The 57,671-nt window shown below is 65.7% G+C and carries 50 protein-coding genes and 1 pseudogene (2 of these 51 cut by a window edge); 37 read left to right on the top strand and 14 right to left on the bottom strand.

Annotated elements, in window-relative coordinates; all coding sequences use genetic code 11:
• On the top strand, positions 1-1,011 hold the end of the coding sequence (ppc, locus tag JQ617_RS27595; protein ID WP_212029054.1) for a phosphoenolpyruvate carboxylase. It extends 1,788 nt beyond the left edge of the window; the window shows 1,011 of its 2,799 coding nt (coding positions 1,789-2,799); the start codon falls outside the window, past its left edge; its stop codon occupies positions 1,009-1,011.
• A gap of 119 nt (positions 1,012-1,130) precedes the next feature.
• On the opposite strand, the gene JQ617_RS27590 is transcribed toward ppc, so the two are convergent.
• The 4 genes from JQ617_RS27590 to JQ617_RS27575 all read right to left on the bottom strand — a co-directional run bounded on the left by JQ617_RS27590 (position 1,131) and on the right by JQ617_RS27575 (position 4,971).
• Positions 1,131-2,243, bottom strand: a complete 1,113-nt coding sequence (locus JQ617_RS27590; protein ID WP_212029053.1) for an SMP-30/gluconolactonase/LRE family protein — start codon at positions 2,241-2,243, stop codon at positions 1,131-1,133.
• A 129-nt stretch (positions 2,244-2,372) separates the two neighbouring features.
• Positions 2,373-3,287 (bottom strand): SDR family oxidoreductase, encoded by a 915-nt coding sequence (locus JQ617_RS27585; protein WP_063691128.1) that lies wholly within the window; start codon positions 3,285-3,287, stop codon positions 2,373-2,375.
• A gap of 126 nt (positions 3,288-3,413) precedes the next feature.
• Positions 3,414-4,553 (bottom strand): thiolase C-terminal domain-containing protein, encoded by a 1,140-nt coding sequence (locus JQ617_RS27580; protein WP_212029052.1) that lies wholly within the window; start codon positions 4,551-4,553, stop codon positions 3,414-3,416.
• 4 nt (positions 4,554-4,557) lie between these two features.
• Positions 4,558-4,971, bottom strand: a complete 414-nt coding sequence (locus JQ617_RS27575; protein ID WP_063691124.1) for a Zn-ribbon domain-containing OB-fold protein — start codon at positions 4,969-4,971, stop codon at positions 4,558-4,560.
• A gap of 193 nt (positions 4,972-5,164) precedes the next feature.
• Here JQ617_RS27575 and JQ617_RS27570 point away from each other — a divergent pair, with 193 nt between their 5' ends.
• The 4 genes from JQ617_RS27570 to alkB all read left to right on the top strand — a co-directional run bounded on the left by JQ617_RS27570 (position 5,165) and on the right by alkB (position 8,763).
• Positions 5,165-6,514, top strand: coding sequence for an amidase (locus tag JQ617_RS27570; RefSeq protein WP_212029051.1), 1,350 nt, complete (start codon positions 5,165-5,167; stop codon positions 6,512-6,514).
• Positions 6,507-7,193 carry a DUF2848 domain-containing protein gene (locus JQ617_RS27565; protein ID WP_212029050.1) on the top strand — a complete coding sequence of 229 codons (687 nt, stop codon included), beginning with the start codon at positions 6,507-6,509 and terminating at the stop codon, positions 7,191-7,193. Before JQ617_RS27570 ends, JQ617_RS27565 begins: the two co-directional genes overlap by 8 nt.
• 160 nt (positions 7,194-7,353) lie before the next feature.
• Positions 7,354-8,100, top strand: a complete 747-nt coding sequence (locus JQ617_RS27560; RefSeq protein WP_212029049.1) for a 2OG-Fe(II) oxygenase — start codon at positions 7,354-7,356, stop codon at positions 8,098-8,100.
• 9 nt (positions 8,101-8,109) lie between these two features.
• Complete coding sequence (gene alkB / locus JQ617_RS27555) at positions 8,110-8,763, top strand: DNA oxidative demethylase AlkB (protein ID WP_212029048.1); 654 nt, start codon at positions 8,110-8,112, stop codon at positions 8,761-8,763.
• A 107-nt stretch (positions 8,764-8,870) separates the two neighbouring features.
• Here alkB and JQ617_RS27550 read toward each other — a convergent pair whose 3' ends face one another.
• The 6 genes from JQ617_RS27550 to hpaH form a co-directional block, all read right to left on the bottom strand.
• Positions 8,871-10,496, bottom strand: a complete 1,626-nt coding sequence (locus JQ617_RS27550) for a thiamine pyrophosphate-dependent enzyme (RefSeq protein ID WP_212029047.1) — start codon at positions 10,494-10,496, stop codon at positions 8,871-8,873.
• A gap of 25 nt (positions 10,497-10,521) precedes the next feature.
• Entirely contained in the window at positions 10,522-11,391 is an 870-nt protein-coding gene (locus tag JQ617_RS27545; protein ID WP_212029046.1) for a fumarylacetoacetate hydrolase family protein, read from the bottom strand.
• Between the two features lie 3 nt (positions 11,392-11,394).
• Positions 11,395-12,378 (bottom strand): 3,4-dihydroxyphenylacetate 2,3-dioxygenase, encoded by a 984-nt coding sequence (hpaD, locus tag JQ617_RS27540; protein WP_212029045.1) that lies wholly within the window; start codon positions 12,376-12,378, stop codon positions 11,395-11,397.
• A gap of 118 nt (positions 12,379-12,496) precedes the next feature.
• Positions 12,497-14,035 (bottom strand): 5-carboxymethyl-2-hydroxymuconate semialdehyde dehydrogenase, encoded by a 1,539-nt coding sequence (gene hpaE / locus JQ617_RS27535; protein ID WP_212029044.1) that lies wholly within the window; start codon positions 14,033-14,035, stop codon positions 12,497-12,499.
• Positions 14,028-14,426 carry a 5-carboxymethyl-2-hydroxymuconate Delta-isomerase gene (locus JQ617_RS27530; protein ID WP_063691107.1) on the bottom strand — a complete coding sequence of 133 codons (399 nt, stop codon included), beginning with the start codon at positions 14,424-14,426 and terminating at the stop codon, positions 14,028-14,030. The genes hpaE and JQ617_RS27530 overlap by 8 nt, the downstream gene beginning before the upstream one ends.
• A gap of 32 nt (positions 14,427-14,458) precedes the next feature.
• Positions 14,459-15,265: a 2-oxo-hept-4-ene-1,7-dioate hydratase gene (hpaH, locus tag JQ617_RS27525; protein WP_212029043.1), complete on the bottom strand. Its 807-nt coding sequence runs from the start codon at positions 15,263-15,265 to the stop codon at positions 14,459-14,461.
• Positions 15,266-15,376: 111 nt separating this feature from the next.
• Between hpaH and hpaR the strand changes: the two genes are divergently transcribed.
• The 20 genes from hpaR (at position 15,377) to JQ617_RS27425 (ending at position 39,418) form a co-directional block, all read left to right on the top strand.
• Positions 15,377-15,895 (top strand): homoprotocatechuate degradation operon regulator HpaR, encoded by a 519-nt coding sequence (gene hpaR, locus JQ617_RS27520; RefSeq protein ID WP_212029042.1) that lies wholly within the window; start codon positions 15,377-15,379, stop codon positions 15,893-15,895.
• A 158-nt stretch (positions 15,896-16,053) separates the two neighbouring features.
• A complete protein-coding gene (locus tag JQ617_RS27515) occupies positions 16,054-17,139 on the top strand; it encodes a malate/lactate/ureidoglycolate dehydrogenase (protein WP_212029041.1) in 1,086 nt (361 codons plus the stop codon).
• 145 nt (positions 17,140-17,284) lie between these two features.
• The gene (locus JQ617_RS27510; RefSeq protein WP_212029040.1) at positions 17,285-18,061 is read left to right on the top strand and encodes an HpcH/HpaI aldolase family protein; all 777 of its coding nucleotides are present in this window, start codon (positions 17,285-17,287) and stop codon (positions 18,059-18,061) included.
• Positions 18,062-18,200: 139 nt separating this feature from the next.
• The gene (locus tag JQ617_RS27505; RefSeq protein ID WP_212029039.1) at positions 18,201-19,724 is read left to right on the top strand and encodes a UxaA family hydrolase; all 1,524 of its coding nucleotides are present in this window, start codon (positions 18,201-18,203) and stop codon (positions 19,722-19,724) included.
• Between the two features lie 171 nt (positions 19,725-19,895).
• Complete coding sequence (locus tag JQ617_RS27500; RefSeq protein ID WP_212029038.1) at positions 19,896-20,417, top strand: PAS domain-containing protein; 522 nt, start codon at positions 19,896-19,898, stop codon at positions 20,415-20,417.
• Complete coding sequence (locus JQ617_RS27495) at positions 20,395-21,699, top strand: methyl-accepting chemotaxis protein (protein ID WP_212029037.1); 1,305 nt, start codon at positions 20,395-20,397, stop codon at positions 21,697-21,699. Before JQ617_RS27500 ends, JQ617_RS27495 begins: the two co-directional genes overlap by 23 nt.
• Positions 21,700-21,984: 285 nt before the next feature.
• Entirely contained in the window at positions 21,985-25,254 is a 3,270-nt protein-coding gene (locus JQ617_RS27490; RefSeq protein ID WP_212029036.1) for a transglutaminase family protein, read from the top strand.
• Between the two features lie 27 nt (positions 25,255-25,281).
• The gene (locus tag JQ617_RS27485) at positions 25,282-27,795 is read left to right on the top strand and encodes a circularly permuted type 2 ATP-grasp protein (protein WP_212029035.1); all 2,514 of its coding nucleotides are present in this window, start codon (positions 25,282-25,284) and stop codon (positions 27,793-27,795) included.
• A complete protein-coding gene (locus JQ617_RS27480; RefSeq protein WP_212029034.1) occupies positions 27,792-28,670 on the top strand; it encodes a transglutaminase family protein in 879 nt (292 codons plus the stop codon). The genes JQ617_RS27485 and JQ617_RS27480 overlap by 4 nt, the downstream gene beginning before the upstream one ends.
• 326 nt (positions 28,671-28,996) lie before the next feature.
• Positions 28,997-29,824 (top strand): metal-dependent phosphohydrolase, encoded by an 828-nt coding sequence (locus JQ617_RS27475; protein ID WP_212029033.1) that lies wholly within the window; start codon positions 28,997-28,999, stop codon positions 29,822-29,824.
• A gap of 116 nt (positions 29,825-29,940) precedes the next feature.
• The gene (locus tag JQ617_RS27470; RefSeq protein ID WP_212029032.1) at positions 29,941-30,834 is read left to right on the top strand and encodes an alpha/beta fold hydrolase; all 894 of its coding nucleotides are present in this window, start codon (positions 29,941-29,943) and stop codon (positions 30,832-30,834) included.
• Between the two features lie 139 nt (positions 30,835-30,973).
• Entirely contained in the window at positions 30,974-31,600 is a 627-nt protein-coding gene (gene folE / locus JQ617_RS27465; RefSeq protein ID WP_212029031.1) for a GTP cyclohydrolase I FolE, read from the top strand.
• Positions 31,601-31,631: 31 nt separating this feature from the next.
• Positions 31,632-33,155, top strand: coding sequence for an FAD-dependent oxidoreductase (locus JQ617_RS27460; protein WP_212029030.1), 1,524 nt, complete (start codon positions 31,632-31,634; stop codon positions 33,153-33,155).
• A 128-nt stretch (positions 33,156-33,283) separates the two neighbouring features.
• Positions 33,284-33,859 carry an HdeD family acid-resistance protein gene (locus JQ617_RS27455; protein WP_212029029.1) on the top strand — a complete coding sequence of 192 codons (576 nt, stop codon included), beginning with the start codon at positions 33,284-33,286 and terminating at the stop codon, positions 33,857-33,859.
• A 119-nt stretch (positions 33,860-33,978) separates the two neighbouring features.
• Positions 33,979-35,190 carry an ABC transporter substrate-binding protein gene (locus JQ617_RS27450; RefSeq protein WP_212029028.1) on the top strand — a complete coding sequence of 404 codons (1,212 nt, stop codon included), beginning with the start codon at positions 33,979-33,981 and terminating at the stop codon, positions 35,188-35,190.
• A 283-nt stretch (positions 35,191-35,473) separates the two neighbouring features.
• Positions 35,474-36,691 (top strand): acyl-CoA dehydrogenase family protein, encoded by a 1,218-nt coding sequence (locus tag JQ617_RS27445; protein ID WP_212029027.1) that lies wholly within the window; start codon positions 35,474-35,476, stop codon positions 36,689-36,691.
• A gap of 262 nt (positions 36,692-36,953) precedes the next feature.
• Positions 36,954-37,217 carry a hypothetical protein gene (locus JQ617_RS27440; RefSeq protein WP_212029026.1) on the top strand — a complete coding sequence of 88 codons (264 nt, stop codon included), beginning with the start codon at positions 36,954-36,956 and terminating at the stop codon, positions 37,215-37,217.
• A gap of 198 nt (positions 37,218-37,415) precedes the next feature.
• Positions 37,416-37,571 (top strand): hypothetical protein, encoded by a 156-nt coding sequence (locus JQ617_RS27435; protein WP_212029025.1) that lies wholly within the window; start codon positions 37,416-37,418, stop codon positions 37,569-37,571.
• A gap of 260 nt (positions 37,572-37,831) precedes the next feature.
• On the top strand, positions 37,832-38,209 hold the full coding sequence (locus JQ617_RS27430) for a hypothetical protein (RefSeq protein WP_212029024.1): 378 nt from the start codon (positions 37,832-37,834) through the stop codon (positions 38,207-38,209).
• Between the two features lie 6 nt (positions 38,210-38,215).
• On the top strand, positions 38,216-39,418 hold the full coding sequence (locus JQ617_RS27425; protein ID WP_212029023.1) for a hypothetical protein: 1,203 nt from the start codon (positions 38,216-38,218) through the stop codon (positions 39,416-39,418).
• Positions 39,419-39,463: 45 nt separating this feature from the next.
• Here the strand turns inward: JQ617_RS27425 and JQ617_RS27420 are convergent, their stop codons facing one another.
• Complete coding sequence (locus tag JQ617_RS27420) at positions 39,464-40,372, bottom strand: LysR family transcriptional regulator (protein WP_212029022.1); 909 nt, start codon at positions 40,370-40,372, stop codon at positions 39,464-39,466.
• Between the two features lie 130 nt (positions 40,373-40,502).
• Between JQ617_RS27420 and JQ617_RS27415 the strand changes: the two genes are divergently transcribed.
• The 3 genes and pseudogenes from JQ617_RS27415 (at position 40,503) to JQ617_RS27405 (ending at position 43,174) form a co-directional block, all read left to right on the top strand.
• Positions 40,503-41,732, top strand: coding sequence for an MFS transporter (locus JQ617_RS27415; RefSeq protein ID WP_212029021.1), 1,230 nt, complete (start codon positions 40,503-40,505; stop codon positions 41,730-41,732).
• Between the two features lie 10 nt (positions 41,733-41,742).
• A pseudogene (locus JQ617_RS27410) lies at positions 41,743-42,135 on the top strand ((R)-mandelonitrile lyase); the annotation flags it as partial.
• Between the two features lie 22 nt (positions 42,136-42,157).
• Positions 42,158-43,174 carry a zinc-dependent alcohol dehydrogenase family protein gene (locus tag JQ617_RS27405; protein ID WP_212029019.1) on the top strand — a complete coding sequence of 339 codons (1,017 nt, stop codon included), beginning with the start codon at positions 42,158-42,160 and terminating at the stop codon, positions 43,172-43,174.
• Positions 43,175-43,381: 207 nt separating this feature from the next.
• Here JQ617_RS27405 and JQ617_RS27400 read toward each other — a convergent pair whose 3' ends face one another.
• Positions 43,382-45,121, bottom strand: coding sequence for a methyl-accepting chemotaxis protein (locus JQ617_RS27400; RefSeq protein WP_212029018.1), 1,740 nt, complete (start codon positions 45,119-45,121; stop codon positions 43,382-43,384).
• A 223-nt stretch (positions 45,122-45,344) separates the two neighbouring features.
• Here JQ617_RS27400 and JQ617_RS27395 point away from each other — a divergent pair, with 223 nt between their 5' ends.
• The 5 genes from JQ617_RS27395 to JQ617_RS27375 all read left to right on the top strand — a co-directional run bounded on the left by JQ617_RS27395 (position 45,345) and on the right by JQ617_RS27375 (position 52,674).
• On the top strand, positions 45,345-46,727 hold the full coding sequence (locus tag JQ617_RS27395; protein WP_212029017.1) for an ethanolamine ammonia-lyase subunit EutB: 1,383 nt from the start codon (positions 45,345-45,347) through the stop codon (positions 46,725-46,727).
• A 142-nt stretch (positions 46,728-46,869) separates the two neighbouring features.
• Entirely contained in the window at positions 46,870-48,456 is a 1,587-nt protein-coding gene (locus JQ617_RS27390) for a B12-binding domain-containing radical SAM protein (RefSeq protein WP_063691053.1), read from the top strand.
• Complete coding sequence (gene eutC / locus JQ617_RS27385) at positions 48,453-49,238, top strand: ethanolamine ammonia-lyase subunit EutC (RefSeq protein ID WP_212029016.1); 786 nt, start codon at positions 48,453-48,455, stop codon at positions 49,236-49,238. Before JQ617_RS27390 ends, eutC begins: the two co-directional genes overlap by 4 nt.
• A 205-nt stretch (positions 49,239-49,443) precedes the next feature.
• Positions 49,444-51,810, top strand: coding sequence for an efflux RND transporter permease subunit (locus JQ617_RS27380; RefSeq protein ID WP_212029015.1), 2,367 nt, complete (start codon positions 49,444-49,446; stop codon positions 51,808-51,810).
• 72 nt (positions 51,811-51,882) lie between these two features.
• Positions 51,883-52,674 (top strand): class I SAM-dependent methyltransferase, encoded by a 792-nt coding sequence (locus JQ617_RS27375; RefSeq protein ID WP_212029014.1) that lies wholly within the window; start codon positions 51,883-51,885, stop codon positions 52,672-52,674.
• A 16-nt stretch (positions 52,675-52,690) separates the two neighbouring features.
• On the opposite strand, the gene JQ617_RS27370 is transcribed toward JQ617_RS27375, so the two are convergent.
• Positions 52,691-53,524 (bottom strand): hypothetical protein, encoded by an 834-nt coding sequence (locus JQ617_RS27370; protein ID WP_212029013.1) that lies wholly within the window; start codon positions 53,522-53,524, stop codon positions 52,691-52,693.
• A gap of 73 nt (positions 53,525-53,597) precedes the next feature.
• The gene (locus JQ617_RS27365) at positions 53,598-54,095 is read right to left on the bottom strand and encodes a hypothetical protein (protein WP_063691045.1); all 498 of its coding nucleotides are present in this window, start codon (positions 54,093-54,095) and stop codon (positions 53,598-53,600) included.
• Between the two features lie 459 nt (positions 54,096-54,554).
• On the opposite strand from JQ617_RS27365, the gene JQ617_RS27360 reads away from it, so the two are divergent.
• From JQ617_RS27360 to hpnE, 4 genes are all read left to right on the top strand, one after another.
• Positions 54,555-54,788 carry a hypothetical protein gene (locus JQ617_RS27360; RefSeq protein ID WP_014496823.1) on the top strand — a complete coding sequence of 78 codons (234 nt, stop codon included), beginning with the start codon at positions 54,555-54,557 and terminating at the stop codon, positions 54,786-54,788.
• Between the two features lie 192 nt (positions 54,789-54,980).
• The gene (gene hpnC, locus JQ617_RS27355) at positions 54,981-55,865 is read left to right on the top strand and encodes a squalene synthase HpnC (protein ID WP_212029012.1); all 885 of its coding nucleotides are present in this window, start codon (positions 54,981-54,983) and stop codon (positions 55,863-55,865) included.
• Positions 55,855-56,694 (top strand): presqualene diphosphate synthase HpnD, encoded by an 840-nt coding sequence (hpnD, locus tag JQ617_RS27350; protein WP_063691040.1) that lies wholly within the window; start codon positions 55,855-55,857, stop codon positions 56,692-56,694. The genes hpnC and hpnD overlap by 11 nt, the downstream gene beginning before the upstream one ends.
• A protein-coding gene (gene hpnE / locus JQ617_RS27345) for a hydroxysqualene dehydroxylase HpnE (RefSeq protein WP_212029011.1) crosses the window boundary here: on the top strand, positions 56,694-57,671 show its 5' portion. Its footprint extends 276 nt past the window's final position; only the first 978 of its 1,254 coding nucleotides appear in the window; the start codon lies at positions 56,694-56,696; its stop codon lies beyond the right edge, outside the window. The genes hpnD and hpnE overlap by 1 nt, the downstream gene beginning before the upstream one ends.

The raw sequence follows: 57,671 nt of genomic DNA, 5'->3' as shown, positions 1-57,671 counted from the left end.
GGCTTCGTCACCTCGGGCTGGGAGCTCTACAAGGCCGAGATCGGCCTCGTCGAGGTGTTCGAGCGCCACGGCGTGCGGCTGCGCCTGTTCCACGGCCGCGGCGGCTCGGTCGGCCGCGGCGGCGGGCCGAGCTACGACGCCATCATCGCCCAGCCCGGCGGCGCCGTGAACGGCCAGATCCGCATCACCGAGCAGGGCGAGATCATCTCGTCGAAATATTCCAACGCCGAGGTCGGCCGCAACAATCTGGAGATCCTGGCCGCCGCGACGCTGGAGGCGAGCCTTTTGCATCCGCGCCAGAGCGCGCCGCGCCGCGAATATCTGACCGCGATGGACGAATTGTCGAACCTCGCCTTCAAGGCCTATCGCGGCCTCGTCTACGAGACCGACGGCTTCGTCGATTACTTCTGGTCGTCCACCGTCATCAACGAGATCGCGACGCTGAACATCGGCAGCCGCCCGGCCTCGCGCAAGAAGACCCGCGCCATCGAGGATCTGCGCGCGATCCCCTGGGTGTTCTCCTGGGCGCAATGCCGCCTGATGCTGCCGGGCTGGTACGGCTTCGGCAGCGCGGTCGAGCAATGGATCGCGGCGCATCCCGACCAGGGCATGCCGTTCCTGAAAGAGCTCTACAAGGAATGGCCGTTCTTCCGCATGCTCCTGTCCAACATGGACATGGTGCTGGCGAAAAGCTCGATCGCGATCGCTTCGCGTTATGCCGAGCTCGTGCCCGACGAAGCCTTGCGCGAAAAGATTTTCGGCCGCATCCGCCGCGAATGGCATTCCTGCATCGAGACGCTGCTCGACATCATGGGCCAGGACCGGTTGCTGCAGGGCAACCCGCTGCTGGAGCGCTCGGTGCGCCACCGCTTCCCCTATCTCGATCCGCTCAACCACGTTCAGGTCGAGCTCTTGAAAGAGCATCGCGCGCAGAACCCCGACGAGCAGGTGCTGCGCGGGATTCAGCTGACGATCAACGGGATCTCGGCGGGGTTGCGGAATACGGGGTAGCCTCACCCCGTCGTTCCGGGGCGCCCGAAGGGCGAACCCGGAACCTCGAGATTCTCAGGTGCGCAATTGCGCACCATAGTTCGGCTCTTCGAGCCGCCCCGGAATGACGGTGCATACCCTCAACAGAAGTGCGCGCCCTGCGTCTCCACATAGACCGCATAGAGCGACTGGCTCGCGGTCATGAACAGCCGATTGCGCTTCCTGCCGCCGAAGCAGACATTGGCGCAGGTCTCCGGCAGCAGGATCTGCCCGATCCGCGCGCCGTCGTTCGGCGCGAACACCTGCACGCCGTCATAGCCGGGACCGACCCAGCCGGCGCCGACCCAGATGTTGCCCTCGGTGTCGACGCGCAAGCCGTCGGGGAAGCCCGACTTGCCCTCGAGCTTCATGTCGATCAGCTTTTTCGGGTTCGACAGTTTGGCCCCGTCGATGTCGTAGGACCACACCACGTTCTCCGCCTGCGGGTAGTGCGTGATGCCGGTGTCGCAGACATAGAGCTTCTTGTAGTCGTGGCTGAAGGCGATGCCGTTCGGCTTGAACGGCTCGTCGGCGACCTTCGCGAGCTGTCCCGTCTGGGTGTCGAGACGATAGACGGCTTCCTTCTGGTGCGGCTGCAGCGAGCCGGTGTTGGCGAGCTTGCCTTCATAAATGCTGATCGCGCCATAGCCGGGATCGGTGAACCAGATCGCCTTGTCGTTGGGATGCACCACCATGTCGTTGGGGCCGTTGAGCGGCTTGCCGCCCGCCTGCTCGGCCAGCGTGGTCACCGCGCCGTCGTGCTCGTAGCGGACGAGGCGGGTGCGCTCGGCGCTGATCTGGCGTCCCTCGGTGTCGAACGAGTTGCCGTTGGCCTCGTTCGACGGCTTGTGGAACTGCTCGGAGATGTGGCCGTCGTCGTCGAGATAGCGCAGCTGCCGGTTGGCAGGGATGTCGCTCCAGACGAGATATTGTCCCTGCGCATTCCACGCCGGTCCCTCCGCCCAGAGGCAGCCGGTATAGAGCCGCTTGATCGCGGTGTTGCCGACCTTGGCCTTGAAGCGCTTGGGATCGATGACGACGATGTCGGGGTCGGGATAGCGCTGCGGCTCGGCATTGGCACCGAAGTCGCGGGCGTTGGCGCGCGAGGCGAGCAGGGCGGATGCGGCGACGGTCGCGGCGCCCTTGAGCAGCGTGCGGCGGCCGAGACCGCCGCTGTCAGTCGTGTCGTCGGAGTTGGTCAGTATTCTTGTCATGGTTTCCTCCCAAGATTGTGTTGGGAGGACACCATCCGCCCGCATTCGGGCGTAAACCGGAGCAATCTCCGGTTAAGACAACCGGAGATCGCAGGGCAGGAATGCCGGAATTGCGGCTAGACGGAATGCTTACACGGGATCCCACGGGAAGATGTCGGCGGAACGGTCGAGCTTGTAGAACGAGCCCTTCAGCGCCGGCATGCCGTGTTCCGCGATCGATTGCGGCGTCCAGCCCTCGCTCCGGTGCACCGAGCGCAGCGGGCGGTTCTGGCTGAACAGGAACAACTCGTTCATGCGCGCGCCAAAAATCTGGCCGCTGACGTCCTTGGCGGCATCGGAGAGCAGGTAAGCGCAGATCGGCGCGATCTTCTCCGGTCCCATCTGCTTGATCTTCTCGACGCGCGCCTTCTCGGCCTCAGTCTCGGTCGGGATGGTGCCGATCATGCGGGTCCAGGCGAACGGCGAGACGCAGTTGGAGCGGACGTTGAAGCGGCCCATGTCGAGCGCGATCGACTTCGACAGACCGATGATGCCGAGCTTGGCCGCGGCATAGTTGGCCTGGCCGAAATTGCCGATCAGGCCGGAGGTCGAGGTGAAGTGCACGAACGAGCCCGACTCCTGCTCGCGGAAGATGCGCGCGGCTGCGTGGCTGACATAGAACGAGCCCATCAGGTGAACCTTGATGACGGCCTCGAAGGCCTCCACGCTCATCTTGTGGAAGATCATGTCGCGCAGAATGCCGGCATTGTTGACGACACCGTCGAGCCGGCCGAAATGGTCGGTCGCGGTCTTCACGATCTTGCTGGCGGGAACGGCTTCCGCCACCGACTCGAAGTTCGGCACGGCGATGCCGCCGCGCTTCTTGATCTCCTCGACCACTTCCTCGGCAGGCGTCGCGCTCGAACCGGCGCCGTCGGCGGCCCCGCCGGGATCGTTGACGACGACCTTGGCGCCTTCCGCCGCGCAGAGCAGCGCGATCTCGCGCCCGATGCCGCGGCCTGCGCCGGTGACGATGATGACCTTGTCTTGCAGTGATTTGCTCATGGGATGCCTCCTGTTGTCTCTGTCATTCCGGGGCGTGCGAAGCACGAACTATGGTGCGCAATTGCGCACCTGAGAATCTCGAGGTTCCGGGTCCGGTCCTTCGGACCATCCCGGAACGACGAGAAATTACCTCTCGTTCGTAAACACGATCGTGCCGCTCGCGGCGAACATGCCGCCGACGCCGTGGCACACTGAAATCTTGGCATTCGGCACCTGCGCAGGCGCGATGCCGCGCATCTGGCGCACGCTCTCCTGGAGCGCATACATGCCGTACATGCCGGAATGCATGTAGGACAGTCCGCCGCCATTGGTGTTGAGCGGCAGCTTGCCGCCGGGCCGCGTGTTGCCGTCCGCGATGAACCTGCCGGTTTCCTCATACGGCATGAAGCCGAGGTCGCCGAGCCCGAACAGCGGCAGATGCGCGAAGGCATCATAAATCATGAGATGGTCGACATCCCCGTGGGCGATGCCGGCTTCCTTGAACGCCAGCGGTCCCGCGGTCTTGAACGCACGCGAGGAGTTGAACGTCTCCATCTGGCTGACCATGGGCGTCTCCACGCTCTCGCCGGTGCCCATGATGTAGACGGGCTTCCGCGGAAAATCCTTGGCGCGGTCCGCCGAGGTCAGGATCAGCGCGCCGCCGCCGTCGGTGACGAGGCAGCACTGCAGCAGGCGGAACGGATAGGCGATCATGCGCGAGTTGAGGACGTCGGCGACCGTGATCGGGTCCTTCATCATCGCCCGCGGATTCTTCGCGGCCCATTCCCGCTGCATCACCGCCACCGAAGCGAGCTGCTCATGGGTGATGCCGTAGGTCTTCATGAAGCGCAGCACGGGGATCGGGAACATGCTGGGCGGGCCGTAGACGCCGTAGGGCGCCTCGAACTGGCCGTTGAGGCTGTCGGCCGCTGTGAAGCGCGGCTGCTTGCCGATCATCGACTTGCCGCTCTCGGCATGGGTGATCAGCACCGTCTTGCACAGCCCGGCCTCGATCGCCGCGGCGGCATGGCGGACATGCAGCATGAAGGAGCAGCCGCCGACCGAGGTGCCGTCCACCCAGGTCGGCTTGATGCCGAGATAGTGGCAGACCTGCTGCGGCGTTTCGACCGCGGTGGCGAAGCCGTCGATGTCGGACAGCTTCAGCCCGGCATCCGCAATGGCGTTGAGCGCGGCGTCCGCATGGAGCTGGAGCTGCGAGGCATTGGGAATGACGCCGAGCTCGGTGGTCTCGGCCGCGCCGACGACGGCAACCTGGTTCCTGCGCATGGCCTTATCCCTTCGCCGGACGGAACACGGGGAGCGTGATCTTGTCGTCGAGCTTCTCGAAGGCGACCTCGAGCTTCATGTCGAGCTCGAGCGCCTCCGGCGTCTGCGGGCAGTCGATGATGTTGCTCATCATCCGCGGTCCCTCGGCAAGCTCGACCACGGCGATCGCGTAAGGCGGCGTGAAGCCGGGCGCGGCGGGGCGGTGGTTGATCACGTAGCTGTAGAGAAAACCCTTGCCGCTCGCCTTGAAGATGCTGACCTTGCGCGAGGCGCAGGAGGGGCAGAACGGGCGCGGCGGGAAGTAGACATGCGCGCAGGCGTCGCAGCGCTGCAGGCGCAGTTCGCCCGCCTGCGTGCCGTCCCAGAAATGCTGGGTTTCCGGCGTCGGTTTCGGTCGCGCGCGCTGCGGTTCGGCCATCTCGGAACGCCCTCCAAAGGCAAATCTTGTTCAGACAAGGGCTTGGCGCCCGCCTGTTTCGATCTTGATGCGACAATCGACCATGGCGCGTCAACGGTCCAGCAATGCGCATGCATGCCATCATGCGCACAGTGCTTGTGTCGAACTGAGCCAGCGCTATAGATTGCGCGCGCCAATATTCCGTGAGACAGACATGCCCGATTTTCCGACGCTGGCGAAGCTCGCCGAAGACCTCGAAAGCGGCCGCACCACCTCCCGCAAGCTGGTCGAGGCGTGCATCGCCAAGATCGCCGATCCCTCAGGCGAGGGGCAGCGCGCCTTCATCCATGTCGACAAGGACGCCGCGCTCGCGGCCGCGGATGCGATGGACACCCTGCGCAAGGTCAAGGCGGCGCCGTCGCGCTATGCCGGTATCCCCATCTCGATCAAGGACCTGTTCGACATCAAGGGCCAGGTGACGCGCGCCGGCTCCCGTGCGCTCGACGATTCTCCGCCAGCCGAGCACGACGCGGCGACGGTGGCGCGGCTGCGCAAGGCCGGCTTCGTGCTGATCGGGCGCACCAACATGACCGAGTTCGCCTATTCCGGCATCGGCATCAATCCGCATTACGGCACGCCGAAGGGCGCCTGGAACCGGGCGGAGGGCCACGTGCCCGGCGGCTCGTCCTCGGGTGCCGCGGTGTCCGTGCTCGACGGCATGGCGCATGGTGCGCTCGGCACCGACACCGGCGGCTCCTGCCGCATTCCCGCGGCCTATAACGGCATCGTCGGTTACAAGCCGACGCAGCGCCGCGTGCCGCTCGACGGCTCGGTGCCGCTGTCGTTCTCGCTCGATAGCATCGGTCCCCTGGCGCGATCGGTCAGTTGCTGTGCCATTCTCGATGCGGTGCTCGCCGACGAGCCGGTCACGGCGCTCAAGCGGCGGCCCGTGAAGGGCATGCGGCTCGCCGTTCCGACCACGATTGCGCTCGACGATCTCGATGCACCGGTCGCCCAGACGTTCGAGCGCGCGCTGAAGACGCTTGCCGACCATGGTGCCATCATCGAGCGCATCGAGATGGCCGAATTCCACGACATCGGCCCGATGAACGCCAAGGGCGGCTTTGCGGCCTCCGAAAGCTTCGCCTGGCATCGCTATCTCATCACCTCCAAGGGCGACATCTACGACCCCAGGGTCTCCGTGCGCATCATGCGCGGCGAGGCGCAGAGCGCGGCCGACTACATCGATCTCCTCAACGAGCGCCGCTCGCTGATCGCCCGCGTCAATGCGCGCCTCGCGCCCTACGACGCGCTGGTGCTGCCGACCACCGCCAACACGCCGCCGAAGATCGCCGATCTCGCCGACGACAAGGCGTTCACCACCCAGAACCTGCGCGCGCTGCGCAACTGCACCCTGATCAACATGATCGACGGCTGCGCCATCTCGCTGCCTGCGCATCGCGAGGGCGACGTTCCCGTCGGCCTGATGCTTGCAGGGGCAGGCGGGTCCGATCGCCGTATCTTTGAACTCGCTGCCGGCATGGAGGCCGTTATTCGTGTTTGACCTGACTTTCACCGTCGACGCCCAGGACACCACCACGCCGCTGACGCTGGCGATCGACCAGATGGTCATCGCGGGCTGGACCGGCCGCGATCCCGTCGCGCGCGACAAGCACATCAAGGAGCTGCAGGAGATGGGCATCGCCCCGCCGGCCTCGACGCCGATCTACTATCGCGGCGCGGCGCGGCGGCTGACCCAGGAAGACAGCATCGAATGCACCGGCGGCGATTCCTCAGGCGAGGTCGAGTTCGTGCTGATCGGATGGCAGGGCCGCATCTTCGTCGGCTGCGGCTCCGACCACACCGACCGCAAGGTCGAGGCCTACAGCGTCACGGTCTCCAAGCAGATGTGCGACAAGCCGATCGCCGCGACGCTTTGGGAGCTCGAGGACGTCATCGGCCACTGGGACAAGATGATCCTGCGCTCCTGGGCCACCATCAAGGGCGAGCGCGTGCTCTACCAGGAGGGCACCCTGGACGCGATGCTGCCGGTCAATGACCTGATCGCGCGCGGCTTCGACGGCAAGAAGTTCCCCGACGGCTGCGCCATGTTCGGCGGCACCTTCGCCGCCAAGGGCGGCATCCGCCCGGCGGAGCGGTTCGACTTCGAACTCGAGGACCCCGTGCTGAAGCGGACCATCAGGCACGGGTATAGCGTGGTGACGTTGCCGGTGCGGGGCTGAACCGTCTCCCCGCCGTCATTGCGAGGAGCCCTTGCGACGAAGCAATCCAGACTGGTTCCGCGGAGAGATCCTGGATTGCTTCGCTTCGCTCGCAAAGACGGGGAGATAGTCATCGGAAATCGGGTGGCGGGGTGAGCGTCCGGCTGCGAAGGTGATTGCTATGACAATGACCGCACGAAAATCAGCCCACCCCTCCGTTCCCGACCTCGCCGCCCACGTCGATGCCCTCGACTGGCCGCAGATCACTGCCGAACTCGACACCCAGGGCTGTGCCGTCCTTAAGAACCTGCTGACGCCGGACCAGTGCCGCGCCGTCGCCACGCTCTATCCTGATGACACGCATTTCCGCAGCCGCATCGTCATGGGCCGCCATGGCTTTGGCCGCGGCGAATACAAGTATTTCTGCTATCCGCTGCCCGACCCGATCGCGCAGCTTCGCCCGGCGCTCTATGGGCATCTGCAAGGCGTCGCCAACCGCTGGAACGAGGCGATGGGGATCGACATTCGCTATCCCGCCTCGCATGCGGCGTTCCTGAAGCGCTGCCACGAGGCCGGGCAGGCGCGGCCAACGCCGCTGCTGCTGCAATACGAGGCCGGCGACTACAACTGCCTGCATCAGGACCTCTATGGCGAGCACGTGTTCCCGATCCAGGTCGCGATCCTCTTGTCCGAACCGGGCCGCGATTTCACCGGCGGCGAGTTCGTGCTGACCGAGCAGCGCCCGCGCATGCAGTCGCGCGCCGAGGTGGTGCCGCTCGCGCAGGGCGACGCGGTCGCCTTTGCTGTGCACCACCGCCCGGTGCAGGGGACACGCGGCACCTACCGCGTTAATCTCCGCCACGGCGTCAGCCGCATCAGGTCCGGCCAGCGCCATACCCTGGGCGTGATCTTTCACGACGCGAAATGAGCGGAGCCATTGACGGCTGATTTGTTCGACAGCGTTGCCGAGGCACAGCCGTCGCGCGAGGAGATCGCGGACGGTGCCGTGCTGCTGCGCGGCTTCGTGAGGCCGATCGAAAGCGAGCTGATCGACGCCGTGCGCGCCATCGTGGCGCAATCGCCGTTCCGCCGCATGACCACGCCCGGCGGCCACCTGATGTCGGTGGCCATGACCAATTGCGGCGAGCGCGGCTGGATCACCGACCACACCGGCTATCGCTACGATCCCATCGATCCACGCACCGAAGCACCATGGCCGGCGATGCCGCCGGTGTTGTCCGATCTCGCCCGCCGCGCGGCGGAGCAGGGCGGCTTTGCGGGCTTTTCGCCCGATGCCTGCCTCGTCAATCGCTACGAGCCCGGCACGCGGCTGTCGCTGCATCAGGACAAGGACGAGCTGGATTATTCGGCGCCGATCGTCTCGGTCTCGCTCGGCCTGCCCGCGACCTTCCTGTTCGGCGGTCTCGCCCGCGCCGACAAGCCGCGCCGCTTCCGGCTGGTCCATGGCGATGTCGTGGTCTGGGGCGGCCCGTCCAGGCTCGCCTATCACGGCGTGGCGCCGCTCGCCGAAGGCGAGCATGCGCTATTGGGACGGAAGCGGATCAATCTGACGTTTCGCAGGACGCGATAGGGAACCGTCATTCCGGGGCGCGCGCTAGCGCGAACTATGGTGCGCAATTGCGCACCTGAGAATCTCGAGGTTCCGGGTTCGATGCTACGCATCGCCCCGGAACGATATCAAGGCTTCGGCGGGTGGATGAATGCCCACGGGCTCACTTCCGAATCCCGTGTCACCTCCACCGAGATCAGATACGGCCCGCCATGCGCGAGCGCCTTCTCCATCGCGGCCTTGAACTGGTCGGGCGCGGTGACGCGCGCGGCTGCCACGCCAAACGATTCTGCGAGCTTGACGAAATCCGGATTGACCAGATCCGACGCCACCACGCGGCCGTCGAAGCGTTCGCGCTGGTCGCGGCGGACATTGCCGTAGGCGTTGTTGTTGAACACCAGCGTCACCACGCCGATGTTGAACTGCACGGCGGTGGCAAGCTCCTGCACGCCGAACATGAAGCCGCCGTCGCCGGTGATGGCCACCACAGGCTTGTCCGGGTTGGCGACCTTGGCCCCGAGCGCGGTCGGGAAGCCCGAGCCGAGCGTGCCCTGATAGCCCGAGGTGATGAAGGTGCGCGGCTGGTAGATCGGAAAGCCGTACCAAGAGGCGAAGCCGACCTGCGAGAGTTCGTCCGTCACGATCGCGTTCGCCGGCAGCACCTCGCGCAGGATGTTCAGATAGGCCATCTGCGGCTGGACCCGTTGGATCTCGGCCTGCGCGCTCGCAGTCGCCTCGCGGATTGCGGCGCGGCGTCCGGATGTCTTGCTGTAGCCGGCCTTGCGCACGGCAGCAGCGAGATCGGCGGTCGCGGCCCTGGCATCGGCGACAACAGCGGTGTCGGCAGCAAAGCGCCGCATCTCGACCGGATCGATGTCGATGCGGATGCTTTTGAGGCCGGCAGGCTGATACGGCCAGCGCGACATGGTCGGCAACTCCAGCCGCGAGCCGATGCCGATCATGAGATCGGTGTTGGGCCACAGCTTGTAGGCCGCGGCCATGGTGAGGCCGAGCTCATGCGCATTGGAGACGATGCCGCGGCCGCTGCGGAAGGCGACGACGGGGGCATCGATCATCTCGGCGAGCTCGAGTATCTCCTCGCCTGCCTCGATCGCGCCGCTGCCGACGAAGATCATCGGCGCCTTGCTGCCCTTGATCAGCGCGGCCGCCTGCTTGATCAGGTCTGGGTCGGGAAGCGGCGCGGGCAAGGGCTCCAGCACCTGGGCTGCGGCCGTGTCCGCGCGCTGCGTAAAGATATCCCAGGGCATTTCGACCGAGGCGGGGCCGCGCCGGCCGGACGTCATCTCCTGAAAGGCGCGCGCCACCGTGGTCGGTGCGTTGCCGGGCGTCTCGATACGGTCGGCCCATTTGACGTAGGTGCGCAGGGTCGCGAGCTGGTCCGGCATCTCGTGCAGATGGCCGCGGCCCTTGCCGAGGAATTGCGTCGGCACCTGGCCGGTGACGCACAGCACCGGCTCGTTGCAGCCATAGGCGGTGAGCAGCGCCGCGCTGGCGTTGAGCACGCCGGGGCCGGGCACCACGCTGAACACGCCGGGCCTGCCGCTGGCGCGCGCATAGCCGAACGCCATGTAGCCGCAGGCCTGCTCGTGCCGCGCGCCGATCACCTTGAGTTGGGCCTGGTGGAAGGCGTCGAACAGGCCGTAGATCTGCGCGCCGGGCAGGCCGAACACGGTGTCGACGCCATGGGCGACAAGCCCGCTTACGATCGCTTCGCCGCCGGTGAGGGTGGTCATTGCATCATTCCACTTCAGTTGTTGGTCAGGCTTCGTCGACGACGCCGTTGCGCAAGGAGCCGATGCCCTCGGCCGCGACCTCGATGACGTCGCCCGGCTTGAGATAGCGCGGCGGATCGAACCGCGCGCCCGCGCCAGTCGGCGTGCCCGTGACGATGACGTCGCCGGGGACGAGCGTTGCGAAGGTCGAGATATAGCTGATGAGATAGCGGAACGGAAACATCAGCCGGCTGGTACGATCGTCCTGCCTGAGCTCGCCGTTGACATGGGTGGTAAGCCTGATGTCGGCGATCTGCGCTTCCTTCGTGTAGGGCACGAGCCACGGCCCGAGGCTGCCGCTGGAATCAAAGTTCTTGCCTTGCGTGACGTTGAACTTGGCGTGGCGCAGCCAGTCGCGCACCGAGCCTTCGTTGCACAAGGTCAGCGCGGCGATATGATCAAGCGCGGCACTTTCCGCGATGTGCCGGCCCTGCTTGCCGATCACCAGCACGATCTCGCCTTCATAGTCGAGCTGCGCCGAGGCGCGCGGGCGCACCAGCGGCGTGTCGTGGCCGACGAAGGAGCGCTGGCTCCGCATGAACATGCTCGGATATTTCGGCGCGTCCTGGCCGTCCTTGTACTCGGCGTTGCGGTCGGGGTAGTTGACCCCGATGCAGATGATCTTTTCCGGCGCGGGCACCGGCGGCAGCCAGGTGATCTCGCTGAGCGCGTGAACCGGCGTGCGGCCGGCGGCCTCTTCGGCAAGGCTCACGAGCTTTCCGGCCGCGATCACCTCGCGCAGCGTCGGATAGTCTTTTGCGTAGCGCGCGGACAGATCGACGATGCCGCCTTCGAGGACGGCGCCGTAGCGGGTTTCACCCTTGATGGAATAGGTGGCGAGGCGGGGGAGCTTCATCGGTTAATCCGCCACCAGCACATCGGCCACGAACTTCGGCTCGCGCACGGCTTGTCCTGAGAAGGGCGAGCCCTGCTCGAACCAGGAGCGCGGGGCCGGTGCGCCCCACAGCGTCTGGCGGCGCGGATCGCGCAGCGACCAGCGCAGCGGTTCGTGGTCGTGATCCCCGGTGAAGTAATCGCTGGTGTAGAGCTCGAGGCGGTGTCCGTCGGGATCCCTGACATAGAGGAAGAACGCGTTAGAGATGCCGTGACGGCCCGGGCCGCGCTCGATGTTCTTCACAAAGCCCTGCGAAGCCATGACGTCGCAGAGATGGATGATGTTCATCGCCGTCGGCGTCCAATAGGCGAAATGGTGCAGGCGAGGTCCCTTGCCGTTGGTGATGGCGAAGTCGTGGACGTTGCCCTTGCGGTGCATCCAGGCCGCGGCGATGCGGCCGTTCGGCCCATCCTCCTCGGCATATTCGGTGAGGCGGAAGCCGAGCCGCGCATAGAAATCGACGGTGTCCTGCACCTCGGCGGCGAAGACGTTGAAATGGTCGAGCCGCTGCGGGTGGCAGCCCCGGTAGAGGTCGTAGCGGCGGAGCAGATGCGGCCGCCGCTCCATCGACGCATAGAGCTCGATCTGGAAGCCGAAGGGATCGGTGAATTGCAGCGTGCGGCCCTGGAAGGGCTGGTCGGCGAAGGCGTAGGCGAGACCGTTCTCCGAGAGGAACGCGGCGGCCTTGTCGAGGTCTTTGTCGTTGCCGACCTTGAAGCCGAGCCTGTTGCAGGCGGGCACCGCGGCTTTCCGCAGCACCAGCGAGTGGTGCTGGTGCTCCTCGGCGGCGCGCAAATAGACGACCGTGTCATCGGCGTCCTCGACATGCATGCCGACGGTGGTCTCGTAGAATTCGCGGCTCAGCTTCAAATCGGTCACGTCGAGCACGACGTGGCTGGAGCGGATGATGTTGAACGGCGGCTCGAAGATGTGTTGCGGTACGGGCATTGCGTTTCCCCTCTGCGCTCGTCATCCCGGGATGGCCCGAAGGGCCAGGCCCGGGATCCATAACCCCGGCTGGTGGATATGGATTCCGGCTCGCGCTCCGCGCGCCCCGGAATGACAGTTAAATTCCCAGCTTCTGAATCTTGTGCGTGCCCCGCGCCAGCGAGACGTGCTTGGTTTCCATGTAGAAGTCGAACGAGTAGTCGCCGCCGTCGCGGCCGATACCGGAGGCCTTCATGCCGCCGAACGGCGTCGGTAGATGCCGGACGTTCTCCGAGTTCAGCCAGATCATGCCGGCCTCCAGCGCGTCGGCGACACGCAGCGCGCGGCCGACATCGTTGGTCCAGACATAGCCGGTGAGGCCGTAGCGGATGTCATTGGCGATCTCGATCGCATCCTTCTCGTCCTTGAAGGACAGCACCGTGAGGAAGGGGCCGAACACCTCCTCCTGCGCCACGCGCATCTTGCCGTGAGCGCCGGTCACCAAGGTCGGCTCGACATAATGCCCGCCGCCCGGGCCGTCATGAGCCTTGCCGCCGACCGCGATCGTCGCGCCGTCCTGGCGCGCGACGTCGAAATAGGAGCAGACTTTTGCCAGATGGCGTTCGTGGATCAGCGGTCCGATCTCGGTGGCGGGATCGAGGGGATGGCCGACCTTCAGCGCCTTCACGCGCGCGGTCAGCTTCTCCACGAATTTGTCCGCGATGCTCTGCTGGATCAGCAGGCGGCTGGACGAGGTGCAGCGCTCGCCGTTGAGCGAGTAGATCATGAACACGACGGCATCGAGCGCGCGGTCGAGATCGGCGTCGTCGAACACGATCACCGGGTTCTTGCCGCCGAGCTCGAAATGCACCCGCTTCAGCGTGGGCGCGCCCTGAACCATGATCGCCGAGCCCGTCGCGCTCTCGCCGACGAAGCCGATCGCCTTGATCGCGGGATGTTCGGTCAGCGCCTTGCCGGCTTCCTCGCCAAAGCCATGAACGGTGTTGAGCACGCCGTCGGGCACGCCGGCTTCCTTCACCAGCCGCGACAGGATCGAGGCGGTCACCGGCGACCACTCGGCCGGCTTGTGCACGACGGTGCACCCCGCAGCGAGGGCAGGGGCGATCTTCCAGGTCGAGAGCATGAACGGCGTGTTCCACGGCGTGATCACGCCGACGGGGCCGATCGGCACGCGCGTCGAGATGTTCCAGTGCTCGTCGCTCGGCGTGTTGAGGCCGTCGCGCGCCTCGGCGCATTTGTCGGCGAAGAAGCGGAAATTCTCGGCGGCGCGGATCGCGGCCTTGGCCATGAAGCGATAGGCCTGGCCGGTGTCGATGCATTCGAGCACCGCGATGTCGTCGGCATTGTCCTCGATGGCGTCGGCCACCCGATGCAGCAGCTTCTTCCGCATCGCAGGACCCATGTCGCGCCAGGACTTGAAGGCGAGGGCGGCGGAGGTCGCGGCAGCGTCGATATCCTCGGCATTGCCGCGCGCGACGCTGGCGAGCGTCGCGCCGTCGACCGGCGACTTCGTCTCGAAGGTCGCACCGGAGATCGAGGCGACGGTCTTGCCGTCGATGAAATGGCCGATGCCGTCGGCCTGCAGCTTCTTCAGCAGCGGCGCGACGCGGTCGCGGTTGGCCTGGAATACATCGGCTTTGGGCGTGGGCTTATCCATTTGCGGCCTCCACTTTCAGGGCGTCGTGGATGTTGTTGCGCTTCCAGCTCGTGTCCTTGTCGTTGATCTGCATGTCGAACGACAAGGCGAACTTGCTCGCGGCGAAGACGGGATCGAGATGTTTTGAAAGCGCCTTGAACACATGCTCACCGGCTTTCTGCCGGGTAGGGAGATCGCGGCCCTCGCCAATGCGCAGCACCATGTCGAGGAAGCCGTAATCGTTCCGCGCGTCTGCAATCGCATAATGCTCGCAGCGGATGGCGCGGACGCGGATGCCGCCGAGCGGGAAGATGCCGGTCTCGACCGCGGCCTTGCGCACGACTTCGCACACCGTGTCGATGTCGAGGCGGCCATCGAGATTGGCCGAATATTCGATCGTGAAATGCGGCATCGCGGTTTCACTCCCTGTGTCGTCTTGTTGCTTTACGCGAAGTAGCAGCTCACCGAACCGTAGGCGCCATAGTCAGCCTGGATTGTGTCGCCCTTGCGGGTCTCGATCGGCCGGATGAAGGAGCCGGCGAGCACGACCTGACCGGGCTCCAGCGCCAGCCCAAGCGGCGCGATCTTGTTGGCAAGCCAGGCAACGGATGTCGCGGGATGATTGAGCACGCCGGCGGCAAGGCCTGTCTCTTCCAGCTGGCCATTCCTGAAGCACAGCGCGCCGATCCAGCGCAGGTCGGCGTCCAGCGGACGGATTGGCCGCCCGCCGAGCACGATGCCGGCATTCGCCGCATTGTCGGCGATGGTGTCGAAGATTTTTCGCGTCGCCTTCGTCCTGGGATCGACGCGCTCGATCCGCGTGTCCAAAATCTCCAGCGCCGGGACGACGAAGTCGGTGGCGTTGAGCACATCGAACATCGTGCAGTCAGGGCCGGCGAGACGCTTCTTCATGACGAAGGCGAGCTCGGCCTCGACGCGCGTCGCGATGAAGCGCTCGGTCGGGATGATCCCGCCGTCGGCGAAGAACATGTCGTCGAGCAGCACGCCGGAGTCAGGCTCGTCGATGTTGAGCGCGCTCTGCATGGCCTTCGAGGTCAGGCCGATCTTGTGGCCTTTGACGATACGCCCCTCCGCGATCTTGACGTCGACCCAGGCCTTCTGAATCGCGTAGGCATCGGCGATGCTGATGTCGGGGAAGTCCTGCGAGAGCTGCCGGATCTGCGTGCGGGTCTTCTCCGCCTGGTGCAGACGGCTCGCGCAGGCCTGGATATCGTCGTTGGAAAGCGCCATGCGTCATCTTACAAATCGTGGTGCCCGGAGATACTTAACATGTTAAGTGAATGCGTCAAACAGAATCTGAGCTTGCTGCACTGCAAACGTTTTGCAGTCTGAAAGGGCGCCATGACCAAGAAACCGGCCGATCCCGCCAACGGAGCCGCGCCGACCGCACGGCAGGTGCCGATGCGCGACTTCTCGCGCTCCTTGCCGATGTCGCTGCTGCGGGCACGCGAGGCGGTGATGCGGCAGTTCCGCCCCAATCTGCGCGAGCACGGCCTGACCGAACAGCAATGGCGCATCCTGCGCGCGCTGGCGTCCATCGAGGCCGCCGAGGTCACGGAACTCGCGCGCACCGCCTTTCTGCTCGGACCGAGCCTGTCGCGCATCCTGCGCGATCTCGAGGCGCGCAATCTGATCGAGCGCAAGACGGCGAAGGCGGATCAGCGCCGCAGCATGGTCTCGATCTCGAAGGAGGGCGTGAAGCTGATGGCCTCGGTGGCGCCGAACTCGGAAGCCATCTACGCCGAGATCACGCGGCGCTTCGGCGCGCGCAAGCTCGCCGAACTGCAGGAGATGCTCGGCGAGCTCGAGCAGAGCCTTGCGGAGCTCGGTGCCGGCGAGGAGGCAAGCGCCGAGGAGTGACAGCAGATATGCGCGGGCGCGCGGCAAGCATCATGGACATCACCGCGCATTTTCGCTCAAACTGCCGCCCAAGCCGATCGCTCAAGACTCGGCGCCAGGGCGGATGATGCAGCATTTGCTGCGCGCCTCCGCTGCAACGGGGAGGCAAGCAGACCCTCATGGTCACCATTCAGGTTCAGAGGCTGATCGATTTCGTCGCCGAAGTCTTTGCGCATGCGCAGTCCTCGCCGGAGGAAGCCCGCCGCATCGCGACCTATCTCACCACGGCAAATCTCACCGGTCACGACAGCCACGGCGTGATCCGCGTTCCCGTCTACATCCGCTGGCAGAAATCGGGCTCGGTCGTGCCCAACCAGACCGCAGAGGTGGTGCTCGATACGCCTTCGCTCGCGGTGGTCGACGGCAAGTTCGGCTACGGCCAGACCGTGACGCCGCAGGCGGTCCGGATCGGCATCGACAAATGCAGGAAGGCGGGGCTGGCCGCGGTCGCGCTGCGCAATGCCGGCCATATCGGCCGCGTCGGCGACTGGGCCGAGATGGCCGCCGCCGAAGGCCTGGTTTCCGTGCATTTCGTCAACGCCGCCGGCTCGCTGCTGGTGGCGCCGTTCGGCGGCGTCGAGAAGCGGCTGTCCACCGCGCCTTATTGCGTCGGCATCCCGCGTCCCGGGCAGGACCCGATCGTGCTGGATTTCGCGACCTCGGTCGTCGCCGAGGGCAAGGTGCTGGTGGCAAGCCGCGGCGGCAAGAAGCTGCCGAAGGGCGCGCTGGTCGATGCCGACGGCAGCTTGAGCGAGGATCCGGCGGTGCTCTACGGGCCCTACACGGCCGAAGGGCCGCGCGATCACACCAAGGGCACCGGCGCCATCCGCGCCTTTGGCGAGCACAAGGGCTCGGGCCTCGCCTTCATGTGCGAGCTGCTTGGCGGCGCGCTGACCGGAACCGGGGCCACTTCGGGCGGCCGGCGCTTTGCCAACGGCATGCTGGCGTTCTATGTCGATCCGAAGGTGGTCGATACCTCCCATGTGTTCGATGCAGAGGTCTCGCGCTATGCCGACTTCATCCGCGCCACCAGGCCGATGGCGGGGGTCGACCAGGTGCTGATTCCCGGCGATCCCGAGCGGAAAACCCGCGCTGAACGCAGCAAAAACGGCATCCCCTTGCCGGATGACACCTGGGCGGCGATAGTGAACACCGCCCGCGAGGTCGGCGTCAGCGAAGTCAGCATCCAGAGGGCGACCGCATAGGTCTTGCGTCATTGCGAGCGTAGCGCGGAGCCCCGGTTCGCGGTAACAGCAGGGTCGTGCTGTCGCGGCGGTTCGTCATGGTGACGAAGGCCCAACCAACGGTCCAAACAACCCAACGGTCCAAACAACAAAGAAGGAAGGCAACGTGGCGAACAAGGTCAAGGAAATCTGGAAGTCGGGCAAGGCCGTGGTCAACGCGTGGCTCGCGATACCCTCCGGCTTCTCGGCCGAGATGATCGCGCAATGCGGCTTCGACAGCGTCACCGTCGACATGCAGCACGGCGTGCAGGACTATCTGTCGATGGTGCAGTGCTTCCAGGCCATGGACAAGCATCCGGTGACCCCGATGGTCCGCGTGCCCTGGAACGAGCCCGGCATCATCGGCAAGGTGCTCGACGGCGGCGCCTATGGCGTGATCTGCCCGATGGTCAACACGGCGCAGGAAGCCAAGAACCTCGTCTCCTATTCAAAGTATCCGCCGCAGGGCGTCCGCTCCAACGGCCCGATCCGCGCCGGCATGTACGGCACCGCCGGCTCCTACCAGAAAACCGCGAACGCCGACACCATCCTGCTGCCGATGATGGAGACCAAGACCGCGGTCGAGAACATGGAAGCGATCCTCGATGTCGAGGGCATCGACGGCGTCTATATCGGCCCGTCCGACCTCGGCTTCTCCTACGGCCTCGAGCCGAAGCTCGACCGCAGCGAGCCCGAGATCCTCGCGATCTACGAGAAGATCATCAAGGAATGCGGCAAGCGCGGCCTCAACCCGGGCATCCATTGCAGCGGCGCCGAGGGCGCAGCGCGCGCCATCAACATGGGCTTCAAGCTGGTGACCTTGTCGAATGAAGTCGGCCTGATGACGACCTACGCCAAGATGCAGGTCAACGCGACCCGCAAGGAGTCCGGCGGCAAGGCTTGATCTCTCTGTGTCCCGGACGCCGGGACCCAGAAGCTTGCGAACCACGTGACGTAACACAAGGCCCCGGATCTGCAGCGCATCGCTATCGCGCTGCGCAGCGTCCGGGGCACGATACTTTGAAGACCCAAGGAGACCTGCCATGACCATCAGCCCCGTCATCCGCCTGCATCCCGATGATGGCGTGGTGATCGCGCGCGCGAGCCTGCCGCCGGGAACGGTGGTGGCCGATGGCGTGACCGCGGTCGACCGCATCCCCTCCGGCCACAAGGTCGCGATCAAGCCGATCGCGGTCGGCGAGCCCGTGATCCGCTACGGCCAGATCATCGGCTTCGCGACGATCCCGATCGCGCCGGGCCAGCACGTGCATGTGCAGAACATCGGCATGGGCGACTTCGCCAAGGACTACGCCTATTGCGCCGACGTCAAGCCGACGCCGAATTTCGACCTGCCGGCGACCTTCGAGGGCATTCGCCGTCCGGACGGCCGCGTCGCCACACGCAACTATATCGGCATCCTCACCTCGGTGAATTGCAGCGCGCATGTCGCAAGCCTCGTCGCCGACGTCTTCAAGAAGAACCCCTTCACCGGCGACAATCCGCTGGCCGATTTTCCCAATGTCGACGGCGTGGTCGCGCTGACCCACAAGACCGGCTGCGGCATGACGCAGAACGAGCCGCTCGCGCTGCTTCGCCGCACGCTCGGCGGCTATGCGCGCCACGTCAATTTCTCCCACGTCGTCGTGCTCGGCCTCGGCTGCGAGGTGAACCAGATCGGCGGTCTGATGGAAGAGCAGAAGCTCGCCGGCCGCCTGCGCGCGATGGACATCCAGGAGGTCGGCGGCACCCGCAAGACGGTGGAAGCAGGCATCGCCTTCGTGCGCGAGGCGCTCGCTGACGCCAACAAGGTCAAGCGCGAGTCCGTGCCGGTGAGCGAACTCACCGTGGCGCTGCAATGCGGCGGCTCCGACGGCTATTCCGGCGTGTCGGCCAATCCTGCGCTCGGCGCCGCCAGCGATCTGATCGTCCGCCACGGCGGCACCGTGATCCTGTCGGAGACCCCCGAGACCTACGGCGCCGAGCATCTGCTCACGCGCCGCGCCGTCAGCCGCGAGGTCGGCGAGAAGCTGGTCGACCTGATGCGCTGGTGGGACGAATACACGATGCGCGAAGGCGCCGAGATGAACGCCAATCCGAGCCCCGGCAACAAGGCCGGCGGCCTCACCACCATCCTGGAGAAGTCGCTCGGCGCGATGGCGAAGGCCGGCACCACCAATCTCGTCGAGGTGCTGCGCTACGCCGAGCCGGTGACCAAGCGCGGCTTCGTGTTCATGGACACGCCCGGCTACGATCCCGTCGCCGCAACCGGCCAGGTCGCCGGCGGCGCCAACCTCGTCTGCTTCACCACGGGCCGCGGCAGCGTGTTCGGCTGCAAGCCCGCGCCCTCGATCAAGCTCGCCACCAACACGCCGATGTACAAGCGCATGGAAGAGGACATGGACGTCAATTGCGGCACCATCCTCGAAGGCGAGGAGAGCGTCGAGCAGTGCGGCCAGCGCATCTTCGATCTCATCCTGAAGACCGCGTCGGGCCAGCCGACCAAGAGCGAGAGCTTCGATTTCGGCGGCGCCGAGTTCGCACCCTGGGTGCTTGGCGCGACGATGTAGCTGGTGTGCAGGCAGCAGCTTGCTGCCGCGGACATCTACGTAGTCATACGTAGGTGCCATATGACCGCGGGGGGTTCCGCGGTCACTCGGGATTAAGATTTCGCACCGTAATCGTGAAGCGATGCGGGCGACTCCTTCGAGGGCTCTGCCCTACGACAGGATTCGTCAACGATGACGCATGCGATACGGCCGACCGGCGTGGAAAATCTCCTCGGTGAAGAGGAGCTGATCGTCTCCAAGACCGATCTCAAGGGCCGCATCACCTACGCCAACGACGTCTTCGTCCGCATGGCGAAATACTCTTACGCCGAGCTGATGGGCGCGCCGCACAGCGTGATCCGCCATCCCGACATGCCGCGCGCGGTGTTCAAGCTGCTCTGGGACACGCTGCAATCCAGGCAGGAGATCTTCGCCTACGTCGTCAATCTGGCCAAGGACGGCAGCCATTACTGGGTGTTCGCCCACGTCACGCCGACCTTCGACGAACGCGGCAACATCGTCGGCTATCACTCCAACCGTCGCAAGCCCGACCCGGCGCAGATCGAGCGCATCAAGCCGATCTACCGGACGCTGTGCGCGGAGGAGGCGCGGCACGCCAATGCCAAGGACGGCATGCGCGCGAGCTTCGATGCGATGGTCGGACTACTGAAGCAACAGGGTGTCGGTTACGATGAATTTGTGCTCTCTCTCTAAGGCGCAGGGAGCGACCGCGCTCGCGTGTGTTCTTGCCGTCGTTGCGTTCGGGCTTTCGCTTCTCGGTGTACCCGGTGCGTCCGCGGCGGTGCTGCCCGGCGCCATTGTCGCGCTGCTCGGCTACGCCGTCTGGTGCCAGCATCGTACCGCGATGGCGGTCGATGAAGTCGCCGATGTCTGCCGCAAGGCGGCCCACGGCGATCTCGAGGCGCGCATCCTCAGCGATCGCCAGGCCGGCCGCATCGGCTCGATCCAGAAGTCGGTCAACGACATGCTCGACATCACCGATGCCTACTTGCGCGAAGCTTCAGCCTCGATGGAGTACGCCAGCCGCGGCAAGCATTTCCGCAAGATCCTCGCGCGCGGTCTGCCCGGCTCGTTCCGCCGTTCGGCCGTCGTCATCAATGCCGGCACCGACAGCCTCGGCCGCCGCGTGGTGGAGATCGCCGATCTCGCAAAACAGTTCGGCACGCATCTCGACGGCGTCGCCGGCACCCTGATGGGCGCTGCGACCGATCTGGAATCCGACGCGCACCAGATGGCGGCGGCGGCCGAGAAGACCAGCCGGCAGACTTCCGGCGTGCTCAGCGCCTCCGACCAGGCCTCGCGCAACGTCGCCACCGTCGCCAGCGCCGCGGAGCAGCTTGCATCCTCGATCGCCGATATCGGCCGTCAGGTGACCGGCTCGACCGCGAGCACGGGGCGCGCCGTCAACGAGGCCAATCGTGCCGGCAGTGAGATCCGCGCGCTCGCGGACGCCGCGATGCGGATCGGCGACGTCGTCAAGCTGATCAGCGAGATCGCCTCGCAGACCAATCTGCTCGCGCTCAACGCCACCATCGAGGCGGCGCGGGCAGGGGAGGCCGGTCGCGGCTTCGCGGTGGTGGCCTCCGAGGTCAAGAGCCTTGCCAACCAGACTGCGAAGGCCACCGAAGAGATCAGCGCCAAGGTCGGCGAGATGCAGCAATCGACCACCAACTCGGTCGCGGCCGTCGAGGCCATCGCGCAGACCATCGGCGAGATCAACGGCATCACCGCCGCGATCGCGACCTCGATCGAGCAGCAGAGCCTTGCCACCCGCGAGATCGCCCGCAACGTCCAGGAAGCCTCGGCCGGCACCTCCCAGGTCTCCTCCAACGTCACGGGCATCAGCGATGCCGCCGCCGACACCGGCCGCGTTGCCAGCCGCGTCAACAGCGCCTCCGAGCGCGTCCACGGCGAAGTCGAGACGCTGCGCCGCGAGGTGACGCAGTTTTTGCAGCGGCTGACCTCGGCGGCGTAGGGCCGCGCCGCGAGAGTAGTCGTACGTAGATCCACAAGAGGTCGTCATGCCCGGGCTTGTCCCGGGCATCCACGTTCTTTGACATCGCAAGCCAAGGTCGTGGATGGCCGGGACAAGCCCGGCCATGACGCCGTGGAAGCTTCAGGGCGCCAAACTCCCACTTGCTAGGTGGTAGCCCCCGAGGACGACGGGGATACTTCCTAGGCAGCCTCTGCCCGTTGTTAGTGCTTGATCGCATTGACGTCAGGTGTTCTGCTCAAAAAAGCTGCTGGAGCACCGTACCCCGTGTCGATCTACGTCGCATTACACCACGTCACGCACTACAAATACGACCGCCCGATCGATCTTGGCCCGCAGACCATCCGCCTGCGGCCGGCGCCGCACACGCGCACGCCGATCCTGAGCTATTCGCTCAAGGTCACCCCGGCCAATCACTTCGTGAACTGGCAGCAGGACCCGCAGGGCAACTGGCTCGCCCGCTACGTCTTCCCGGAGAAGACCACCGAGCTGAAATTCGAGGTCGACTTCACGGCGCAGATGACCGTGGTCAACCCGTTCGACTTCTTCGTCGAACCCTATGCCGACAGCTTTCCGTTCGAGTATCCGAAGGACCTCAAGACCGAGCTCGCGCCCTATCTCGAGACCATGAAGGCCGATCGGCTGTTCGCAAAGTTTCTCGACACCATTCCGCACGAGGCGCCCAACACCGTCAACTTCCTGGTCGATCTCAATCGCGAGCTGCAGAAGAAGGTCAGCTACATCATCCGCATGGAGCCGGGCGTGCAGACGCCGGAGGAGACGCTCGCCTCCGGCGCCGGATCATGCCGCGACTCCGCCTGGCTGCTGATCCAGACGCTGCGCCATCTCGGGCTCGCCGCGCGCTTCGTCTCGGGCTATCTGGTCCAGATCCGTCCCGACATCGACCCGATCGAGGGGCCGCCCGAGGTCGAGAACGATTTCACCGACCTGCACGCCTGGGCCGAGGTCTATCTGCCGGGCGCGGGCTGGATCGGCTTCGACGCCACCTCCGGCATGCTGGCGGGCGAGGGGCACATCCCCGTCGCCGCCACGCCGCACTATCGCTCGGCCGCGCCGATCTCCGGCGGTGCCGGCTTTGCCGAGGTCGAGTTTGCCTTCGACATGAGCGTGAGGCGGATCCGCGAGGCGCCGCGCATCACAAAGCCCTTCTCCGATGAATCCTGGGCGCGGCTCAACGATCTCGGCGAGCAGGTCGATGGCGATCTTGCCGCGCAGGACGTGCGGCTCACCATGGGCGGCGAGCCGACCTTCGTCTCGGTCGACGATCTCGAAGCAGGCGAGTGGAATACGGAAGCCGTCGGCCCGACCAAGCGCACGCTCGCCGACGATCTGATCCGCCGCCTGCGCACGCGCTTCGCGCCGGGCGGCCTGCTGCATTACGGCCAGGGCAAATGGTATCCGGGCGAAAGCCTGCCGCGCTGGGCCTTCGGCCTCTACTGGCGCAAGGACGGCGTGCCGATCTGGAAGAACGCCGACCTCATCGCCAAGATCGAGAACCCGCGGCGGCCCGAGGTCAGGGACGCCGAGGCCTTCATGGAAGGCACCGCCGCGCGGCTCGGCGTCGACCTTGGCTACATCATGCCCGCCTATGAGGATCCGGCCTATTGGCTCAAGAAGGAAGCCGAGCTTCCGGTCAATGTCGATCCCACGGACTCGAAATTGTCCGATGCTGAAGCGCGCGCCCGCATGGCGCGGGTGTTCGACGAGGGGCTGAACACACCGCGTGGCTTCGTGTTGCCGATCCAGCGCTGGAATGCGCCGCCGCGCTGGCGCAGCGAGCGCTGGCCGCTGCGACGCAGTCATCTGTTTCTGATGCCGGGCGATTCACCGCTCGGCCTGCGCTTGCCGATCGGCTCGCTCGGCTACGTGCCGCCCAATCAATATCCCTACATCGTCGAGCAGGATCCAATGGAGGCGCGCGCCAAGCTGCCGGTGTTCACGTCGCCGGCGCGGCCGAAATCACCGCCCCGGGAGGCGCCCGAGAAGCTCAACACGTCCGTCCCGGTCCGTACCGCGATGTCGATCGAAATCCGCGACGGCGTGATCTGCGCATTCATGCCGCCGGTCGAGCGCATCGAGGATTATCTCGAACTGGTCGCGGCGCTCGAAGCCACCGCGGAGGAGATGCAGCTCCAGGTTCACGTCGAGGGCTATCCGCCGCCGTTCGATCCGCGCATCGAGGTGATTAAGGTGACGCCCGATCCTGGCGTCATCGAGATCAACATCCAGCCTGCAAAGAGCTGGCGCGATGCCGTCGATATCACGTCGGGTCTCTATGAGGACGCGGCCAAGGTGCGGCTCGGCGCCAACCGCTTCCTCGTCGACGGCCGTCACACCGGCACCGGCGGCGGCAACCACGTCGTGGTCGGCGGTTCGAGCCCGCAGGATTCGCCGTTCCTGCGCCGGCCGGATCTGCTGAAGAGCCTCGTGCTGTATTGGCAGCGGCATCCCTCGCTGTCCTATTTCTTCTCCGGCCTGTTCATCGGCCCGACCAGCCAGGCGCCGCGCATCGACGAGGCCCGTCACGACAGCATCTACGAGCTCGAGATCGCGCTCTCGCACGTGCCGCCGCCGGGCTACCAGACGCCGCTGTGGCTGGTGGACCGGCTGTTCCGGCACCTGCTCGTGGACATCACCGGCAACACCCACCGCGCCGAGATCTGCATCGACAAGCTCTATTCGCCGGAAGGGCCCACCGGGCGCCTCGGCCTCGTCGAATTCCGTGCGCTCGAAATGCCGCCGGATCCGCGCATGTCGCTGGCGCAGCAGCTCCTGATCCGCGCGCTGATCGCCAAGATGTGGCGCGAGCCGCAACAAGGCAAGTTCGTGCGCTGGGGCACCGCGCTGCATGATCGCTTCATGCTGCCGCATTTCATCTGGGAAGATTTCCAGGACGTGCTCGGCGAGCTGAAAGAGTTCGGCTACCCGTTCGAGCCGGAATGGTACCTGGCCCAGCTCGAATTCCGCTTTCCCGCCTTCGGCCGCATCCATCATGGCGGCGTGACGCTGGAGCTGCGGCAGGCGCTGGAGCCCTGGCACGTGCTCGGCGAGGAGGGCTCGGCCGGCGGCACCGTGCGCTATGTCGACAGTTCGGTCGAGCGGCTCCAGGTCAAGGCGGAGGGCTTTGTCGAGGGCCGCCACGTCGTGACCTGCAACGGCCGCCGCCTGCCGATGACCTCGACCGGCCGCTCGGGCGAGGCCGTGGCCGGGGTCCGTTTCAAGGCCTGGCAGCCGGCCTCCGGGCTGCACCCGACCATCCCCGTCCACGCGCCGCTGACCTTCGACCTGATCGACACCTGGAACGGCCGCTCGCTCGGCGGCTGCGTCTATCACGTCGCCCATCCGGGCGGTCGCAATTACGACACCAAGCCGGTCAACACCTATGAGGCCGAGGCGCGGCGGCTGGCGCGTTTCCAGGACCACGGCCACACCCCGGGCCCGATGCAGCCGCCGCCCGAGGAACGCACAAATGAGTTTCCGCTGACCCTCGACTTGCGGACCCCGCTCCTGCAATGAGTATGATGGTGGGGGAGGGAAAGGCGCATGGCCGAGGGCGCAGCCGAAGAGAACGACCAGCCGGGCAGCGCAGCCGCCCGGAGCCGGCTCGCGCAATGGGTCCGCGACTATAGCCGCCTGCCCGGCATCCCCGACGAATTCCTCGGCCCCGACGGCGCCCCGCGCGCGGTCTGGAGCCGGTTCCTCGATGCCTTCGGCGCGCTCGCGCCCGACGAGATCGAGCGGCGCTTCGGCATGGCCGACCGCCATCTGCGCGAGGCCGGCGTCACCTACCGCGCGCCGGGCGACAGCGCCGACCGGCCCTGGTCGCTCAGCCATCTGCCGCTGCTGATCGACGAGGCCGACTGGAAGCAGCTCTCCGCCGGCATCACCCAGCGCGCCGAGCTGCTCGAGCTCGTGCTGCGCGACATCTATGGCGAAGGCCGGCTGGTCGCCGAGGGCGCGCTGCCCGCGGCCGCGATCGCCGGCAGCCCCGAATATCTCCGTCCCGTCTTCGGCGTGCCGCCGCCGGGCGGGCGTTACCTGTCAATCTATGCCGCCGATGTCGGCCGCGGCCCCGACGGCCGCTGGTGGGTGCTCGGCGATCGCACCCAGGCTCCGTCGGGCGCGGGCTATGCGCTCGAAAATCGCCTGGTGCTGTCGCGCGCCTTCTCCGATCTCTACAAGTCGATGAACGTGCCGCGCGTCGCCCCGTTCTTCGAGGCGTTCCGTGACTCACTGCGCGCGCGCGCCGATCGCGACGAGCCGCGCATCGGCGTGCTCACGCCCGGCAGCTTCAGCGAGACCTATTTCGAGCATGCGACGCTGGCGCGCTATCTCGGCTTCCTCCTGGTCGAGGGCGACGATCTCGCCGTCAGCGACAACCGCGTCCACATCCGCACCGTCGCCGGCCTGAAGCGGCTCGACGTGCTCTTGCGCCGCGTCGATTCCAACTCGCTCGATCCGCTCGAGCTCGATGCCTCCTCGCATCTCGGTGTGCCCGGCCTGATCGACGTGCTGCGCAAGGACGGCGTCGTCGTCGCCAACATGCCGGGCTCGGGTGTGCTGGAGGCGAGGGCGCTGCTCGGCTTCCTGCCGGCGCTGAGCCGCCGCCTGCTCGGCGAGGAGCTGAAGATGCCGCATATCGCGACCTGGTGGTGCGGCCAGCGCAACGCGCGCGACGAGGTGCTGTCGCGGCTCGACGAGGTCGCGATCGAAGGCGCCTATCGCCGCGGCGTGCCGGGCTTCGAGCGCAGCGGCCCGGTGCTCGCGAGCGAGCTCGACGCCGCCGGACGCCAGCGCCTCGTCGACGCCATCGGCGCGCGCGGCATGGATTATGTCGGCCAGGAGGTGGTGCGGCTCTCGACCATGCCGGTGTGGGAACACGGCCAGCTCACGCCGCGTCCCTTCGTGCTGCGCGTGTTCGCGGCCGCAACGCCGGACGGCTGGGCCATCATGCCCGGCGGCTTCTGCCGGATCGCCGAGCAGCCGGACGCCCGCGCGGTGTCGATGGGCGACGGTGCCCGCGCCGCGGACGTCTGGGTCGTCTCGGAGAAGCAGGTCTCGACGGCGACGCTGCTGCCGGCGACCGACAAGGTCCGCATCCGCCGCATCGCCGGCGTGCTGCCGAGCCGCGCCGCCGACAATCTGTTCTGGCTCGGCCGCTATCTCGAACGCGCCGAGGCGACGTTGCGCCTCGTGCGCGCGCTGGGCTCGCCCAGCGGGCCGAACAAGGGCACCGCGGCCTCGCTGCAATCGTCCGAACGCATCCAGCGCATGCTGGTGGCCTGGGGCGCGATCTCGCAGACCTCGCGTACGGCGCAGGGGCGCATCGTCGCCGAAGCGCTGCAGAGCCCGGAGCGGTTCGGTTCGGCGCTCTCGCTGGTCCGCGCGGCGCAGCGCACCGCGACCTCCCTGCGCGAGCGGCTGTCGCCCGACGCCTGGCAGGTCATCACCGAGATGGCCGAGCGCCTCGCCTACGAGGTGGAGGACGACGACAGCGTGGTCAGCGCGGCCGAGCTGACCCTGCAGGAGCTGGCGAGCTTCGCCGGCCTTGCCCAGGAGAACATGAACCGCGCCGCCGGCTGGCGCTTCCTCGACATCGGCCGCCGCACCGAGCGCGCCATCAACACCACGCGCTTTGCACGTCAATTTGCATATGACGAGGCCGGCGACGAGGATCTCGACATCCTGCTGACGCTGGTGGATTCCCAGATCACCTATCGCTCGCGCTATCTGCTGGCGCCGATCCTGGCGCCGGTGCGCGATCTCGCCGTGCTCGACGGCTACAATCCGCGCTCGGTGGCCTTCCAGGTGGCGACGCTGAACGAGCACATTGCGGCACTGCCGAGCCTGAAGGAGCACGGGCTGATCGAAAAGCCGCAACGGCTAGCGGTGGCGGTGCAGGCGATGCTGGCTACGGCCGAGGCCGGGAAGCTCGAGGTCAAGACGCTGTTCGCGCTGGAGCAGGATCTACTCAGCCTCGCCGAGGCGATCGGGCTGCACTATTTCCCGCACGGTCCCAATGCCAGCCGGCCGGAAAAGCTGACGGGGCTGGCGTGATCTACGACATCCGTCACGTCACCACCTACGAATACGAAACGCCGGTCAGCTTCGCCCGCTGCACGCTGCGGCTGGAGCCACGAAGCGGCGACGGCCAGGAGCTGATCTCGCACCGGGTCGAGATCCGTCCGCGCCCCTCCGAGCGCAACGTCCGCCGCGACTTCTTCGGCACGCTGACCGAGAGCGTCGTGATCGAAGCCGCGCATCGCAACCTGCGCATCGACTCGCGCTCCCGCGTCTCCGTCGCGCGCAAGCCGCCGCCGCGCGATGCGGCCAGTCCGCCCTGGGAAAGCATTCGCGACCTCGCCTTCGAGGCGACCAGCCTCGGGCCGTCCTCGCCGGTCGGCTATGTCTTTGCGAGCCCCCTGGTGCCGGTGTTGCGCCCGGTCAGCGCCTATGCGGCGGAGAGCTTTCCGCCGGGCGCGGGCATCCTAAAGGGCGCGGTCGATCTCATGCATCGCATTCGCACGGAGTTTCGCTACGATCCCAAGGCGACCGTGATCTCGACGCCGCTGAACGAGGTGTTCGACAAGCGTCATGGCGTCTGCCAGGACTTCGCCCATGTGATGATCGCGGGCCTGCGCGGGCTCGGCCTGCCGGCGGCCTATGTCAGCGGATATCTGCGTACCATTCCGCCGCCGGGCCAGCCGCGCTTGCAGGGCGCCGACGCCACCCATGCCTGGGTCTCGCTGTGGTGCGGGGCGGAGCTCGGCTGGGTCGATCTCGATCCGACCAACGATCTCCTGGTTGCGAACGACCACATCGTGCTCGCGCTCGCCCGCGATTTCTCCGACGTCTCGCCGGTCGATGGCATCATCGTCGGCTCGCCGAAGCAGAAGCTCGGCGTCGCCGTCGACGTGGTGCTGGTCGAGTGATTGCGCGCCTCCTCCGTCCCGATTGCGAAGCGGATGCAGGTGCGTGCGCCAGGCCGCGGTCCATTGCGCCGACCTGTCCTTCATGTCCGATAAAGCGAATTTGATGTCCGTCGTTGGGCCGGCGCCCTTGGCACGTCGGCCCCGGTGTGTCGCGCCGCGACTGCAACCGCGATGTCGCAGGGCACAAGAGCAAACATAATTTACGTATTTGGGGTCCGGGATTTGGTCCCCCGGGCCAAGATGGGCTATGCTGCCGCTCGCGTCGAGGGCAACAATGGGACGTCGGGAGCTGGCGTGGGACACCACCGACAAACGGGGCTGCATCCATGATGACGTTACCGAGACTGGCGGCTGAATCCCTGGAGAAGGTGCTGGGCTCGTTCATGCGTCGCAGGTTCGGCGAGTCCCCGGCCAACATCATCGAGAGCGCCACCCGCACCACGATGGAATGCATCGGCAACAGCGATGCACTCTATCACAACATCGAGCACACGATGCTGGTGACCCTGGCGGGCCATTCCATTCTCAGCGGCCGATATCTCCACACCCATCTGGAGGCGGAGGACTACGTTCATGTCCTGATCGCCTGCCTTGCTCACGACATCGGCTATGTGCGCGGCCTGTTCGAGGAGGACGACGAGGACGGTTTCCTGGTCGACGAGGCCGGGACCAAGGTCTCCCTTCAAAGGGGCGCGTCGGACGCGAGCCTGATGATGTATCACGTCGACCGCTCGAAATTGTACGTGATGCGGCGACTGCGGCATATTCCCGGGCTCGATCCGGAGCGCATCGCCCGCGCCATCGAGGGGACGCGGTTTCCCGCCCAGCAGGCCCAGGAGTACGACGCCGAATCCTCGATCCTGCGCGCTGCCGATTTCATCGGCCAGCTCGGCGATCCCAACTATCTGCGCAAGGCCAACGCGCTCTATTACGAGTTCGAGGAAGTCGGCATGAACCGGCAGCTCGGCTACGACTCGCCCGCCGACATCGTGAACCGCTATCCACAATTCTATTGGAACAGCGTCGCACCGCACATCCAGACCGAGATCAGCTATCTCAACAAGACCGAGATCGGCCGGCAGTGGATCGCCAATCTCTACAGCAATGTGTTCCGCGCCGAACGCGACATCACGCTGTCGGGGCCGCAGAAGTAGGGCGTGCCTTGTAGCCCGGATGGAGCGCAGCGACATCCGGGAACGCCTGCATCCGCGGATCCCGGATTACGCTACGCTCCATCCGGGCTACGGCCGCCGAGCTCCGTGAGCAAATCATGCAACAAAAAACCGTCACCACGGATATCCTCGACATCGCCTATCTCGATTACGGCGCCGCCGATGGCTGGCCCTGCATCATGGGGCATGGCTTTCCCTATGACGTGAACGCCTATGCCGAGGCCGCGCCGTTGCTGGCGCAGGCCGGCGCGCGGGTCTTGGTGCCCTGGCTGCGCGGCTACGGGCCGACGCGCTTCCGCTCGGCTGCAACGCTGCGCTCCGGAGAGCAGGCGGCGCTCGGTGCCGATCTCCTCGCCTTCATGGATGCGCTTCGCATCGAACGGGCGATCGTCGGCGGCTACGATTGGGGCGGCCGCGCGGCCTGCGTGGTCGCGGCGCTGTATCCCGAGCGCGTGGCCGGCCTCGTCTCCGGCAATTCCTACAACATCCAGAACATCGCCCGCTGCATGGAGCCGGCCTCGCCGCCGGAGGAGGCCGCGCTCTGGTATCAATATCTCTTCCACAACGAGCGCGGCCGCCGCGCATTGGAGCGCAACCGGCGCGGCTTCACGCGCCAGCTCTGGTCGATGTGGTCGCCGACATGGGCGTTCGACGACGCGACGTTCGAGGCCAGCGCGGCGTCGTTCGACAACCCCGACTTCGTCGACGTCGTCATCCACTCCTATCGCCACCGTTACGCGCTGGTCGAAGGCGATCCCGCCTATGCCGGAATCGAGGCAAAGCTCGCCGCGCAGCCGGCCATCCGCGTGCCGACCATCGCGATCGACGGCGACAGCGACGGCGTCAATCCCGGCACCGCCCATCACGCGCACAAGTTCGAAGGGTTCTTCGAGCGCCGCGTCTTCGCGGGCGCCGGCCATAATTTGCCGCAGGAGCGCCCGGCGGAATGGGCGCAGGCCGTGCTGGACGTGCGGAAGGCGGCTGCGTCATAGGCAGTCTACCGCCTCATCTTGAGGCGCCCGCAGAGCGGGCGCCCTTCCAAATTTCGTGATCCCCCCGGGAACCTTTTCCGATTGCAGCCGTCCAAGCTGTGGGGCCGCATCATGCGGCTCGTTGCAGGGGAGGTTTTGGATGACGTCACAAGCGCGCAGGCTGGAACGTGTTGCGGTCGCACAGGCGCCGACCGAACGGCCGGACCGGGCCGAGGTCGAGCAGGCGATCCGGACCATGATCCGCTGGGCCGGCGACGATCCCGCGCGCGACGGCCTGCGCGAGACACCGGACCGCGTCGCGCGTGCCTTCGAGGAGTACTTCTCGGGCTATGCGCAGGACCCGACCGAGATCCTGCAGAAGACGTTCGAGGAGATCGAAGGCTACGACGAGATGATCGTGCTGCGCGGCGTGCGCTTCGAGAGCCATTGCGAGCATCACATGGCACCGATCGTCGGCCGCGCCTGGGTCGCCTATATCCCGCAAGGACGCGTGGTCGGCATCTCCAAGCTTGCACGCCTCGTCGACATCTATGCCAAGCGCCTCCAGATCCAGGAGAAGATGACCGCGCAGATCGCCAACACCATCAACGACGTGCTGAGGCCCGAAGGCGTCGGCGTCATCATCAAGGCGACGCATCACTGCATGACCACCCGCGGCGCGCACAAGCCGGGAACCGATCTCGTCACCAGCCGCATGCTTGGCGTATTCCGCGACAATGCATTGACCCGCCAGGAGCTGCTCGGGCTGGCCAATTCGGACGATTGATCCGCAAGGAGACGACGGCAAGGAGACAACCATGACCGAGGACAAGAAGCCGAGCGGACCCGATCTGGCCAAAGGCGTAACGCTTGCCGAGTTCAAAGAGGGCAAGCTGCTCGGCCATGTCGGCGACGAGGATGTCCTGCTGGTGCAGGCCGGCGGCGAGGTCTTTGCGATCGAGCCGGCGTGTAGCCACTACCACGGCCCGCTCGCGGAGGGCCTCGTGGTCGACGACACCATCCGCTGTCCCTGGCACCACGCCTGCTTCTCCTTGCGCACGGGCGAAGCCGCCCGGCCGCCGGCGCTGAGCGCGCTGGCGGTGTGGGACGTCGCGCGCGACGGCGACAGGATCCTCGTTCAGCGCAAGCGCGAGGTGCCCCGGCCGTCGTCTGCCCATCGCAGCGCGCCGGCTCCGGAAAAATTCGTCATCGTCGGCGGCGGCGCGGCCGGCTTCGCCGCGGCCGAGACGCTCCGGCGCGAGGGCTTTGCCGGCGCCATCACCATGCTGAGCAATGACGGCGCGATGCCGGTCGATCGTCCCAACCTCTCCAAGGACTACCTCGCCGGGAACGCGCCGGAGGACTGGCTGCCGTTGCGGGACGAGGACTATTATCAGGATGCCGGCATCGATCTCAGGCTCAATACCGATGTCTCCGCCATCGATGCGAAGACGCGCAGCGTTACGCTGGGCAATGGCGACAAGCTGCCGTTCGACCGGCTGCTGCTTGCGACCGGCGCCGAGCCGGTCCGGTTGCAGATTCCGGGCGCGGACCAGCCGCATGTCCACACCTTGCGCTCCGTCGCCGACAGCCGCGCCATCATCAAGGCCGCCGGCAGCGCGAAGCGCGCGCTGGTGATCGGCGCCAGCTTCATCGGCCTCGAAGTTGCGGCGTCCCTGCGGGCGCGCAAGATCGAGGTGCATGTGGTCGCGCCCGAGGAGCGGCCGATGCAGAAGGTGCTCGGCCCCGACATGGGCGACTTCGTGCGCGCGCTGCATGAAGAGAACGGCGTCAACTTCCACCTCAAGGACACGGTCGAGAAGCTCGACGGCAACCGCGCCACGCTGAAGAGCGGCGCCGTCATCGAGGCCGACCTCGTCGTGGTCGGCATCGGCGTCAAGCCGCGTCTCGCGCTGGCCGAGCATGCCGGGCTTGCCGCCGATCGCGGCGTCAGCGTCAGCGAATATCTGGAGACCAGCGTCGCCGGCATCTTCGCGGCCGGCGACATCGCGCGCTGGCCGAATCCACATTCGCGGCAGACCATCCGCGTCGAGCACTGGGTGGTAGCGGAGCGGCAGGGCCAGACCGCCGCCCGCAACATGCTCGGCAAGCGCGAGCGCTTCGACGCCGTGCCGTTCTTCTGGTCCCAGCATTACGACGTCCCGATCAACTATGTCGGTCATGCCGAGAGCTTCGACGAGGTCGCGATCGACGGCCGCATTTCCGGCAAGGACTGCCTGCTGAAGTACCGCAAGGGCGGGCGCGTGCTGGCGGTCGCTTCAATTTATCGCGACCTGGACAACCTTAGGGCCGAACTGGAGATGGAGCGGTCGCGCGGCTGATGCCCGCATTCGATCTTGATTTGTGTCAATGTTGCTGCCGCTGAGGGCTGCTCTGCTGGCTGTCGTCCCGGAAAGGCGCGTGCTATTCTGGCGTGTGCCCGCGGGCGTCGCTTGCAGGAGTGGCCGCCATGTCAACTGCCTCGGATACGTCTCATCAGCCCAGCCTCGGCTCCGGCATCACGGCGCTGCACGCCAAATGGGGCTGGATCGTCGCACTCGGTGTGGTCTACCTCATTACCGGTTTCATCGCCCTCGGCAGCATGGTGATGGCGACCGTGGCGAGCGTCCTCGTGGTCGGCGTCATGATGATCGTCGCCGGCGTCACCGAGGTGGTCGGCGCCTTCCAGATGAAGAGCTGGGGCAAATTCCTGATCTGGGCCCTGCTCGGCGTGCTCTACATCGTTGCCGGCTTCCTGACCTTCGAGAATCCGCTGTTCGCGGCAGCTCTGCTGACGCTGTTCCTCGGCGCATCGCTGCTGGCCTCCGGTGCCGTCAGGCTGTTTCTCGCCTTCAGCATGAAGCGGGAGAGCCCTTGGGTCTGGGTCGCGCTGTCGGCCGTGATCACGCTGCTGCTCGGGCTGCTGATCCTGGCGCGCTGGCCGGTGAACAGCGTCTACATCCTCGGCCTGTTCCTCGGCATCGACCTGATCATGGCGGGTGCAGGGTGGATCAGCGTCGGCCTTGGCCTGAAGGCGCGGCACTAGGGCCATCAGCAACTCGACGCAAGACCATCTTGTGGAACTCCGGTGAGCTGACGCGCTGACAAAAAGCAGCACGCTGCGCGTTCGCTTTGTCGCGCGGCGATGATCATCGGGGAGACACCATGAGAGCCGCTTTGGCCCTGGCCGCAGCTTTGGCTGCCGCCTGCCTGTCCACGCCTGCCTCCGCACAAAAATCCTATGGTCCCGGCGTCAGCGACACCGAGATCAAGATCGGCAATACCATGCCCTATAGCGGGCCGGCCTCGCCGCTCAGCATCACCGGCAGGGTGATCTCCGCTTATTTCGACGAGATCAACGAGAAAGGCGGCGTGAACGGCCGCAAGCTCAACCTGATCTCGCTCGACGATGCCTTCTCGCCGCCCAAGACCATGGAAGCCGCCCGACGCCTCGTCGAGGGCGACGGCGTCGCCTTCATCTTCGCCACCATGGGCACAGCGCCGAGCTCGGCGATCGCAAAGTACCTCAACAGCAACAAGGTGCCGCAGATCTTCCTGATCAGCTCGGCCTCGAAGTGGAACGATCCCGCCAACATGCCCTGGTCGATGGCGCTGCCCTGGGCGCCGAACTACACCAGCGAGGCCGCGATCGACGTCGCCTATGCCCGCGCCAAAAACCCGAATGCGCGCTTTGCGGTGCTCTACCAGAACGACGATGCCGGCAAGGAATACTTACGCGGCGTCAAGGAGGCGCTGGGCACCGATGCCGACAAGGCGATCGCGATGGCCTCGAGCTTCGAGGTGGCCGATCCCACCGTCGACTCCCAGGTGCTGACGCTCGCCAACACCAAGGCCGACGTCTTCATGATCTATTCGGTGACGCCGCGCGCCTGCGCGCAGGCGATCCGCAAGGCGCACGAGGTCGGCTGGCAGCCGACGCGCTTCCTCGCCTCGGGTTGCGCCAACAAGGCGACCGTGATGGTGCCGGCCGGCCTCGACGCCGGCAAGGGCGTGCTCTCGCTCGGCTCGCTCAAGCCGTTCGTCGAGCAGCCCAAGGACGACCCGGCGATGACGGCCTATATCGACTTCATGAAGAAGCGCCTGCCGAATGCCGACATCAACAACGTCGCCGGCCTCTATGGCTACACCGTCGCCGAGGCGCTGGTGGTGCTGCTGAAGCAATGCAAGGACAATCTCACGCGTGAGAACATCATGGCGCAGGCGGCGAACCTGAAGAACGTGCCGCTGTCGCTCTTGATGCCCGGCATCACCCTCAACACCACGCCGCAGGATTTCCGCCCGATCAAGGACGGCTACATGCTCCAGTTCGACGGCAACGACTGGATCGTGGCCAGCGAGCTGCTGCGGGGGACGTGAGGGGCGGGGCGCCTGTCCCACGAGTTCGATATCGTAGGGTGGGCAAAGGCGCACTTGCGCCGTGCCCACCACCTCTCTCGGTCGAAAAAATGCGTGGGCGCGCTTCGCTTTGCCTACCTTACGAGACGACGAGACTGACGTGAGACGTGAGGCGCGATGCATCTACGACGTCATGGCCGGGCTTGTCCCGGCCATCCACGTCTTGCTCCCGGCACAGAAGAACGTGGATGCCCGGGACAAGCCCGGGCATGACGACCTCAACTAGGGCGAACAGGAGACCACCATGGACTTTCAACACTCCGCCCGTTCGCTGGAGCTGCAGGAGCGCGTTCGCCGGTTCATGCAGGCGCATGTCGAGCCGGTCGAGGAGCTCTATTACGAGCAGGTGAAGCCGGAGGCCGCGCGTTACAGGACGCCCGCAGTGCTCCAGGATCTGAAGCGGTTGGCGCGGGAGCAGGGCCTGTGGAACCTGTTCCTGTCGGGCGAGCACGGTCCGGGTCTCACCAATCTCGAATATGCGCCGGTGAAGGAGATCATGGGCCGCATCCTCTGGGCGCCGGAGGTCTTCAACTGCTCGGCGCCCGATGTCGGCAACATGGAGGTGCTCGCCAACTACGGCGCCAAGGCGCAGCAGGAGCGCTGGCTGACGCCGCTGCTGGAGGGACGCATCCGCTCCGGCTTCTCGATGACCGAGCCGCAGGTCGCCTCCAGCGATGCCACCAATATCCAGTGCGAGATCAGGCGCGACGGCGGCGACTACGTCATCAACGGCCGCAAATGGTTCACCTCCGGCGCGATGAACGAGGATTGCGAGATCCTGATCGTGATGGGCAAGACCGCCCCCGATGATCCTGACCGCCATCGCCAGCAATCGATGATCCTCGTGCCCAAGAACACGCCCGGCGTGCGCATCGTCCGCGACATGCTCACCTATGGCTATGACGACGCCCCGGTCGGCCATCCCGAGATCGTCTACGAGAATGTCCGTGTGCCCGCCGAGAACATCCTGCTCGGCGAAGGGCGCGGCTTCGAGATCGCGCAGGGCCGGCTCGGTCCCGGCCGCATCCATCATTGCATGCGGCTGATCGGCTGCGCCCAGCGCGCGCTGGAATTGATGTGCCGGCGCTCGGTCTCCCGCGTCGCTTTCGGCAAACCGCTCGCCGAGCAGGGCTCGGTGCGCGAGGACATTGCCAGCTCCTTCTGCGAGATCGCGCAGGCGCGACTCCTGACGCTGCAGGCTGCCGACAAGATGGACCGCGAAGGCAACAAGGCCGCGCGCGATCTGATCGCCGCCGCCAAGATCGTGGTCCCCAGCATGGCCGCGCGCGTCATCGACCGTGCCATCCAGATCCACGGCGCCGCCGGCGTCTCGCAGGACACGTTCCTGGCGCGCGCCTACGTCTACGCCCGCTTTATCCGCATCGGCGACGGCCCCGACCAGGTGCACCTCGCTGCGGTCGGCAAGGAGCTGATCAAGCGTGGCGGGGTGATGGCAGGGTAGGGGCGCCTGGGGCGGAATTGCCAAACCCTCGTCATCATCCGTTCAAAGTCCGTTGCTAGCTTTCAGCTCGACGATCGGTCCGCCGGATGTACGCGGGCTGCATCGCAAGCCTCGGCCCGCGCGCCGGGGCTTTTCGTTGCCCGCAGCATGAAGCACGCGGGCGCCACCCTGGTGCTCGTTCGTTGATCTGGATCAACGAGGAGGCGCAGCGTGGTGGCGCGATGCGGCTTGTGCCATTCCGTCGCATCACGCGGAGCCCGCAATGTGGGTCTTGATGTACGTCTTCTCCTATTCGGTCAGTCCCGCCGCGACGAACGACAAGGCGGAATGGCGGCTGGGGCCGACCGTCGTGTTTCAGGAATTCTCCAGCGAAGAACGTTGCAAGACGGCCAAGTCGACGCTCGAGGCGAGCCTGAGCCAGGCGGGCGCAAGGCTGAAGAGCGGGCTGGAGGATCTGAAGAGCCTCGGCAAGGCCGACCCCAGCCAGATCATCATCGCCTACAACGTGGAATGCCTGCCGAAATAGGCGAAGGGCTCCCTGGCTCCCTATGAGGGCACGCGATCCCCGTAAATGTCCCAATTGCCGTTTTGGCACAAACTGCACAGGCTCCCGGCCTTAACATGGGTTAATGTCGGGCATGAGCAGCGAGCTGGTTCTGCGTGTGGTTGCCATTGCGGCCGGTGCGTTCACCGTGGCCGCGGTCTCCGTGCTCATCCTCAGCCATTGATCTATCTCAAGCCGCGTGCCGCGCCGCGCGCGTTTCCTGACCTGGGCAGGAAATCCGAACGGGGTGCAACGATGCAACCGTGGGCGTTACATTCGCTGACCTGGGCGCTGACCGCGATCGGCCTGATCGCTATCGCTTCCATGCTGTTCTGACGACGTATCGGTGCGCGCGGGCCAAGGCCTGTTCAACTTCGCATGATACCCGCCCGAAATATGTGCACGCAATGAATGCATGTATTTGGTATTCAACCTAAAAGAAAACACAAATCCGTCGTCAATTCGGACGTACGATGCATCGGTGCTGGTCGTTGGATCAGCGCGCTCTTCACGATTACTGAACGCCGACTTCAACAGCGGTCGAGCCGCCTGAAATCACCGGCTGATTTTGTAGCGAACGGTGGGAGCAATTGAAAATGACCGACGCGCTTCAAGATGACATTCTAGCCGTCATCCGGGAATTCATTCCCGATAGTGACCAGATCGACAACAAGACCATGAAGGTTCTCGTCGGAGGTCAGCAAGTCGAATACGACAAGGATGAGTTCAGTGCGTCCTATGACCTGACCGAGCTGTTCAAGCTCGTCCATGAGTGGGCCCCGATCATCGCCAATCTCTTCACGGTCGCGAAGATCCTCTACGACTTCGGTAAAGGTGAGAAGAAAGCGGCGCCAACCGCCGACGAGATCGTCGATTCATATGTCGAGAAGTACGGCCAGTTCGAGTCCCGCGACAAGTTGCGGCAGGCGGCCGAGCTCGTTGCCGGGCGGATGTCGGAAAAAGACGGCGGATGATTGAACATGATCGTCGGGAAAGTCGGCTACGCCTATCCCGCCCGGTCGTTCGGTATCACGTTTCTTCGCGTTGTCGCCGACTGCGCCATTCTCATCATACTCCTGCCGTCGCTCCTTCACTGTGATCTCGCGACGGCTCTCGGTGTTTCCCTGATCTCGCTTTTCTTCACCGCGGCCAGCATTGCGAGCTTCAATCGATTTCGAATCGCGCGCAATCTTGGGAAGCTCGGAGAGTTGATCGAGCGGCGAGGCGCGGTGAAGGAGTTCTCGCCGGAGGACTATTTGGAGCCCCTGGGCTGGCACGCGCCCGTGCCGGTGGAGCGAGCCGGGATTTTTGTGCGGGGGAGCTATCGCATCCTGCGCGTGCCCGGTCACAACGGCTTCTCCACGATTCAGTATTGGCCACTGAACTCGTTCATTCTCGTTCCGTTCGAGCCGGAAGAGATAAATCCGGGGCGGCTGTTCGCCCTGCTGCATGAAATGGGTCATATCGGCCCGCGAAATCTCAAGAATGCGACCGCGCATATCTTCTACAACATACGTCCCGAAGAGCATGGCACCTGGCTCGCGTCGGTACAGAGCGAGTATCGGGACATCAAAAGCAGATTGGCCCGCTTCCAGGGAGCCGAGATGCCTGCCACGCTCGCAATCCTCAGCCTGTTCTTCCCCCTGGCCAGTTTTGCCAAAACCATGCTGGTCGCCTTTGCCGATCCCTGGCTGCGCAGTTTCAGGCAGCAGGGAACGCGGCTGGAAGCGGAGATCGAAGCCGATCATTACGCGTTCACCGCCATGATGGTGATCTCCCATCTCAGCGAGCCCCGGAGTCCGGTCAGCAGATCGAATCCGCGGGTCAAGAAACTCTTCGATCCCGCGCCGCTCAACGACAAATATCTCCCCGATATCGACAATACCGCAAGGAATGATGCGCGCCGCCTGATGGCCGTCGATGCCGGGCTGTTCCGTCTTCGTCCGTGCGATTTCTATCTTTGGTGCGGCACGCTCCAGATGGAGCTCGTGATGCTTGCCCTGCGCATTGTCGTCAGTGTCGTGCTCGGTGTCATCATCGGAGCGGTCGATTTGCAACTGATCCCGTGGCAGATCGGGCTTTACATCGCTTTGGCAAGTGCCGGATTGATCTGGAGCTTCGTGGCCTTTGCAAGACGACTGAAGCAGCTCGATCGCATTCTCGAGACATGCCGTGCTTCATGAGTGACGTTCCGCCGGTATGACTGGCCGCCTGTCGCTCTCCCGGCATCAGCCGCGTTTCTTCCGCAATTCGTGATGGCGCAGCGCATCGACGATCACCTTGAATGCCGCCGAATTCTGCCGCGACGTCGGATAATAGATGTAGTAGCCGTCGAACTTCGGTGACCAGTCGTCGAGCACGATGACGAGCTGACCCGACCGGAGCTGCTGCGTCACCATGTCTTCGGGCAGGTAGGCGATGCCGAAACTCTTCACGGCGGCGTCGATCATCGCGCGGGAGTCGTTGAAGGTGAGTTGCCCCTCGACGCGCACCCTGAGGTCAGGGCCGTTCTTGGCGAACTCCCAGACATAGTGACCGCCGGCCGCCGCGCGCCGTTTGATGCAGACGTGATCGACGAGATCCTGCGGGTGCTTCGGCTTGGGGTGCTCCTTCAGATAGGCCGGCGCGGCGACTGCGACGAGCCGCCAGTCCGGACCGATGCGCACCGCAATCATGTCCTTCTCGACGCTCTCGCCGAGTCGGACGCCTGCATCGAAGCCGTCTTCGACGATGTTGCGGAAGGCGGTGTCGAGGCTGAACTCGACCTTGATGTCGGGGTATTTCTTCAGGACCGGCGCCAGCTTCGGCCAGACGGCCTTTTCCAGGGCGTGGTCGGAGAGCGTCAGCCGGATGGTGCCCGACGGCGTGTCGCGCAGGGACATCAGGGCGGCGATATCGCGCTCGATCTCTTCGATGCGGGGCGCAACCGATTGCAGCAGCCGCTCGCCCGCTTCGGTGAGGCCGACGCTTCGCGTCGTGCGCGTGAGCAGCCGCAGGCCCATCTGCGATTCTAGCCGCTTGATCGTATGGCTGAGGGTCGACTGCACGATGCCGAGCTTGGCGGCGGCTTTGGTGAAGCTGCGTTCGCGGGCAACCGCCACGAAGGCCAGCAGATCGTTGAAATCCTGGTTTGCCATGACTGCCACCATTTATGGCCCATATCGATCAATGCAAGTAAATTATACCGGCTAATCGAACGACCCTCGGGGCTCTATGTTTCGCCGTGAACAGCGCCCGCCTGGGCGCTTCGCGACATATGGATTTCCGATGGACGTCACGATCGATCAAGAAGCGGCTCGGCCACGAGCCGCATGGAGCGCGGTTTTCGCCGTATCGCTTTGCGCCGCGACGCTGGTTGCGACCGAGTGGATGCCCGTAAGCCTGCTCACGCCGATCGCCGGCGGTCTCCGGTTGACGGAAGGGCAGGCGGGGCAGGCCATCTCCGTGTCCGGCCTCTTCGCCATCCTTACCAGTCTTTTCATCTCAGCCCTGACGCGCGGTATCGACCGCCGCTCCGTTCTGCTGTGGCTCACGGGCATCACGCTGGTCTCGGGTGTCGTGGTTGCCTTCGCGCCCAACTACCCGGTCTTCATGGCGGGGCGCGCCCTGGTCGGCGTGGCCGTCGGCGGCTTCTGGTCGATGTCCGCTGCGACGATGATCCGCCTCGTGCCGGCCAGGGACGTGCCGCGCGCACTCGCGGTTCTCAATGGCGGCAACGCCCTCGCAACCACGATTGCCGCGCCGCTCGGCAGCTTCCTTGGCCAGTACATCGGCTGGCGTGGAGCATTCTTCTGCGTCGTACCGGTCGCCGCGATGACCCTGCTTTGGCAGTTTCTCACATTGCCTGGGATGCCGAGCCAGGAGCGCGCAGGCGCGGCCGCCGCCTTCAAGGTCCTGCGTCGCCCCGGCGTCCCCTACGGCATGCTCGCAGCGGCGCTGTTCTTCCTCGGACAGTTCGCACTCTTCACCTATTCGCGGCCCTTCTTCGAGACGGTGACGCGTGTCGATGCCACCACTATTTCGGCGCTGCTGCTGGTGATGGGCGTTGCCGGTCTCATCGGCACGTCGCTGATCGGGCTCGTCATCCACCGGCGTCTCCATGCGTCTCTTGTCGTCATGCCGTTCACGATGGCGATCATAGCGGTCGCGTTGACGGTTTACGGCTCCTCGCTCGGCGCAACGGCGGCGCTGATGTTCCTGTGGGGCTTCATCGGCACGGCGGCGCCTGTGGGCTGGTGGGCGTGGCTCAGCACGGCTTTGCCGGATGACGCCGAAGCAGGCGGCGGCCTGATGGTCGCGGTGATTCAGCTTGCGATCACCGCGGGTGCTGCGGGCGGCGGCGTGCTGTTCGACTTCAGCGGCTATCGGGCCACCTTTCTGTTCAGCGCCGTCATCCTCGCTCTCTCGTCTTCGGTCATTCTGGTCGGAGCTCTTCGTCGCAGGGCACGCGCGGACGCGCAATGCGCGGCCTGTGTACCGGCAAGCCAGGCCCTTTGAGAGACATCCGATGCAAATTCGACAAGCGGGATCCCAACCTTCGACCCGGGCTCCGTCGGAGTATTTCACCGGCACGGTCCGGATCGATCCCTTGTTTCCTGCCGTCGATCCCTCGCGCGTCGCCGGCAATCACGTCACCTTCGAGCCCGGCGCGCGCACGGCGTGGCACACGCATCCGTTCGGCCAGACGCTGATCGTCACCGCAGGCCTTGGCTGCGTGCAGCGTTGGGGCGGTCCCATCGAGGAGATCCGTCCGGGCGACGTGGTGTCGTTTGAACCCGGCGAGAAGCACTGGCATGGCGCGTCCGCCGCAACAGCCATGACCCATATCGCGATTCAGGAATCGCTCGACGGCAACCCGGTCACATGGATGGAACGGGTGACGGACGAGCAGTACGGCGCCCCGGCGCAAAAGGAGCATGACAATGAAGGCAACCGTCCTCCACGGTCCCGGCGACATCCGTTACGAAGGCGTCAACGATCCGAAGATCCTGTATCCGACTGACGCCATCATCAAGCTGTCGGCCACCTGCATCTGCGGTTCCGATCTCTGGCCCTATCGCGGTCTGCAGCCGCAGGATGGGCCCGCGCATATGGGCCACGAATATTGCGGCGTCGTCGTCGAAATCGGCAGCGCGGTGCGGACCATCAAGCCCGGTCAGTTTGTCGTCGGATCGTTCTGCCTTTCGGACAATACCTGCCCGCATTGCAAGTTCGGCTTCCAGTCCTCGTGCGAGCAGCGGGAGTTCATGTCGGGCGCGCAGGCGCCTTACGCCCGTGTCGCCCTTGCGGACGGCACGCTGGTCGCGACCAGGGAGATGCCGGGCAGCGATCTCGTCCCGCATTTGCTGGCGGTCTCTGATGTGCTCGGCACCGGCTGGTATGCGGCCGATGCTGCCGATGTGAAGCAGGGCTCCACGGTGGTGGTGGTCGGCGACGGCGCGGTCGGCCTCATGGGTGTGCTTGCGGCCAGGGAGATGGGCGCGGAGCGCATCATCGCGATGAGCCGTCACAAGACACGGCAGGATCTCGCCAGGGAGTTCGGCGCGACCGATATCGTCGTCGAGCGCGGTGCCGAAGGCATCGCACGCGTCAAGGATCTGACCCGGGGCGTCGGCGCCGGCTCGGTGCTGGAATGCGTCGGCACGCAGGAGGCCATGTCGCAGGCGCTCGAATGCGCGCGGCCGGGCGGCAGCATCGGATATGTCGGCGTTCCCCATGGCGTGACCTTCGAAGGCCAAGCCCTGTTCTTCGGCCAGCGTCGCATGCTGGGTGGCCCCGCACCGGTGCGCCGCTTCCTGCCCGACCTGATGGACAGGGTACTCAACGGGCGCATTCAGCCCGGCAAGGTGTTCGATCTCACTTTGCCTCTCGAACGGGTCGCCGAAGGCTATGAGGCAATGGACCAGCGCCGGGCGATCAAGACGCTGCTGACGGTGTAGGGGGAGCCTGTGCGGGCGTCGGCGGGTACCATCGCCGCGATGACCTTATGCCAGTGTTTTGCGTGACGAGTCAAATCCGTTTCGTAAAATCAGCAATTTCCGGTGGCGGGTCGTCAAGCCATTGATATGGCTGACGCCGGCTACTGTGCATGGGGTTGTTTTCGCACTTTTGAGTCAGTGCGAGCCGAAGCGGGCTTTGCTGGGCGGTCACCCCGCCTTGGCGATGCGGCCGTCCGCGGCGCCTGCGCGCAGGTTCTGGAAGAACGTCTCCACCTCGCGCGACAGCGTCGCCGCCGTCTCGGTCAGGCTGCTCGCCGCCGTCAGCACGGAGGCCGCGGCGGTGTCGGTCTCGCCGATGGCATCGCGCAGCGAGGTGATGTTGGCGACGAGGGTCTCGTTGCCCTGCGCGGCGCTCTGCGCGTTGGACGAGATCTCGCGCGTGGCCTGGTCCTGCTGGCCGACCGCGCCCGCGATCGCCGAGGTGACGTCGTTGATCTCGCGCACCGCGCCGCCGATCTCGCGCACCGCGTCCACGGCGCTGCGGGTCGAGGACTGGATCATCGCGACGTTCTCGCCGATCTCGGCGGTGGCCTTGGCAGTCTGGCCGGCGAGCGCCTTCACCTCATGGGCGACGACGGCGAAGCCGCGGCCGGCATCGCCGGCGCGCGCGGCCTCGATGGTGGCGTTGAGGGCGAGCAAATTGGTCTGCTCGGCGATCGCCTGGATCAAATTCAGCACGCCGTCGATGCGCTGGGTGGCGGCGGCGAGGCTCTCGATCTCCGCGATCGATTTCTCCGTGCGCTGGCCGGTCTGCTCGACCGCGCCGGCGCTCTGCCGCACCTGGCGACCGATCTCCTCGACAGAAGCCGACAGCTCCTCGGCCGCGCTCGCGACCGCGGTGACATTGTGCGAGGCCTGCTCGGTGGCGCTCGCCGCCGTGCCGGCGCGGCTGCTCGCATCTGCGGTGACGCGCGTGATGGTCTGCGCGGTCTCGCGCATGACGGAGGCGTTGTCGCTGAGGCCGCGCATGATCGCGCCGATCGCCTCGCGGAAGCCTTCGACGGACTGCTCGATATGACGGCTGCGCGCCTCGCGCGCGGCGGAGTCCTGCGAGACCTGCGAGGCGAGGTTGCGGTTGCGCCCCATCGCGTCCTGGAACACCTGGATGGCACGCGCCAGCGCGCCGATCTCGTCGGCGCGGTCGGAATGCGGCACCACGACGTTCTCGGCGCCGTCGGCGACCTGCTTGATCGTCGCGGTGATCGCGGCGAGCGGCCGGGCGATCGAGCGGGCGATGATGACGATGCCGATCACGACCAGCGCCAGCGCCACGCCGCCGAGGCAGGTCAGCACGAAGGACAGCGTGCGGTTGGTCTCGGTCGCCTGCGCGATCTGCCGGGCGCGTTCGGCATAGACCTTGGAGAGCGCCTCGAGATCCTTGTTCAGCGCCGAGCGTACGGCGCGGTTGGCGTCGTTGTCACCCCATTCGCGGCCGGCGGCCGCGTTGACCTCGACGCCGCGCCGCACCAGCTCCTTGCGGAACTCGACGAACTGCTCGATGCGCTTCTTGAAGGTCGCGAACTGCTCGGCGTCGTCGGCCTTGACGATGGTCTCCCAGCGCTTCACGACGTCGAGGATCTGGGCGTTGAACTTGAGCAGGCCCTCGCCGTATTTCTTCACCACGGCGGGCTCGGTCGACATGTAGACGCCGCGCGATTCCATCACCACCGCATAGACCAGCGAGTTGACGCGCTCGACATTCAGCGCGGCGGCGTTCGCCGTCTCGATCGCGTTGGTCAGGTCGGTGCTGCGGCGGCTGTTGTAGTCGGACAGCAGCGCGATCGCCGCCGTCAGCAGCGCGAACAGCGCGAAGATCGCATAGAGCTTGGTGGCCAGCGTGAAGCGGCCTGCCAGGCTGGCGGCATTCCCAGATCGATCTGATGTCATGGCGTTCAAGGGGCCCGGAATGGCCTGGAGCGGCCGGTGAGCGCGGTCGTACAAATTGATGCAAAACTATGCAGAACGAAGATGGATGCGGCGTTAACGCGAGCCCCGGCCGCCCCCGACCTTGGTCGAAGGAAAGGCAAGTTATTTCAGCGTCTTGATCCGGAGGTAGAGTTTCGGGATAGTCCTGGAGTCGGCCGTTGGCCGACGACCCCCGGAGAGGCCCTTGGTCTACCGCCACACCATCGACTCAACGACCTACACGTTCCCCGATTTGCGCGACCTGCTCGCCAAAGCGACCCCGCCGCGCTCCGGCGACCGGCTGGCCGGCATTGCCGCCGGCAGCGCCGAGCAGATGATCGCGGCGCGGATGGCGCTCGCGGACGTGCCGCTCGGGCGGTTCCTGCAGGAAGCCGTGATCCCTTACGAGACCGACGAGGTCACCCGCCTCGTCATCGACAGCCATGACCTCGGCGCGTTTGCGCCGGTGGCCTCGCTGACCGTCGGGGCTTTCCGCGACTGGCTGCTGTCGGACGCCGCGACGCCCGACATGCTGAAGCGGCTGGCGCCCGGCATCACCCCGGAGATGGCGGCCGCGGTGTCGAAACTGATGCGCAACCAGGACCTGATCCTGGCGGCGCGGAAATGCGAGGTGGTCACCGCCTTCCGCAACACCATCGGCCTGAAAGGGCGGATGAGCACGCGGCTGCAGCCCAACCATCCGTTCGACGATGCCAGGGGCATCACCGCCTCGATCCTCGACGGCATCCTGCTCGGGGCCGGCGATGCCTGCATCGGCATCAATCCGGCGAGCGACGATCCGGCGGTGATCGGCCAGTTGCTGCGGCTGCTGGATGAGATCATCGCCCGCCTGAAAATCCCGACGCAGGCTTGCGTGCTCACCCATGTCACGACGACGCTGTCGCTGATCGGGCAGGGGGTGCCGGTCGATCTCGTCTTCCAGTCTGTCGCCGGCACCGAGGCCGCCAACCGCAGCTTTGGCATCGACCTCGCGCTCCTGAAGGAGGGACGGGAGGCGGGGCTGTCGCAGAAGCGCGGCACGGTGGGCGACAACGTGATGTATTTCGAGACCGGGCAAGGCTCGGCGCTGTCGGCCAATGCCCATCACGGCGTCGACCAGCAGACCTGCGAGGCCCGCGCCTATGCGGTCGCCCGCGCCTTTGCCCCGCTGCTGGTCAACAGCGTGGTCGGCTTCATCGGCCCGGAATATCTCTACGACGGCAAGGAAATCATCCGCGCCGGGCTGGAGGACCATTTTTGCGGCAAGCTGCTCGGCCTGCCGCTCGGCATCGACATCTGCTACACCAACCATGCCGAGGCGGACCAGGACGACATGGACAACCTGCTGACGCTGCTGGCGGCCGCGGGCGTCACCTTCATCATGGGCGTGCCCGGCGCCGACGACGTCATGCTGAACTACCAGTCCACGTCGTTTCACGACGCGCTCTATGTCCGGGACGTCTTCTCCTTGCGCCGCGCGCCGGAATTCGACGACTGGCTGGTGCAGTCGGGGATTGCAGGCGCCGATTTCCGCCTTGCCCGCGATGCAGGCCTGCTGCCCGATTTTGCCTCGCGGCTGATCGCGTGAGGCGGCCGGCGCTCCGGGAAACCATTGGTCATTCTCGGAATTATGCCTACGCCACAATATTGAGAAATTCCGGCGACAGCATTACGCTATGTGTCTGGCTGGCAATTTCCGCAACCAGGTCGAGCGTGGCGGGGGAGCTTCAATGCGAGCTGAAAGCAACGGTACGTCCCGGCGGATTCTCTGCGTGTTTCCGCGATATACTTCCTCGTTCGGGACGTTCGAGCATTCCTATCCATTGACCGACGGCGTCCGCGCCTTCATGCCGCCGCAGGGGCTTTTGTTGCTCGCGGCCTATCTGCCGGAGGACTGGCAGGTCAAATTCGTCGACGAGAATCTCCGCCGCACCACCGAGGAGGAGTTCGAGTGGGCGGAAGCGGTGTTCGTGAGCGGCATGCACATCCAGCGTCAGCAGATGAACGACATCTGCCGCCGTGCCCATGAGTTCGATCTGCCGGTGGCGCTCGGCGGTCCCTCCGTCAGCGCCTGTCCGGATTACTATCCCTCGTTCGACTATCTTCATGTCGGCGAGCTCGGCGACGCAACCAATCAGCTGCTCGACATTCTTGGGCGCGATACCTCGCGCCCCGAAAGCCAGGTGGTGCTGACCACCAAAGACCGCGTGCCGATGACGGAGTTTCCGATCCCGGCCTATGAGCTTGCGGATGTGAAGCGCTATTTCCTCGGCAGCATCCAGTACTCCAGCGGCTGCCCGTATGAGTGCGAGTTCTGCGACATCCCCGGCCTCTATGGCCGCAACCCGCGCATCAAGTCCCCGGAACAGATCATCGCGGAGCTCGATCGTCTGCGCGAATGCGGCATGACCGACACGGTCTATTTCGTCGACGACAATTTCATCGGCAACCGCAAGGCGGCGTCGGATTTGCTGCCGCATCTGATCGAATGGCAGAAGAAGACCGGCTATGTGGTGCGGCTTGCCTGTGAGGCGACGCTCAACATCGCCAAGCGGCCGGAGATCCTCAAGAAGATGCGTGAGGCCTATTTCATCACCATCTTCTGCGGCATCGAGACGCCCGACCCCGATGCGCTGAAGGCGATGCACAAGGACCACAACATGATGGTCCCGATCCTGGAGGGTGTGCGCACCATCAACTCCTACGGCATGGAGGTGGTGTCGGGCATCATCATGGGGCTCGACACCGACAAGCCGAACACCTCGGAGGCGCTGCTCGCCTTCGTCGAGGAATCCCGTATTCCGCTGCTCACCATCAACCTGCTCCAGGCGCTGCCGAAGACGCCACTGTGGGACCGGCTCGAGCGCGAGGGACGCCTGGTCGAGGATGACGGCCGCGATTCCAACGTCGACTTCCTGCTGCCTTACGACGAGGTCGTCGCCTCCTGGAAGCACGCCATGGGTGTCGCCTACGAGCCCGAGAAGGTCTATGCGCGCTTCCAGTATCAGTGCGATCACGTCTATCCCCACCGCCTCAAGATGCCGGTGCCGGACGAGATGAAGACCTGGCCGAATATCCGGCGCGGTCTCGTCATGCTGCGCAACATCTTCTGGAAGGTCGGCGTGCTCGGCGATTACAGGCGCGTGTTCTGGAAGTTCGCGATGGGGCGCATCAAGCGCGGCGACATTGAAGGGCTGATCGGCTGCACCCTGATCGCGCACCATCTCATCACCTTTGCGCGCGCGGCCTCCAGCGGCAAGCAGAACGCCTCGAACTACTCGATCCGGCTGCGCGAGGCCGCCGTTCCCGCCGAATGAGCGACAAATCCGTCCCGGCGCGCCCGACCATCGACCTCAGGTCGTTCACGGCTGCGCGCGTTGCGCTCGGGCGCAGTGGTGCGAGCGTGCCGACAAAGCCACTGCTCGATTTCACGCTGGACCATGCCCGCGCCCGCGACGCCGTGCATGCGGTGTTCGATGCGCCGCGCCTGGTCGCCGATCTCGGCGAGCTCGGTCTTGCCGTCGTCGAGGCACGGAGCCAGGCGGTCGACCGCAGGGACTATCTACGCCGGCCGGATCTCGGGCGGCAGCTCGATTCGGCTTCCGCTGAAGCTCTGGCGCGAGGCGCCACCGGGCCATGCCAGCTGGCGATCGTGATCGGCGACGGCCTGTCGGCTGCGGCCGTCGATGCCCATGCCGTGGCGCTGGTGGCACGCCTGCTGCCGCTGCTCGCAGCGGGCGATGCTGTCGCGCTCGGCCACGTCGTCGTCGCCTCAGGCGCGCGCGTCGCGCTCGGCGACGAGATTGGCGCGATTCTCGGCGCGCGCATGGTCGTGATGCTGATCGGCGAGCGGCCCGGCCTGTCCGCGCCCGACAGTCTCGGCGCCTATCTGACCTTCGCGCCGATGCCCGGCCGCACCGATGCCGAGCGAAATTGCGTCTCGAACATCCACAAGGCTGGGTTGAGCCATGACGAGGCCGCCTTCAAGATCGCCTGGCTGGTCCGCGAAGGCCTGGCGCGGGAGGTCACCGGTGTCGCGCTGAAGGACGAGAGCGCCGACCGGGCGCCGCGTCGAATTGGCACGCCGTTGCCGGAATGACGGGCATTCCGGCAAAATCGCCGCATCTTGATCGATTCGGCGACCTTTCCCGCGCTTGCGAGAAGGGCAGTTGACCTGCTAAACCGCTGCCGGCGATTTTCCGCGCATTTTCAAGGGGCAAGCCTCCCATTGGTATGGCGTTTTCAAGCCGTTCGCGGGGCGCAATAAGCTCATAAACCGAGCCGATTTAGGAACTGGACAAGGCATGCTCGAAAAGCACAGCGAGAGTGAGGTTCATGTCGACAAGGTCGAGCAGGGACCTACGTCCTCGATCGCCTTCGGGCTGGAGCGCATCGGGCTGATCGCCGTCCGGGCCCCGATCGTCTCCTGCATCGTCCTGCTCTTCCTGATCGTCGGCGCCGTGTTCGGCATCCACCGGATCAAGATCGACGATTCGCTGTCGCAGCTGTTCCGCTCCGACACCCGCGAATTCAAGCAGTATGAAGAGGTGACCAAGAAGTTCCCGGCCGAGGAATTCGACGTCCTGGTCGTGGTCGAGGGCAAGACCCTCTTGGCGCGCAACAACCTCGAGAAGCTGCGCGACTTCGTCACCGACATGCAGCTGGTCGAGGGCACCCGTGGCCTCGTCTCGTTGTTCTCGGCGCGCCAGGCGCCGGCGCCGGGCAAGCTGCCGGCGGCGCTGTTCCCGCCCGAGCTGCCCGAGGGCGCGGCCTATGACAAGTTCATCGAGACCGTCAAGAACAACGAGATCATCCGCGGCAAGCTGCTGTCGGAGGACGGCACGCTGGCGCTGATCGTGCTGTCGCTCGATCCCGAAGTGGTAGCCTCCAGCAAGCTGACCAAGACCGTCGCCGACATCCGCGGGCTGATGAAGGAGGATCTCAGCGACACCGGGCTCAACGTGCAGCTCTCCGGCGTGCCGGTGATGCAGCTCGAGATCCGCAACGCGGTCGAGCGCGACGGGCTCACCTACAACATCCTCGGCATCCTCGCCGGCTGCGTCATCGCGATCATCTTCTTCCGCAAGATCTCGTTCATGGTGGCGGCGGCGTTCCCGCCGATGATCGCCATCCTGCTGGCGCTGGGCGCGCTCGGCTGGGCCAATTTCAACCTCAACATGTTCCTGAACGTGATGACGCCGCTCATCATGGTCATCAGCTTCTCGGACTCGATGCAGCTGACCTTCGCCGCGCGCGACCGGCTGATCGCCGGCCAGGACAAGTTCACCGCGTTCAAGAACGCGGTGCTGGTGGTGGGGCCGGCCTGCGTGCTGACGCACGGCACCGCCGGCATTTCCTTCATCGCGCTGCAGTTCTCCAACTCGGACCTGATCCGCAAGTTCGGCGAGGCCGGCCTTGCCGCCACCATCATCGCGCTGATCGCGGTGCTGTCGCTGGTACCGGTGTTCGGCGTGCTGCTGGTGCGCAACGAGAAGACGTTCGCGGTCAAATTCCAGAGCGCCGATGCCGGCGTCCAGGCGCTGCGCAATTTCTGCTACTGGATCGCGGTGCGTATGGTCGGCCGGCCCGGCCTGTTCAGCCTGATCGCGGTGCTGTTCGTCGGCGGCCTCGGCATCATCTACGCCAATCTGGAGCCGCGCTATCGCCTTGCCGACCAGGTGCCGGACAAGCGCCAGGCGGTCGCTGCCAGCGACCGGCTCGACGCCAAGCTCACCGGCGCCAACCCGGTCAACGTCCTGGTCCAGTTCCCCAAGGGTGAAACGCTGTATTCGCCGGAGACGCTGCAGACGATCGCCGACGTGCATGCGACCGTCGAGAAGGCGGCCGGTGTCGGCAACGTCTGGTCGCTTGAGACCTTGCGCCGCTGGCTGGCGGAAAAGGCCGGCAGCGCAGACGTCGCGACGCTGAAGGAATATGTCAGCGTCATCCCCGAGCATCTGGTGCGGCGCTTCATCGATGCCGAGCAGGACGCCGTCGTGGTCGCCGGCCGCGTGCCGGACAAGGATTCCAGCCAGCTCCTGCCGATCGTCGACAAGCTCGATACCGAGCTCGACGCCGTCCGCAAGAAGCATCCCGGCTACGAGATCGCCGTGACCGGCCTTGCCGCCATCGCTGCGCGCAACTCGGCCAGCATGATCGAGAAGCTGAACCGCGGCCTCACCGTGGAATTCGCGCTGGTCGCGATCTTCATCGGCCTTGCCTTCCGCTCCTGGGTCGTGATGTTCGCCTGCATCCTGCCCGGCATCTTCCCGGTGGTGATGTCGGGTACGGTGCTATGGGCGATGGGCGAGGGGCTGCAATTCGCCAGCGTCGTCGCGCTCACCGTCTCGTTCGGCCTCGGCCTCAGCGCCACCATCCACTTCCTCAACCGCTTGAGACTCGAGAGCAAGCCCGGTGTCGGCTCGGCGCTCGCGGTGGAGCGGGCGACGGTGCTGGTCGGGCCCGCGCTGATCCTGACCACGGTGGTGCTGGCCTGCGGCCTCGTCGTCACCGTGTTCTCCGACCTGCCGTCGCTGCGGCTGTTCGGTTGGCTCAGCGCCTTCTCGATGGTCATGGCCCTCGTCGCCGACCTCTTCATCCTCAGGCCGACAGCGATGTGGCTGATCAACTTGCACGGCAAGCTGCAAGGACCGGACAAGCCGGCGATCTGAGCGGCTTCATCCACCGGACATGGAATCGGCGCAGTCTGAACGACTGCGCCGATTTTCTTCCGAGGACACTCCATGCAGGCGATACGGCACGACGGCTCCATCGTGGCGTTTCAGCAGAAGCGGGGCGGCGATTCGGCCGCCTTTGTCGTCCCGTTCCTGACGTCGGACATGGTTCTGCTCGACGCCGGCTGCGGGCCCGGGACGATCACGGCGGCGCTCGCAGGCCTTGTCGCAAAGGCGGTCGGCATCGATATCGAGCCGAAGGCGATCGCCGCTGCCAAGCGGCTTGCAACGGAAGCCGGTCCGCGCAACCTGTCCTTCATCGAGGCCGACATGACGGCGCTTCCGTTCGGGGACGGGACGTTCGATGCCGTGTTCTTCCATGCCGTGCTGTACCACCAGAGCCAGGCGATGCTGACGCGAGCGCTGGCGGAAGCGCGGCGCGTGCTGAAGCCGGGCGGCCTCGTCGCGACGCGCGATGCCGATATCGGCGGCAACTTGCTTCATCCTGAAATCGACGGCGTGCGCCTCGCGCTCGATCTCTGGCAGCGCTGGTACGAGCATGACGAGCCGGACGCGTTGTTCTTCGGCCGCCGGCAGGGCTCCATTCTCCGTACCCACGGGTTTACGCCGGTGTGGACCGGTGCCAGCTACGTCAACCACAGCGCTGACGCGGCGAGCCGTAGCGATGCAATCGCTGACGCACGGCGCAGCCTGCGCGGTCTTGGGTCGCAACTGGTGGCCAAGGGGCTCGCGACGGACGACGAGATTCAGGCCGCGCTTGCCGGATGGGAAGCCTGGGGGCGCGATCCGGACGCGGTCTATTTCCGATGCCGGTGCGAATGCATCGCGCGCAAGGACTGACCCGGCGCGCCACGCCTCACGCCTCGATCCGGATAATCCCGTACGGATTGAACTTGAAATCGTCCTCGGCGTAGTCCTGCTCGCGCGAGAGCGCGAGCTTGCGGTCGCGCAGCGTCGCGTCGATGCCGTGCTCGGCCATCGCGTTGGCGATCTCCTCCATGAGCATGACCGCGCTCCATTCGTTGCCGCGTGATTTCGCGACATAGACCTCCGGCAGGCCGACGAGGTGATAGCCGACGGTCTCGTAGTAGCGATCGCCGCCGAGCGGGCGCTTGGCGAAGGCGAGGCGACACGCCTTGGCGAGGGCGAGCGTCATGCCGAGACCCTGGCCGGTCTTCGCGCCGCTGCGCGCCTGCTCTGCGAGACTGCGCCATCGCACGAGCCCGTGGGCGACGCCCGCGCTCTCGCCCTTCACGGCCGTCGCGCCGGCCTCGATCATCTCCTCGACGATGCGCAAGGCCGCCGCCGAATAGGCGACCGCCTTCCGCTGCTCCAGCGGCGGGCTGAGCACGTAGAGCACCGCCTTGTGGCCGGCCACGGCGGCTTCGTCGGCGGCAGACCATGCTTTCGGGAAGACACGGTCCCAGCACACGCCGAACGACCGCTCCATATGCGGATCCGGTTTGGCCTGCGAATAGGTGCGGTCGATTTCGAAGTTGAAATCGGCGATCGTGTTGGCCACGGCCTTCGGCGGGTGCAGCAGGGTTTCGTCCTTGCCGAGAAAGCAGAGCACGTGACGCGGCTTCACTTGGGAAGGCTGCATGTTCGCTCCTTGCTGGTCACTGGCAAAGGCACGACTGGCTATGAGGAGCCCGGCGGCCTTGAGCAGATGTCTGCGAATGACGTCCATGTCAGCGCGCCCAGCAAAAAGCCCCCGGCTCGCGAGAACCGGGGGCCGTGATCCCTTCGACTAGGAAGGGCAATCAGCCCTTGGTCATCGTGATGTTGACGCCGCGGATCTCGCCCTTCGAGCTGATCTGCACGGTCTGCTTGGTGCCGTTGGTGCGCAGCGACAGATTCGCCGCAAAGCCGTTGGCCTCGACGAAGACGTCGATCTGGCCGCCGCCGGCGGTGCCCTGCAGATTGCCGAAGATATTGCGGCTCGCCTCGCTCCAGTTGCCGGAGATGCGGTCACCTTGGCTGGTCACGTCGCTGGTGAGGTCGAACTTGTAGCTGTCGGAGGCGCAGTGCAGGGCCTGCTTGAGGTTGAGACCGCTGCCGGCGACCTTGTAGTCAGCCTTGCAGCGGATGCGTTCGGTGGAGCCGTCCGACAGCGAGACCGTGCCGGTGCCGGTCCACGCGCCGTCGAAGCCGGCAAACGGTCCGGACGACTGAGCGTGGCTCGCCGAAACTGAGAAGAGCAGCGCAGCCCCAATGCCCGCCGCCTTGATTGCCAGTCCAGATCGCCCAAAGAATTTCATCACAAATATCCCGTTTTGGAACGACGTCCGCTGAGGGTCGGGACGTCTCGCCACATCGAAGGTTTAGTGTTTCGAGCCTGTGTCAGGTTCAACGCACAGGAACCAGAGATGGCTATTCACCAGGCGCGGACGAGGGGCCTCTACCATGCGATTTGCTCTGTTTCGGGATGTTTCCGGCCCAAACCGCGGGGCGGAGAGATGCAGCGCTGCAACAGCCGTGCAGTAAAATGCGATGCTTCTGAATTATGACGTAGTATCAACCCCTTACATCTGCCAATGAAGACGCTGGGAAGACCTGATTTGGTGGGGGCGGCGCCAATTTGGCCGCATTTGCCAGTGCTTGTGCCTTCTCCGAGGCCGCAACTTTCGCGGCGACTTGCATCAGAACAATCCGCTCCCGCCGTCCGCCCAGTGCTGTCCGGGATCGGTGCGATTCTGCCGTCAGAATGAAGGAATACAATGCGTAAGCTTCTCGTCGCTCTCACCCTGCTGTCGGCATCCCTTTCGACCGCGGCATTCGCCCAGGCAGGACGCGGCACGGACGCCGAGCAGAAGGCCTGCACGCGCGATGTGCAGAAGTTCTGCCGTCCGGTCATCGATCAGGGCGATTTCACCATCCTGGCCTGCCTGAAGGAGAACCGGGCCAAGATCTCCCAGGCCTGCGACCAGGTCCTGAAGAACCACAACCAGTAAGCTCGGCCACTGGCCCACCCAGGCGGCCCCAGGGCCGCCTTTTCGGGCCCGATCCGCACAGGGCGGCCATCGACAGACAGGATTGGTTTTGCGGCCGTATTCCCCTATATGGGGGCCGCGGCGGCATCGCCGGCATGAGCCCGCGCGAGCGAAAAAGCCCTTCCTGTCCAAACGATTGTTGACCAGCCCTCGATGACCTCAGCGAGCGAATTGCGATCCGGCAAGGGTGACCGCGACGAGAATTTTCCCGTCGCGTCCTGGATCATTCATCCGCGTCATCGCGCCCTGATCCTGGCCTATTACAATTTCGTCCGCACCGCCGACGACATCGCCGACCATTCCACGCTGCCGGCCGACCAGAAGCTTAGCTATCTCGACCTGCTCGAGGCGGAACTGCTCGGCAAGGGCGACACCCAGGCTGAGGCCGTCGCCCTGCGCCGTGCGCTGGCCGAGCGCGGCATGGCGCCGCGCCATGCGCTCGACGTGCTGATCGCCTTCCGCATGGACGTCACCAAGCTGCGCTACGAGACCTGGGACGAGGTCATCCATTACTGCCGCTACTCGGCGATGCCGGTCGGCCGCTTCATGCTCGACGTCCACGGCGAGAGCACCTCGACCTGGGCTGCATCGGATGCGCTCTGCGCCGGCCTTCAGATCAACAATCACCTGCAGGACTGCGGCAAGGATTTCCGCGAGCTCAACCGCGTCTATCTGCCGCGCGATGCGCTGGCAGCACACGGTGCCTCGGTCGAGCAGCTCGGCCTCGCGCAGTCGCCGCCGGCGATGCTGGCCTGCCTGCAGTCCCTTGCCGCGCGCAACGAAGCGCTGCTCGACGAGGGCAGGTCGCTGGCCGCGGAGATCCGGGATGTCCGCCTCGGCGTCGACGTCGCGGTGATCCAGGCCTATGCCGACCGCATCGTGCGCCTCTTGAAGGTGCGCGATCCCCTGCGCGAGCGCGTGCACCTGAACAAGTTCGAGCTTCTCACCTTCAGCCTCGCCGGCATGATCGGCGAACTCGGCCGCCGCGCGATCGGGCGCAAGGCCATTTCCAGACCGGGGACTGCACATGACGCTTGAGGCGACCTCGCCCGGCGCCAGTTATGGCTCGACCGCATCCGGCAGCTCGTTCTACGCCGCGATGCGCATCCTGCCGCACGACCAGCGCGAAGCGATGTTCCAGATCTACAGCTTCTGCCGCCAGGTCGACGATATCGCCGATTCCGACGGTCCGCGCGACGAGCGGCTCGCCGCGCTGCAGGAGTGGCGCAACGACATCGACGCGCTCTACCAGGGCAACCCGCCGCCGCGGCTGAAGGACTACACCGCCTCGGTGAAGACCTTCGGCCTGAAGCGCGAGGATTTCCTGGCCATCGTCGACGGCATGGAGATGGACGTGCCGCAGGACATCCGCGCGCCCGACATGGCGACGCTGGATCTCTATTGCGACCGCGTCGCCAGCGCCGTCGGACGGCTGTCGGTGCGGGTGTTCGGCCTGCCGGAAGAAGACGGCATCCTGCTCGCCTACCATCTCGGCCGTGCGCTCCAGCTCACCAACATCCTGCGCGACATCGACGAGGACGCCGGGCTCGGCCGGCTCTATCTGCCGCGCGAGGCGCTGCTGCATGCCGGCATCACCTCGAACGATCCGAACCGCGTCATCGCCGAGCGTGCGCTGCCCAAGGTCTGCCTGCCGCTGACCCAGCGTGCGAAAGCGCATTTCGAGAAGTCGGACGAGATCATGAACCGCAACAAGCGCCGCGCCGTGCGCGCGCCGCGGATCATGTCGAAATACTATCATTCCATTCTGGACCTCCTGATCGCGCGCGGCTTCAACGCGCCGCGCGAGCCGGTGCGTGTGTCGAAGGTCACACGCATCCTGATCCTGCTCCGTTACGCTTTCATCTGATGCAAAAGACAGCTCACATCATCGGTGCTGGAATTTCCGGCCTCTCCGCCGCCGTGCGGCTCGCCAATGCCGGCTTCAAGGTCGCCGTGCACGAGGCGACGCACCAGGCCGGCGGCCGCTGCCGTTCCTATTTCGACGGCGCCACCAACCTCACCATCGACAACGGCAACCATCTGCTGCTGTCGGGCAACAGCCATGCGCGTGCCTATGCGCGATCGATCGGCACCGAGGCGGGCCTCGTCGGCCCCGACAGCGCGCAGTTTCCGTTCGTCGACATCAAGACCGGACAGCGCTGGCAGATCGATCTCGGCACCGGCCGGTGGCCGACCTGGGTGCTCGACGAGGGCCGGCGCGTTCCCGACACCGGTCTCACCGACTATCTCAAGCTGGCGCCGCTGATCTGGGCGTCGGAGGAGACGCTGGTCGGCAAGTCCATTCCGACCGAAGGCATCCTCTATCAGCGCCTGGTGCAGCCGCTGCTGCTCGCGGCGCTCAACGTCGATCCGCCCGAAGGCTCGGCGGGACTTGCCGGTGCGATCGTGCGCGAGACGCTGCTCGCCGGCGGGCAGGCCTGCCGCCCGCTGATCGCGCGCGACGGTCTCAGCGCGGTGCTGATCGAGCCGGCCGTGAAGTTCCTGCAGGAGCGCGGCCACACCGTTCAGCTCGGCCACGAGCTGCGCTCGTTCGTCAGCGCCGACGGCAAGGTCAGCGCGCTGAATTTCGGCGGCGAGGACGTGGTCCAGCTCGGCGAGGGTGACGTCATCGTGATGGCGGTGCCGCCGCGCGCGGCCTCCAGCCTGCTGCCGGGCCTGAAGACGCCGACCGAATTCCGCGCCATCGTGAATGCGCATTTCCGCGTCGAACCGCCGCCGGGCTCGGCACCGATCCTGGGCGTGATCGGCGGCGTCGTGGAATGGTTGTTCGCGTTCCCGAACCGGCTCTCCGTCACCATCAGCAATGGCGATCGTCTGGTCGAC

Origin of the sequence: Bradyrhizobium sp. KB893862 SZCCT0404, from assembly GCF_018130885.1 — a bacterium.
Classification (GTDB): Bacteria; Pseudomonadota; Alphaproteobacteria; order Rhizobiales; family Xanthobacteraceae; genus Bradyrhizobium; species Bradyrhizobium stylosanthis.
The sequence above is the reverse complement of the archived record's forward strand: the minus strand, read 5'-3'. Positions and strand labels throughout refer to the sequence as shown.

Coding starts and splice junctions, on each gene's coding strand:
- hpnD (WP_063691040.1), top strand. CDS start 55,855: ATGACGCTTGAGGCGACCTCGCCCGGCGCCAGTTATGGCTCGACCGCA.
- JQ617_RS27430 (WP_212029024.1), top strand. CDS start 37,832: ATGACCGACGCGCTTCAAGATGACATTCTAGCCGTCATCCGGGAATTC.
- hpaD (WP_212029045.1), bottom strand. CDS start 12,378: ATGCCCGTACCGCAACACATCTTCGAGCCGCCGTTCAACATCATCCGC.
- JQ617_RS27390 (WP_063691053.1), top strand. CDS start 46,870: ATGCGAGCTGAAAGCAACGGTACGTCCCGGCGGATTCTCTGCGTGTTT.
- JQ617_RS27485 (WP_212029035.1), top strand. CDS start 25,282: ATGGCCGAGGGCGCAGCCGAAGAGAACGACCAGCCGGGCAGCGCAGCC.
- JQ617_RS27445 (WP_212029027.1), top strand. CDS start 35,474: ATGGACTTTCAACACTCCGCCCGTTCGCTGGAGCTGCAGGAGCGCGTT.
- JQ617_RS27515 (WP_212029041.1), top strand. CDS start 16,054: ATGGTCACCATTCAGGTTCAGAGGCTGATCGATTTCGTCGCCGAAGTC.
- JQ617_RS27455 (WP_212029029.1), top strand. CDS start 33,284: ATGTCAACTGCCTCGGATACGTCTCATCAGCCCAGCCTCGGCTCCGGC.
- JQ617_RS27590 (WP_212029053.1), bottom strand. CDS start 2,243: ATGACAAGAATACTGACCAACTCCGACGACACGACTGACAGCGGCGGT.
- JQ617_RS27550 (WP_212029047.1), bottom strand. CDS start 10,496: ATGACCACCCTCACCGGCGGCGAAGCGATCGTAAGCGGGCTTGTCGCC.
- JQ617_RS27450 (WP_212029028.1), top strand. CDS start 33,979: ATGAGAGCCGCTTTGGCCCTGGCCGCAGCTTTGGCTGCCGCCTGCCTG.
- JQ617_RS27475 (WP_212029033.1), top strand. CDS start 28,997: ATGATGACGTTACCGAGACTGGCGGCTGAATCCCTGGAGAAGGTGCTG.
- JQ617_RS27575 (WP_063691124.1), bottom strand. CDS start 4,971: ATGGCCGAACCGCAGCGCGCGCGACCGAAACCGACGCCGGAAACCCAG.
- JQ617_RS27440 (WP_212029026.1), top strand. CDS start 36,954: ATGTGGGTCTTGATGTACGTCTTCTCCTATTCGGTCAGTCCCGCCGCG.
- JQ617_RS27405 (WP_212029019.1), top strand. CDS start 42,158: ATGAAGGCAACCGTCCTCCACGGTCCCGGCGACATCCGTTACGAAGGC.
- JQ617_RS27365 (WP_063691045.1), bottom strand. CDS start 54,095: ATGAAATTCTTTGGGCGATCTGGACTGGCAATCAAGGCGGCGGGCATT.
- JQ617_RS27370 (WP_212029013.1), bottom strand. CDS start 53,524: ATGGACGTCATTCGCAGACATCTGCTCAAGGCCGCCGGGCTCCTCATA.
- JQ617_RS27425 (WP_212029023.1), top strand. CDS start 38,216: ATGATCGTCGGGAAAGTCGGCTACGCCTATCCCGCCCGGTCGTTCGGT.
- JQ617_RS27585 (WP_063691128.1), bottom strand. CDS start 3,287: ATGAGCAAATCACTGCAAGACAAGGTCATCATCGTCACCGGCGCAGGC.
- JQ617_RS27400 (WP_212029018.1), bottom strand. CDS start 45,121: ATGACATCAGATCGATCTGGGAATGCCGCCAGCCTGGCAGGCCGCTTC.
- JQ617_RS27415 (WP_212029021.1), top strand. CDS start 40,503: ATGGACGTCACGATCGATCAAGAAGCGGCTCGGCCACGAGCCGCATGG.
- eutC (WP_212029016.1), top strand. CDS start 48,453: ATGAGCGACAAATCCGTCCCGGCGCGCCCGACCATCGACCTCAGGTCG.
- hpaE (WP_212029044.1), bottom strand. CDS start 14,035: ATGGATAAGCCCACGCCCAAAGCCGATGTATTCCAGGCCAACCGCGAC.
- JQ617_RS27580 (WP_212029052.1), bottom strand. CDS start 4,553: ATGCGCAGGAACCAGGTTGCCGTCGTCGGCGCGGCCGAGACCACCGAG.
- JQ617_RS27375 (WP_212029014.1), top strand. CDS start 51,883: ATGCAGGCGATACGGCACGACGGCTCCATCGTGGCGTTTCAGCAGAAG.
- JQ617_RS27500 (WP_212029038.1), top strand. CDS start 19,896: ATGACGCATGCGATACGGCCGACCGGCGTGGAAAATCTCCTCGGTGAA.
- hpnC (WP_212029012.1), top strand. CDS start 54,981: ATGACCTCAGCGAGCGAATTGCGATCCGGCAAGGGTGACCGCGACGAG.
- JQ617_RS27420 (WP_212029022.1), bottom strand. CDS start 40,372: ATGGCAAACCAGGATTTCAACGATCTGCTGGCCTTCGTGGCGGTTGCC.
- JQ617_RS27495 (WP_212029037.1), top strand. CDS start 20,395: ATGAATTTGTGCTCTCTCTCTAAGGCGCAGGGAGCGACCGCGCTCGCG.
- JQ617_RS27530 (WP_063691107.1), bottom strand. CDS start 14,426: ATGCCGCATTTCACGATCGAATATTCGGCCAATCTCGATGGCCGCCTC.
- hpaH (WP_212029043.1), bottom strand. CDS start 15,265: ATGGCGCTTTCCAACGACGATATCCAGGCCTGCGCGAGCCGTCTGCAC.
- JQ617_RS27545 (WP_212029046.1), bottom strand. CDS start 11,391: ATGAAGCTCCCCCGCCTCGCCACCTATTCCATCAAGGGTGAAACCCGC.
- JQ617_RS27570 (WP_212029051.1), top strand. CDS start 5,165: ATGCCCGATTTTCCGACGCTGGCGAAGCTCGCCGAAGACCTCGAAAGC.
- JQ617_RS27360 (WP_014496823.1), top strand. CDS start 54,555: ATGCGTAAGCTTCTCGTCGCTCTCACCCTGCTGTCGGCATCCCTTTCG.
- JQ617_RS27460 (WP_212029030.1), top strand. CDS start 31,632: ATGACCGAGGACAAGAAGCCGAGCGGACCCGATCTGGCCAAAGGCGTA.
- folE (WP_212029031.1), top strand. CDS start 30,974: ATGACGTCACAAGCGCGCAGGCTGGAACGTGTTGCGGTCGCACAGGCG.
- JQ617_RS27505 (WP_212029039.1), top strand. CDS start 18,201: ATGACCATCAGCCCCGTCATCCGCCTGCATCCCGATGATGGCGTGGTG.
- JQ617_RS27560 (WP_212029049.1), top strand. CDS start 7,354: ATGACAATGACCGCACGAAAATCAGCCCACCCCTCCGTTCCCGACCTC.
- JQ617_RS27470 (WP_212029032.1), top strand. CDS start 29,941: ATGCAACAAAAAACCGTCACCACGGATATCCTCGACATCGCCTATCTC.
- JQ617_RS27380 (WP_212029015.1), top strand. CDS start 49,444: ATGCTCGAAAAGCACAGCGAGAGTGAGGTTCATGTCGACAAGGTCGAG.
- hpaR (WP_212029042.1), top strand. CDS start 15,377: ATGACCAAGAAACCGGCCGATCCCGCCAACGGAGCCGCGCCGACCGCA.